General features: G+C 58.4%; 45 protein-coding genes and 3 tRNA genes (2 of these 48 cut by a window edge). 39 read left to right on the forward strand and 9 right to left on the reverse strand.

All coding sequences use genetic code 11. From position 1 onward, the window contains the following. Positions 1-113, forward strand: partial view of an RnfH family protein gene (locus tag AC3Y64_RS03745; protein WP_489987920.1) — the 3' end only. The gene continues 202 nt to the left of window position 1, outside the view; 113 of the gene's 315 nt are visible here — the last part of the coding sequence; its start codon lies beyond the left edge, outside the window; its stop codon occupies positions 111-113. A gap of 59 nt (positions 114-172) precedes the next feature. Here the strand turns inward: AC3Y64_RS03745 and AC3Y64_RS03750 are convergent, their stop codons facing one another. Continuing rightward, complete coding sequence (locus tag AC3Y64_RS03750; protein ID WP_489986494.1) at positions 173-700, reverse strand: outer membrane protein assembly factor BamE; 528 nt, start codon at positions 698-700, stop codon at positions 173-175. 97 nt (positions 701-797) lie between these two features. Here AC3Y64_RS03750 and fur point away from each other — a divergent pair, with 97 nt between their 5' ends. Continuing rightward, positions 798-1,202 carry a ferric iron uptake transcriptional regulator gene (fur, locus tag AC3Y64_RS03755; protein WP_064119476.1) on the forward strand — a complete coding sequence of 135 codons (405 nt, stop codon included), beginning with the start codon at positions 798-800 and terminating at the stop codon, positions 1,200-1,202. A 75-nt stretch (positions 1,203-1,277) separates the two neighbouring features. On the opposite strand, the gene recN is transcribed toward fur, so the two are convergent. Beyond that, positions 1,278-2,951, reverse strand: a complete 1,674-nt coding sequence (gene recN, locus AC3Y64_RS03760) for a DNA repair protein RecN (RefSeq protein ID WP_489986495.1) — start codon at positions 2,949-2,951, stop codon at positions 1,278-1,280. Positions 2,952-3,190: 239 nt separating this feature from the next. On the opposite strand from recN, the gene grpE reads away from it, so the two are divergent. The 8 genes from grpE to AC3Y64_RS03800 all read left to right on the forward strand — a co-directional run bounded on the left by grpE (position 3,191) and on the right by AC3Y64_RS03800 (position 13,667). Further along, the gene (grpE, locus tag AC3Y64_RS03765; RefSeq protein WP_158958605.1) at positions 3,191-3,757 is read left to right on the forward strand and encodes a nucleotide exchange factor GrpE; all 567 of its coding nucleotides are present in this window, start codon (positions 3,191-3,193) and stop codon (positions 3,755-3,757) included. A gap of 102 nt (positions 3,758-3,859) precedes the next feature. Continuing rightward, positions 3,860-5,776: a molecular chaperone DnaK gene (gene dnaK / locus AC3Y64_RS03770; protein ID WP_158958603.1), complete on the forward strand. Its 1,917-nt coding sequence runs from the start codon at positions 3,860-3,862 to the stop codon at positions 5,774-5,776. A gap of 297 nt (positions 5,777-6,073) precedes the next feature. After that, on the forward strand, positions 6,074-7,198 hold the full coding sequence (gene dnaJ / locus AC3Y64_RS03775) for a molecular chaperone DnaJ (RefSeq protein ID WP_489986496.1): 1,125 nt from the start codon (positions 6,074-6,076) through the stop codon (positions 7,196-7,198). 9 nt (positions 7,199-7,207) lie between these two features. Then, positions 7,208-8,014: a 4-hydroxy-tetrahydrodipicolinate reductase gene (gene dapB, locus AC3Y64_RS03780; protein WP_489986497.1), complete on the forward strand. Its 807-nt coding sequence runs from the start codon at positions 7,208-7,210 to the stop codon at positions 8,012-8,014. Positions 8,015-8,271: 257 nt separating this feature from the next. Continuing rightward, complete coding sequence (gene carA / locus AC3Y64_RS03785) at positions 8,272-9,408, forward strand: glutamine-hydrolyzing carbamoyl-phosphate synthase small subunit (RefSeq protein ID WP_007915228.1); 1,137 nt, start codon at positions 8,272-8,274, stop codon at positions 9,406-9,408. A gap of 125 nt (positions 9,409-9,533) precedes the next feature. Beyond that, entirely contained in the window at positions 9,534-12,755 is a 3,222-nt protein-coding gene (gene carB / locus AC3Y64_RS03790; protein WP_489986498.1) for a carbamoyl-phosphate synthase large subunit, read from the forward strand. 2 nt (positions 12,756-12,757) lie between these two features. Beyond that, positions 12,758-13,234, forward strand: a complete 477-nt coding sequence (greA, locus tag AC3Y64_RS03795; protein WP_064387939.1) for a transcription elongation factor GreA — start codon at positions 12,758-12,760, stop codon at positions 13,232-13,234. Positions 13,235-13,262: 28 nt separating this feature from the next. Beyond that, positions 13,263-13,667 carry an MFS transporter gene (locus AC3Y64_RS03800; protein WP_489986499.1) on the forward strand — a complete coding sequence of 135 codons (405 nt, stop codon included), beginning with the start codon at positions 13,263-13,265 and terminating at the stop codon, positions 13,665-13,667. 9 nt (positions 13,668-13,676) lie between these two features. On the opposite strand, the gene AC3Y64_RS03805 is transcribed toward AC3Y64_RS03800, so the two are convergent. Continuing rightward, a complete protein-coding gene (locus tag AC3Y64_RS03805) occupies positions 13,677-13,985 on the reverse strand; it encodes a YhbY family RNA-binding protein (protein ID WP_003221534.1) in 309 nt (102 codons plus the stop codon). A gap of 101 nt (positions 13,986-14,086) precedes the next feature. Between AC3Y64_RS03805 and rlmE the strand changes: the two genes are divergently transcribed. The 16 genes from rlmE to AC3Y64_RS03885 all read left to right on the forward strand — a co-directional run bounded on the left by rlmE (position 14,087) and on the right by AC3Y64_RS03885 (position 29,615). Further along, entirely contained in the window at positions 14,087-14,716 is a 630-nt protein-coding gene (gene rlmE / locus AC3Y64_RS03810) for a 23S rRNA (uridine(2552)-2'-O)-methyltransferase RlmE (protein ID WP_008088328.1), read from the forward strand. Positions 14,717-14,918: 202 nt separating this feature from the next. Further along, positions 14,919-16,826 (forward strand): ATP-dependent zinc metalloprotease FtsH, encoded by a 1,908-nt coding sequence (gene ftsH / locus AC3Y64_RS03815; protein ID WP_016986501.1) that lies wholly within the window; start codon positions 14,919-14,921, stop codon positions 16,824-16,826. 8 nt (positions 16,827-16,834) lie between these two features. Then, complete coding sequence (folP, locus tag AC3Y64_RS03820) at positions 16,835-17,686, forward strand: dihydropteroate synthase (protein ID WP_489986500.1); 852 nt, start codon at positions 16,835-16,837, stop codon at positions 17,684-17,686. A gap of 16 nt (positions 17,687-17,702) precedes the next feature. Continuing rightward, positions 17,703-19,040 carry a phosphoglucosamine mutase gene (gene glmM / locus AC3Y64_RS03825; RefSeq protein WP_489986501.1) on the forward strand — a complete coding sequence of 446 codons (1,338 nt, stop codon included), beginning with the start codon at positions 17,703-17,705 and terminating at the stop codon, positions 19,038-19,040. Between the two features lie 65 nt (positions 19,041-19,105). After that, positions 19,106-19,861, forward strand: a complete 756-nt coding sequence (gene tpiA, locus AC3Y64_RS03830; RefSeq protein ID WP_489986502.1) for a triose-phosphate isomerase — start codon at positions 19,106-19,108, stop codon at positions 19,859-19,861. A 4-nt stretch (positions 19,862-19,865) separates the two neighbouring features. Then, positions 19,866-20,252 (forward strand): preprotein translocase subunit SecG, encoded by a 387-nt coding sequence (secG, locus tag AC3Y64_RS03835; RefSeq protein WP_016986497.1) that lies wholly within the window; start codon positions 19,866-19,868, stop codon positions 20,250-20,252. Positions 20,253-20,274: 22 nt separating this feature from the next. Beyond that, a tRNA-Leu gene (locus AC3Y64_RS03840) sits at positions 20,275-20,360 on the forward strand. Positions 20,361-20,457: 97 nt separating this feature from the next. Next, positions 20,458-20,534 (forward strand) — tRNA-Met (locus AC3Y64_RS03845). Between the two features lie 139 nt (positions 20,535-20,673). Next, positions 20,674-21,132: a ribosome maturation factor RimP gene (rimP, locus tag AC3Y64_RS03850; RefSeq protein ID WP_064387885.1), complete on the forward strand. Its 459-nt coding sequence runs from the start codon at positions 20,674-20,676 to the stop codon at positions 21,130-21,132. A gap of 47 nt (positions 21,133-21,179) precedes the next feature. Continuing rightward, positions 21,180-22,661 carry a transcription termination factor NusA gene (gene nusA, locus AC3Y64_RS03855; protein WP_122595204.1) on the forward strand — a complete coding sequence of 494 codons (1,482 nt, stop codon included), beginning with the start codon at positions 21,180-21,182 and terminating at the stop codon, positions 22,659-22,661. 27 nt (positions 22,662-22,688) lie between these two features. Then, positions 22,689-25,220 (forward strand): translation initiation factor IF-2, encoded by a 2,532-nt coding sequence (gene infB, locus AC3Y64_RS03860; RefSeq protein WP_489986503.1) that lies wholly within the window; start codon positions 22,689-22,691, stop codon positions 25,218-25,220. 160 nt (positions 25,221-25,380) lie between these two features. Then, positions 25,381-25,782, forward strand: a complete 402-nt coding sequence (gene rbfA, locus AC3Y64_RS03865; protein ID WP_007915259.1) for a 30S ribosome-binding factor RbfA — start codon at positions 25,381-25,383, stop codon at positions 25,780-25,782. Positions 25,783-25,786: 4 nt separating this feature from the next. Next, a complete protein-coding gene (gene truB / locus AC3Y64_RS03870; protein WP_008088346.1) occupies positions 25,787-26,704 on the forward strand; it encodes a tRNA pseudouridine(55) synthase TruB in 918 nt (305 codons plus the stop codon). Positions 26,705-26,846: 142 nt separating this feature from the next. Further along, positions 26,847-27,116, forward strand: coding sequence for a 30S ribosomal protein S15 (rpsO, locus tag AC3Y64_RS03875; RefSeq protein WP_003197723.1), 270 nt, complete (start codon positions 26,847-26,849; stop codon positions 27,114-27,116). Between the two features lie 193 nt (positions 27,117-27,309). After that, positions 27,310-29,415 (forward strand): polyribonucleotide nucleotidyltransferase, encoded by a 2,106-nt coding sequence (gene pnp, locus AC3Y64_RS03880; RefSeq protein WP_122595200.1) that lies wholly within the window; start codon positions 27,310-27,312, stop codon positions 29,413-29,415. 124 nt (positions 29,416-29,539) lie between these two features. Beyond that, positions 29,540-29,615: transfer RNA gene (locus AC3Y64_RS03885), tRNA-Thr, on the forward strand. A 6-nt stretch (positions 29,616-29,621) separates the two neighbouring features. On the opposite strand, the gene AC3Y64_RS03890 is transcribed toward AC3Y64_RS03885, so the two are convergent. Next, the gene (locus tag AC3Y64_RS03890; RefSeq protein WP_489986504.1) at positions 29,622-30,116 is read right to left on the reverse strand and encodes a hypothetical protein; all 495 of its coding nucleotides are present in this window, start codon (positions 30,114-30,116) and stop codon (positions 29,622-29,624) included. A gap of 277 nt (positions 30,117-30,393) precedes the next feature. Here AC3Y64_RS03890 and AC3Y64_RS03895 point away from each other — a divergent pair, with 277 nt between their 5' ends. Further along, positions 30,394-30,693: a DUF6388 family protein gene (locus AC3Y64_RS03895; protein ID WP_064119459.1), complete on the forward strand. Its 300-nt coding sequence runs from the start codon at positions 30,394-30,396 to the stop codon at positions 30,691-30,693. An 88-nt stretch (positions 30,694-30,781) separates the two neighbouring features. Here the strand turns inward: AC3Y64_RS03895 and nadC are convergent, their stop codons facing one another. After that, entirely contained in the window at positions 30,782-31,630 is an 849-nt protein-coding gene (gene nadC / locus AC3Y64_RS03900) for a carboxylating nicotinate-nucleotide diphosphorylase (RefSeq protein ID WP_489986505.1), read from the reverse strand. A gap of 255 nt (positions 31,631-31,885) precedes the next feature. Between nadC and AC3Y64_RS03905 the strand changes: the two genes are divergently transcribed. The 4 genes from AC3Y64_RS03905 to AC3Y64_RS03920 all read left to right on the forward strand — a co-directional run bounded on the left by AC3Y64_RS03905 (position 31,886) and on the right by AC3Y64_RS03920 (position 37,778). After that, the gene (locus tag AC3Y64_RS03905; protein WP_489986506.1) at positions 31,886-34,066 is read left to right on the forward strand and encodes a DUF1631 domain-containing protein; all 2,181 of its coding nucleotides are present in this window, start codon (positions 31,886-31,888) and stop codon (positions 34,064-34,066) included. Positions 34,067-34,130: 64 nt separating this feature from the next. Continuing rightward, positions 34,131-34,691, forward strand: a complete 561-nt coding sequence (ampD, locus tag AC3Y64_RS03910; RefSeq protein ID WP_489986507.1) for a 1,6-anhydro-N-acetylmuramyl-L-alanine amidase AmpD — start codon at positions 34,131-34,133, stop codon at positions 34,689-34,691. Then, a complete protein-coding gene (gene ampE, locus AC3Y64_RS03915) occupies positions 34,688-35,527 on the forward strand; it encodes a regulatory signaling modulator protein AmpE (protein ID WP_489986508.1) in 840 nt (279 codons plus the stop codon). The genes ampD and ampE overlap by 4 nt, the downstream gene beginning before the upstream one ends. Before the next feature lie 220 nt (positions 35,528-35,747). Then, positions 35,748-37,778, forward strand: a complete 2,031-nt coding sequence (locus AC3Y64_RS03920) for a methyl-accepting chemotaxis protein (RefSeq protein ID WP_489986509.1) — start codon at positions 35,748-35,750, stop codon at positions 37,776-37,778. 88 nt (positions 37,779-37,866) lie between these two features. Here the strand turns inward: AC3Y64_RS03920 and AC3Y64_RS03925 are convergent, their stop codons facing one another. Together AC3Y64_RS03925 and cra are read right to left on the reverse strand one after the other, a co-directional pair. After that, on the reverse strand, positions 37,867-38,646 hold the full coding sequence (locus AC3Y64_RS03925; protein ID WP_489986510.1) for a TatD family hydrolase: 780 nt from the start codon (positions 38,644-38,646) through the stop codon (positions 37,867-37,869). Positions 38,647-38,649: 3 nt separating this feature from the next. Continuing rightward, complete coding sequence (cra, locus tag AC3Y64_RS03930; RefSeq protein ID WP_489986511.1) at positions 38,650-39,645, reverse strand: catabolite repressor/activator; 996 nt, start codon at positions 39,643-39,645, stop codon at positions 38,650-38,652. 305 nt (positions 39,646-39,950) lie between these two features. Here cra and ptsP point away from each other — a divergent pair, with 305 nt between their 5' ends. The 4 genes from ptsP (at position 39,951) to AC3Y64_RS03950 (ending at position 47,808) form a co-directional block, all read left to right on the forward strand. Then, a complete protein-coding gene (gene ptsP, locus AC3Y64_RS03935) occupies positions 39,951-42,812 on the forward strand; it encodes a phosphoenolpyruvate--protein phosphotransferase (protein WP_489986512.1) in 2,862 nt (953 codons plus the stop codon). After that, the gene (pfkB, locus tag AC3Y64_RS03940; protein WP_489986513.1) at positions 42,812-43,753 is read left to right on the forward strand and encodes a 1-phosphofructokinase; all 942 of its coding nucleotides are present in this window, start codon (positions 42,812-42,814) and stop codon (positions 43,751-43,753) included. The genes ptsP and pfkB overlap by 1 nt, the downstream gene beginning before the upstream one ends. Before the next feature lie 11 nt (positions 43,754-43,764). Beyond that, positions 43,765-45,501 carry a PTS fructose-like transporter subunit IIB gene (locus tag AC3Y64_RS03945; protein WP_489986514.1) on the forward strand — a complete coding sequence of 579 codons (1,737 nt, stop codon included), beginning with the start codon at positions 43,765-43,767 and terminating at the stop codon, positions 45,499-45,501. Positions 45,502-46,266: 765 nt separating this feature from the next. Further along, positions 46,267-47,808 carry an alkaline phosphatase D family protein gene (locus AC3Y64_RS03950; protein ID WP_489986515.1) on the forward strand — a complete coding sequence of 514 codons (1,542 nt, stop codon included), beginning with the start codon at positions 46,267-46,269 and terminating at the stop codon, positions 47,806-47,808. Between the two features lie 136 nt (positions 47,809-47,944). On the opposite strand, the gene AC3Y64_RS03955 is transcribed toward AC3Y64_RS03950, so the two are convergent. Then, positions 47,945-50,473, reverse strand: coding sequence for a PepSY domain-containing protein (locus AC3Y64_RS03955; protein ID WP_489987921.1), 2,529 nt, complete (start codon positions 50,471-50,473; stop codon positions 47,945-47,947). 237 nt (positions 50,474-50,710) lie between these two features. Continuing rightward, entirely contained in the window at positions 50,711-53,026 is a 2,316-nt protein-coding gene (locus AC3Y64_RS03960; protein WP_489986516.1) for a TonB-dependent receptor, read from the reverse strand. Positions 53,027-53,233: 207 nt separating this feature from the next. Here AC3Y64_RS03960 and AC3Y64_RS03965 point away from each other — a divergent pair, with 207 nt between their 5' ends. The 4 genes from AC3Y64_RS03965 to AC3Y64_RS03980 form a co-directional block, all read left to right on the forward strand. Then, positions 53,234-53,914, forward strand: a complete 681-nt coding sequence (locus AC3Y64_RS03965; RefSeq protein WP_489986517.1) for a Fe2+-dependent dioxygenase — start codon at positions 53,234-53,236, stop codon at positions 53,912-53,914. After that, on the forward strand, positions 53,911-54,666 hold the full coding sequence (locus AC3Y64_RS03970) for a tetratricopeptide repeat protein (RefSeq protein WP_489986518.1): 756 nt from the start codon (positions 53,911-53,913) through the stop codon (positions 54,664-54,666). Before AC3Y64_RS03965 ends, AC3Y64_RS03970 begins: the two co-directional genes overlap by 4 nt. A gap of 266 nt (positions 54,667-54,932) precedes the next feature. Next, positions 54,933-57,131, forward strand: a complete 2,199-nt coding sequence (locus AC3Y64_RS03975) for an alpha-xenorhabdolysin family binary toxin subunit A (protein ID WP_489986519.1) — start codon at positions 54,933-54,935, stop codon at positions 57,129-57,131. Between the two features lie 49 nt (positions 57,132-57,180). Beyond that, positions 57,181-57,671, forward strand: partial view of a hypothetical protein gene (locus tag AC3Y64_RS03980; protein ID WP_489986520.1) — the 5' portion only. Its footprint extends 382 nt past the window's final position; only the first 491 of its 873 coding nucleotides appear in the window; the start codon lies at positions 57,181-57,183; the stop codon falls past the right edge of the window.

Here is a 57,671-nt window from a genome sequence, read left to right on the forward strand (position 1 = left end):
TGGTTGAGGCGGGGGAGCGCATCGAGATTTACCGTCCGTTGCTCGCCGATCCTAAAGAGGTGAGGCGCTTGCGTGCGGCCAAGGCTGCCGAAGCCAAGGCTCGGAACGCTTAAAAACCAAATCGAAGGCAATAAAAAACCCGGAATTTCCGGGTTTTTTATTGCGTCGCAAATTATTGCGGCGAGGTGTCCAGCGGCTCTGGTGTTGGAACCGGAACGGTTTCTACACCATCGACGTCCTTCTGGATCTGATCCAGCAAGGAACCTGGCTTGGCCGGTTTTTCCGGCTGTGGCTTCTCGGCGTTTTCAGCAGGAGAGGTGACTGTGGTGCCACTGTCCTTGCCGAGAATGGCTTCGTCACGGCTGACGCCCGGCATAAAGTCACCGGACAAGCTGACAAGCTGGTCGTTTGAGTTGAAAATAACGCTAATGCGTTCCTGTTGGCGTTCACCGCCACCCGGTTGCAGGCTGTACAGATAATCCCAGCGATCGGCATGGAACGTGTCGGCAAGCAGAGGGTTACCCATGATAAACCGTACTTGCGGCCGGGTCATTCCCGGGCGTAACTGGTCTATCATGTCCTGCGTGACGACATTGCCCTGCTGGATGTCGATTTTGTAAACCCCGGGGAATGAACAACCGGCGAGTGCGAGCAGTCCCACAAAGGTGAAACTGGTTAGCAAGAGCTTGGTGTTTTGCATCGGTGGGCGACTTCCACTATCTTGGCTGGGACAACGTAAACGCCGATCATACCCGCATTAAGAGAAGCTGCGAAGCAGCATCGCGAGAAAGCTGACCATGGTTGAAAATAGCGAACTACGCAAAGCCGGCCTCAAAGTGACCCTGCCACGGGTCAAGATCCTGCAAATGCTCGACTCTACCGAGCAGCGTCACATGAGTGCCGAGGACGTCTACAAGGCGTTGATGGAAGCTGGTGAGGACGTCGGTCTGGCCACGGTTTACCGTGTACTGACTCAGTTCGAAGCGGCTGGCCTCGTGGTCCGTCACAACTTCGACGGTGGCCACGCGGTATTCGAATTGGCTGACGGTGGCCACCACGACCATATGGTCAACGTGGAAACCGGTGAAGTCGTCGAATTCGTCAGCATTGAAATCGAAAAGCTCCAGAAGGCAATTGCCGAGGAGCACGGTGTCGAGTTGGTTGATCACAACCTGGTGCTGTACGTCCGCAAGAAAAAGTAAGCATGTCGCGCGAATTTCACATTCGCGAAACGAACGAAGGCGACCCAAGGGTCGCCTTCGTGCTTTCTGCCGTTCTCAAGCCTTCGCGGTAACGACCATTTTCTTCGCGTGAGCCAAGGATTCCTTGGTCAGATCAATGCCGCCAAGCATCCGCGCCACTTCTTCGATGCGATCGTTCTTGCTCAGCTTGGACACGGCGGTGTGAGTCGCCTGTTCACCGCGCACCTTGTGCACGAACAAATGCTGATGGCCCTGCGCTGCCACTTGCGGCAAGTGGGTGACCGTCAGTACCTGCCCGCGATCGCCGAGGCGCCGCAACAGTTGGCCGACAATTTCAGCGGTCGGGCCGCCAATGCCTACGTCTACTTCGTCAAACACCAGCGTTGGAACGCGGGACGTCTGTGCGGTGATCACCTGAATCGCCAGGCTGATCCGTGACAGCTCGCCGCCGGAAGCGACTTTCGCCAGTGCCTTTAGAGGCTGGCCCGGGTTGGCGCTGACGAGCAACTCAACCTGTTCCAGTCCATTGGGCAGCAACTCATCGCTGCTGTTGGCCTTCAATTCGATAGTGAATCGACCGCCAGGCATACCCAGTCGCTGAATCTCCTGTTCAACCGCGCTGGCGAGACTGCCGGCGGCCTGATGGCGCAGATCGCTCAGTTCTCGTGCCTTTTCTTGATAGTGCCGGGCGTAGGAGGCCAGTTCTTCGCTCAAGCGTTCAATGGATTCGTCATTGGCATTGAGGGTTTCGATTTCATCCAGCAGTTTTTGCTGCATTTCGCCGACTTCAGTTGGTTGAATCCGGTGTTTGCGCGCCAGGGTATAGATAGCGTCGAGGCGCTCTTCCAGATATTGCAGGCGTGCCGGATCGGCATCGAAGTTATCGAGGAAACGGTTGAGTTCGCCGACTGCCTCTTCGACCTGGATTTGCGCACTGGTCAGCAGACTGCTGGCTTCTCCCAGTGCGCCAACCGAATTATTCACACTCGATAACCGATTGAGGCTCGCGGTCAGCGCGTTCAGCACATTGCCGGAATCGCTTTCACTGCATTGCTCGACCACTTGTCGGCAGATGCCCAGCAGGGTTTCGGCGTTGGTCAGGTTTTTGTGTTCCTGTTCCAGCTGTTCGAGTTCGTTATCGCCGAGGCCGAGATTTTCCAGCTCTTCCAGCTGATAGCTGAGCAGTTGATGGCGTGCGCGTTGCTCATCGCCGGAGTTGGAAAGACGCTCCAGTTCCTGGCGGGTCTGACGCCAGCGCTGGGCAGCGAGTTGTACCTGGCGGGCCAGATCGGTGGCGCCGGCGTATTCGTCCAGCAGCCGCCGATGGGTATCGGTTTTCAGCAGAGATTGGTGTTCGTGCTGGCTGTGGATGTCGATCAGCAATTCGCCGAGGGACTTCAGGTCGCCAAGCGGACAGGGGGTGCCGTTGATATAGCCGCGCGAGCGTCCTTCCGAGGTGATCACCCGTCGCAGGATGCACGGGCCGTCGGTTTCCAGGTCGCGCTCGGCCAGCCAGGCGCTGGCTTCGGGAATATCGGCCAGATCGAAGGTCGCAAGGATATCGGCCTTGTCGGCACCGGGACGAACCACGCCGCTGTCGGCGCGATCGCCCAGGGTCAGGCCCAGGGCGTCGAGCATGATCGACTTGCCAGCGCCTGTTTCCCCTGTGATCACGCTCATCCCGCGATCGAGTTCAAGATCGAGGTGTTCAACGATGGCGTAGTTATGTACGGACAGGTGCACCAGCATAAAGGCCGCTCCCAAGCGAAAGGTCTGGTTATTTATACAGTGTTTTGTTTCGAGCTGACAATGCCCTGTCTTAGCTCGATTCGCTTGAATCAAGAATCTTCTTAGCGCATCCGGGAATGAGAAAGCGGCACTTTTTTGTAGGGTTAATCCTTGAAGGCCCTTGAAGCCTGATTTTGCGGCCCCATATATCGGCACAGAAGCGCGAGTCAGGCTCGCGGACGAAATTGAAGGAGAATTCTATGGCTGACGAACAGACAGTAGATACGCAAAACCCAGATGCCCCTCAGGCGCCGGAAGGTTCGAGTGATGACCTGGCGACCCGTGTGCAAGTGCTCGAAGAGCAATTGGCCGCAGCGCAAGATCAATCTCTGCGCGTAGCTGCCGATCTGCAGAACGTCCGCCGCCGTGCCGAACAGGACGTCGAGAAGGCGCACAAGTTTGCCCTGGAGAAATTCGCCAGCGACTTGCTGCCGATCGTCGACAGCCTGGAGCGTGGCCTTGAGCTGTCGAACCCGGACGACGAAAGCATCCGTCCGATGCGTGAAGGCATCGAGCTGACGCTGAAAATGTTCCACGACACCCTCAAGCGTTATCAGCTTGAAGCGATCGATCCGCATGGCGAACCGTTCAACGCCGTTCACCATCAGGCGATGGCCATGCAGGAAAGCGCCGACGTAGAACCGAACAGTGTTCTGAAGGTGTTTCAGAAGGGCTACCAGCTCAACGGTCGCCTGTTGCGCCCGGCCATGGTTGTGGTCAGCAAGGCGCCAGCGCCAATTTCGCCTTCGATTGACGAGAAGGCTTGAAATTAGCCGCAAGGCCCCCATTTAGAAGTCAAGCGTTTAAGTGCTACCGCAGTCAGCCACCACTGCTGCGGCATCCAAATCCAAAGTTTCGGGAGAGTGAACATGGGCAAAATTATCGGTATCGACCTGGGGACTACCAACTCCTGCGTCTCCGTGCTGGAAAACGGCAAAGCAAAAGTTATTGAAAACGCTGAAGGCGCGCGTACCACGCCGTCGATCATCGCTTACGCCAACGATGGCGAAATCCTGGTAGGTCAGTCGGCCAAGCGTCAGGCTGTGACCAACCCGCACAACACTCTGTACGCAGTAAAGCGTCTGATCGGTCGTCGTTTCGACGAAGAAGTTGTGCAGAAAGACATCCAGATGGTCCCTTACAAGATCGTCAAGGCTGACAACAACGACGCCTGGGTTGAAGTGAACGGCCAGAAAATGGCACCGCCACAAATCTCGGCTGAAATTCTGAAAAAGATGAAGAAGACCGCCGAAGACTACCTCGGCGAGCCAGTGACCGAAGCGGTGATCACCGTTCCGGCCTACTTCAACGACAGCCAGCGTCAGGCGACCAAAGACGCCGGCCGCATTGCCGGTCTGGACGTAAAACGTATCATCAACGAACCAACCGCAGCCGCTCTGGCTTACGGTATGGACAAGGCCAAGGGCGATCACACCGTGATCGTTTATGACCTCGGTGGCGGTACTTTCGACGTTTCCGTGATCGAGATCGCTGAAGTTGATGGCGAGCACCAGTTCGAAGTACTGGCCACCAACGGTGACACGTTCCTCGGCGGTGAAGACTTTGACATTCGTCTGATCGACTACCTCGTCGACGAATTCAAGAAAGAAAGCGGCATGAACCTCAAAGGTGATCCGCTGGCCATGCAGCGTCTGAAAGAAGCCGCTGAGAAAGCCAAGATCGAGCTGTCTTCCGCTCAGTCGACCGACGTCAACCTGCCGTACATCACTGCAGACGCGACCGGTCCTAAACACCTGAACGTGAAGATCTCGCGTGCCAAGCTGGAAGCACTGGTTGAAGACCTGGTTCAGCGCACCATCGAACCTTGCCGCATCGCCATGAAAGACGCTGGTCTGGATGTTGGCGCGATCAACGACGTAATCCTCGTCGGTGGTCAGACCCGTATGCCACTGGTGCAGAAGCTGGTGACCGATTTCTTCGGTAAAGAAGCTCGTAAAGACGTTAACCCGGACGAAGCTGTTGCCATGGGTGCCGCGATTCAGGGCGCCGTTCTGGCCGGTGACGTGAAAGACGTTCTGCTGCTCGACGTCAGCCCGCTGACCCTGGGTATCGAAACCATGGGTGGCGTGATGACCGCGCTGATCGAGAAAAACACCACGATTCCTACCAAGAAATCGCAAGTGTTCTCGACTGCTGACGACAACCAGGGCGCTGTGACCATTCACGTGCTGCAGGGCGAGCGTAAGCAAGCCACTCAGAACAAGTCCCTGGGCAAGTTCGACCTGGCCGACATTCCACCTGCTCCACGTGGCGTGCCGCAGATCGAAGTGACCTTCGACATCGACGCTAACGGCATTCTGCACGTTGGCGCGAAAGACAAGGCCACCGGCAAGACTCAGTCGATCGTGATCAAGGCCAACTCCGGTCTGTCCGACGAAGAAATCGAGCGCATGGTGCGTGACGCCGAAGCCAACGCTGAGGAAGACCGCAAGTTCGAAGAACTGGCCGCTGCCCGTAACCAGGGCGACGCACTGGTTCACTCGACTCGCAAAATGATTGCTGACGCGGGCGACAAAGTTACCGCCGAAGAGAAGACTGCGATCGAAGCTGCTGTGGTTGCTCTGGAAGCCGCTGTCAAAGGCGACGACAAGGCTGCTATCGAAGCGAAGGTTGAAGAGCTGTCGAAAGTCTCCGCTCCGGTTGCTCAGAAGATGTATGCCGAACAGGCTCAGCCAGCTGATGGCGCAGCCCCGCAAGGCGAATCGGCTGAGAAGGCTGACGACGTTGTCGATGCAGAGTTCGAAGAAGTCAAAGACCACAAGTAAGTTGTTGGTCGGCCGGTTGACTGCCTTTAGGCAGTGACTGGTAGGATGTCGCCGCGCGGGAGCTAGCTCCCGCGTTGGCGTATCTGGAATACGCGAATTTTTACAGCATGCGACAACGTTCGGATGTTGGCGGTATGGCCGGGAATGCTCCTGCTTTTCGCGCTACAAGTACCGCAAGAATCAAAGACCAGGATCGTTGAATTGACGTGAGTTGGGTCCGGGCCTGTATTGGGGCTCAACGAGTTTGGCCATCCTCAGGAGGGGTTTGCCGAACGTCCTCAAGAGTGCAGAAGACTTATGGCAAAGCGTGATTTTTACGAAGTATTGGGTGTTGAGCGCGGCTCAAGCGATGCAGACCTGAAGAAGGCCTATCGCCGTCTGGCGATGAAGCACCACCCCGATCGTAATCCCGGTGACAAAGCATCGGAAGACATGTTCAAAGAGGCCAACGAGGCCTACGAAGTACTGTCCGATTCCAGCAAGCGCGCAGCTTACGACCAGTACGGTCATGCCGGCGTCGACCCAAGCATGGGTGGCGGCGGTGCCGGTTTTGGCGGTCAGAACTTCTCTGACATCTTCGGTGATGTCTTCAGTGATTTCTTCGGCGGCGGTCGCGGCGGTTCTCGTGGCGGCGCTCAGCGTGGCAGCGATTTGCGCTACACCCTGGAGCTGAATCTGCAAGAAGCGGTGCGCGGTACTACCGTGAATATCCGCGTTCCAACGCTGGTCAACTGCAAGCCTTGCGATGGTTCGGGTGCGAAGAAAGGCTCCTCGCCTTCCACTTGCCCGACTTGCGGCGGCATCGGTCAGGTACGCATGCAGCAGGGCTTCTTCTCGGTGCAGCAGACCTGCCCGCGTTGCCATGGCCAGGGCAAGATCATTTCCGACCCGTGCGATTCCTGCCACGGTGACGGTCGCGTCGAAGAGTACAAAACCCTGTCGGTCAAGGTGCCAGCTGGCGTTGATACCGGCGACCGCATTCGTCTGTCTGGCGAGGGCGAGGCGGGTACGCAGGGCGGCCCGACTGGCGACCTGTATGTAGTCATCAACGTGCGCGAACACGACATCTTTCAGCGCGATGGCAAGCATCTGTTCTGCGAAGTGCCGATCAGCTTCGTCGACGCAGCATTGGGCGGCGAGTTGGAAATTCCGACCCTCGACGGTCGCGTCAAACTGAAAATCCCCGAAGGCACCCAGACCGGCAAGCAGTTCCGTGTTCGCGGTAAAGGCGTGGCGCCGGTGCGTGGCGGTGGTGCAGGCGATTTGATGTGCCGCGTTGCGGTCGAAACGCCGGTCAACCTGAACCGTCGCCAGCGCGAATTGCTGGAAGAGTTCCGCAGTTCGCTGGCGGACGACAACAGCCACTCGCCGAAAACCACCGGTTGGTTCGACGGTGTGAAGCGTTTCTTCGGCGATCTGTAAGGAGTCGGCATGCGACGTATAGCTGTGATGGGCGCTGCTGGGCGCATGGGCAAAATTCTGGTCGAAGCCGTGCAGCAGCGCGCGCCGCTGACCGGTTTGACCGCTGCCGTGGTTCGTCCTGGCAGTACGCTGATCGGCGTCGATGCCGGTGAGTTGGCGTCGTTGGGTCGTATTGGTGTGCCGCTGTCCGGGCATATCGAAGCGGTCGCTGAAGAGTTCGATGTCCTGATCGACTTCACCCTGCCGGAAGTAATGCTGAAAAACCTCGCCTTCTGCCGCAAGGCAGGCAAGGCCATGGTCATCGGCACCACCGGGCTGGATGCGGCGCAGAAGCAGTTGCTGGTCGAGGCGGGCAAGGACATTCCGATCGTCTTCGCGGCCAACTTCAGCGTCGGCGTCAATCTGTCGTTGAAACTGCTCGATATGGCGGCGCGCGTGTTGGGTGATGATGCGGATATCGAAATCATCGAAGCCCATCACCGTCACAAGATCGATGCGCCGTCGGGTACCGCGTTGCGCATGGGCGAAGTGATCGCCAATGCCCTGGATCGTGATTTGCAGAAAGTCGCGGTCTACGGTCGTGAAGGCCACACCGGCGTCCGTGAGCGTGAAACCATCGGTTTCGCCACCGTGCGTGGTGGTGATGTGGTGGGTGATCACACCGTGCTGTTCGCCTGCGAAGGTGAGCGTCTGGAGATCACACACAAGGCGTCGAGCCGCATGACGTTTGCCAAGGGTGCGGTGCGTGCCGCGCTGTGGCTGGACGGTCGTGAGCCAGGTCTGTACGACATGCAGGATGTGCTCGACCTGCGTTGAGCCGTTGTTGAATCCGGCGCAAACGCCCTGTTTGCGCTGGTTTTTCTCCGCTGAGCGACGTCCTGTCGCATTCTCCGGCCTTTTAGGCTCTTTAGCGGTGGACCAAAAAAGCCTTTTTCTGTAAGCTACAGCTTTAGTGTGTCCACTAAAAGCGCGCAGAATAATTCAGTGAAGAAGCGGGGTGACGTGTCCATACGTCACTCCGCTTTTTTACAACCTGCGATCGCCCTTTCATGCGTTATTTACGGGAGGTCTTCTTGACTAAGCCAGCCATACTTGCCCTTGCTGATGGCAGCATTTTTCGCGGCGAAGCCATTGGTGCCGACGGTCAAACCGTTGGTGAGGTGGTGTTCAACACCGCAATGACCGGCTATCAGGAAATCCTTACCGATCCTTCCTACGCCCAACAGATCGTTACCCTGACTTACCCGCACATCGGCAACACCGGCACTACGCCGGAAGACGCCGAGTCCGACCGCGTCTGGTCCGCTGGCCTGGTCATCCGTGACCTGCCGCTGGTAGCGAGCAACTGGCGTAACACGATGTCCCTGTCCGACTACCTGAAAGCCAACAATGTTGTGGCAATCGCCGGTATCGACACCCGTCGCCTGACTCGCATCCTGCGTGAAAAAGGCGCACAGAACGGCTGCATCATGGCCGGCGACAACATTTCCGAAGAAGCGGCAATTGCCGCTGCGCAAGGCTTCCCTGGCCTGAAAGGCATGGATCTGGCGAAAGTCGTCAGCACCAAGACCCAATACGAATGGCGCTCGACTGTCTGGGATCTGAAGACCGACAGCCACGCGACCATCGACGCTTCCGAGCTGCCTTACCACGTGGTTGCCTACGACTACGGCGTCAAGGTCAACATCCTGCGCATGCTGGTCGAGCGCGGCTGCCGCGTCACCGTGGTGCCGGCTCAAACCCCGGCCGCTGATGTGCTGGCGCTGAAGCCGGACGGCGTGTTCCTGTCCAACGGCCCTGGTGATCCGGAGCCATGCGACTACGCGATCAAGGCGATCAAGGAAGTGCTGGAAACCGAAATTCCGGTATTCGGTATCTGCCTCGGTCACCAACTGCTGGCCCTGGCCTCCGGCGCCAAGACCCTGAAAATGGGCCACGGCCACCACGGTGCCAACCACCCGGTGCAGGATCTGGACACTGGCGTTGTGATGATCACCAGCCAGAACCACGGTTTCGCGGTAGATGAAGAAACCCTGCCAGCCAACGTGCGTGCGATCCACAAATCGCTGTTCGACGGCACCCTGCAAGGCATCGAGCGCACCGACAAGAGCGCGTTCAGCTTTCAGGGCCACCCTGAAGCGAGCCCGGGCCCGAACGATGTTGCGCCACTGTTCGACCGCTTCATCAACGAGATGGCCAAGCGACGCTAAGCGTTCGCCTTGAGACTGTAGAGAGAAGCCCTCGAGGGCGGCCCCGGCACCGGCGGCCCCTTCGAGACTTCAGAAATCGATCAAGACGGCTTGCCGACTGACCTGCGGATTTGAGTGACAAACCCATGCCAAAACGTACAGACATTAAAAGCATCCTGATTCTCGGCGCTGGCCCGATCGTTATCGGCCAGGCCTGCGAATTCGACTACTCCGGCGCCCAGGCCTGCAAGGCCCTGCGCGAAGAGGGTTATCGCGTCATCCTGGTGAACTCCAACCCGGCCACCATCATGACCGACCCGGACATGGCCGACGCGACCTACATCGAGCCGATCAAGTGGCAGACCGTTGCCAAGATCATCGAGAAAGAACGTCCGGACGCCGTGCTGCCAACCATGGGCGGCCAGACCGCTCTGAACTGCGCCCTGGACCTGGAGCGCGAAGGCATTCTGGAGAAGTTCGGCGTAGAAATGATCGGCGCCAACGCCGACACCATCGACAAGGCTGAAGACCGTTCGCGCTTCGACAAGGCGATGAAGTCCATCGGCCTGGCGTGCCCACGTTCCGGTATCGCCCACAGCATGGAAGAAGCCAACGCGGTTCTCGAAACCCTGGGTTTCCCGTGCATCATCCGTCCGTCCTTCACCATGGGCGGCACCGGTGGCGGTATCGCTTACAACCGTGAAGAGTTCGAAGAAATCTGCGCCCGCGGTCTGGACCTGTCGCCGACCAAAGAGCTGCTGATCGACGAATCGCTGATCGGCTGGAAAGAATATGAAATGGAAGTTGTCCGCGACAAAAAGGACAACTGCATCATCGTCTGCTCGATCGAAAACTTCGACCCGATGGGCGTGCACACCGGTGACTCGATCACCGTGGCTCCAGCACAAACCCTGACCGACAAGGAATACCAGATCCTGCGTAACGCCTCGTTGGCGGTACTGCGCGAGATCGGCGTCGAGACCGGCGGTTCCAACGTGCAATTCGGTATCTGCCCGGACACTGGCCGTATGGTCGTGATCGAGATGAACCCGCGCGTATCGCGTTCCTCGGCACTGGCTTCGAAAGCCACCGGTTTCCCGATCGCCAAAGTCGCGGCCAAACTGGCTGTGGGCTATACCCTCGACGAACTGTCGAACGACATCACCGGCGGCAAGACCCCGGCGTCCTTCGAGCCGTCGATCGACTACGTCGTCACCAAGCTGCCACGTTTCGCCTTCGAGAAATTCGCCAAGGCAGACGCGCGCCTGACCACTCAAATGAAGTCGGTCGGTGAAGTCATGGCGATCGGCCGTACGTTCCAGGAATCCCTGCAGAAAGCCCTGCGCGGTCTGGAAGTTGGCGTTTGCGGTCTGGACGAGAAGCTCGACCTGAGCAATCCGGAAAGCATGAGCGTGCTCAAGCGCGAACTGACCGTGCCAGGCGCCGAGCGTATCTGGTATGTCGCTGACGCTTTCCGCGCCGGCCTGTCGGTCGAAGACATCTTCGGCATGAACATGATCGATCCGTGGTTCCTGGTGCAGATCGAAGATCTGATCAAGGAAGAAGAGAAGGTCAAGACCCTCGGTCTGTCCGCGATCGACCGCGACCTGATGTTCAAGCTCAAGCGCAAAGGCTTCTCTGATCAGCGTCTGGCCAAGCTGCTGGGCGTGACCGAGAAGAACCTGCGCACGCACCGTCAAAAGCTGGAAGTGTTCCCGGTCTACAAGCGCGTTGACACCTGCGCCGCCGAGTTCGCCACTGACACCGCTTACCTCTACTCGACTTACGAGGAAGAGTGCGAAGCTGCGCCGTCGGGCCGCGACAAGATCATGATTCTGGGCGGTGGTCCGAACCGTATCGGCCAAGGCATCGAGTTCGACTACTGCTGCGTTCATGCGGCCCTCGCACTGCGCGAAGACGGCTACGAAACCATCATGGTCAATTGCAACCCGGAAACGGTTTCCACCGACTATGACACTTCCGACCGTCTGTACTTCGAGCCGGTAACCCTGGAAGACGTACTGGAAATCTGCCGCGTCGAGAAGCCGAAAGGCGTGATCGTCCAGTACGGCGGCCAGACTCCACTGAAACTGGCTCGCGCTCTGGAAGCCGCTGGCGTGCCAATCATCGGCACCAGCCCTGACGCCATCGACCGCGCTGAAGACCGTGAGCGCTTCCAGCAAATGGTTGAGCGTCTGAACTTGCGTCAGCCGCCAAACGCCACCGTGCGCAGCGAAGACGAAGCTGTTCGTGCTGCCGCGAAAATCGGTTATCCGCTGGTGGTGCGTCCGTCCTATGTACTGGGCGGCCGTGCGATGGAAATCGTTTACAAGGAAGACGAGCTCAAGCGTTACCTGCGTGACGCGGTGCAAGTGTCCAACGACAGCCCGGTGCTGCTCGACCACTTCCTCAACTGCGCCATCGAAATGGACGTGGACGCAGTCTGCGACGGCAAAGACGTGGTGATCGGCGCGATCATGCAGCACATCGAGCAGGCTGGTGTTCACTCCGGTGACTCCGCGTGCTCGCTGCCGCCGTACTCGCTCCCGGCCCACATCCAGGACGAGATGCGCGAGCAGGTCAAGAAAATGGCCCTCGAGCTGGGCGTTGTCGGCCTGATGAACGTGCAGCTGGCTTTGCAAGGCGAAGACATCTACGTCATCGAAGTCAACCCGCGCGCTTCGCGTACCGTACCGTTCGTGTCGAAGTGCATCGGTGTCTCCCTGGCCATGATCGCTGCCCGCGTAATGGCCGGTAAGACCCTGAAAGACATCGGCTTCACCAAAGAAATCATCCCGAACTTCTACAGCGTGAAAGAGGCGGTGTTCCCGTTCGCCAAATTCCCTGGCGTTGACCCGATCCTCGGCCCAGAGATGAAGTCGACCGGTGAAGTGATGGGCGTCGGTGACACCTTCGGTGAAGCATTCGCCAAAGCCCAGATGGGTGCCAGCGAAGTGCTGCCGACCGGCGGTACTGCGTTCATCAGCGTGCGCGACGACGACAAGCCGCTGGTTGCAGGCGTGGCCCGTGATCTGATCAACTTGGGCTTCGAAGTGGTTGCCACTGCCGGCACTGCCAAGCTGATCGAAGCGGCAGGCCTGAAAGTGCGCCGCGTGAACAAGGTGACCGAGGGTCGTCCACACGTGGTCGACATGATCAAGAATGACGAAGTCACCCTGATCATCAACACCACCGAAGGTCGCCAGTCGATCGCTGATTCGTACTCCATTCGTCGTAATGCCTTGCAGCACAAGATTTACTGCACCACCACCATTGCTGCTGGCGAAGCTATCTGTGAAGCGCTGAAGTTCGGTCCGGAAAAGACCGTGCGCCGCTTGCAGGATCTACACGCAGGATTGAAGGCATGAGCATAACCAAGTACCCAATGACTGTTCAGGGCGCTCGCGCCCTGGAAGAAGAGCACACTCACCTGACCAAGGTCGTTCGTCCGAAGCTCAGCCAGGACATCGGTACGGCCCGCGAGTTGGGTGACTTGAAAGAAAACGCTGAATACCATGCCGCTCGCGAACAGCAAGGCATGGTCGAGGCGCGGATTCGTGACATCGAAGGCCGGATTCAGAATCAGGTCATCATCGACGTCACGACCATTCCTCACACCGGCAAGGTGATTTTCGGCACCACCGTCGAAATCGCCAACGTCGAGACCGATGAAAGCGTCACTTACCACATCGTGGGTGAGGATGAGGCTGACTTCAAACTCGGCAAGATTTCCGTCGGCTCGCCTTTGGCCCGTGCCTTGATCGGCAAGGAAGAGGGCGATGTGGTCGCCGTGAAAACGCCTGGTGGCGTTATCGAGTACGAGATTGTCGAAGTCCGTCACATCTGAAAACGGGCGCCCGCTGCATGCGGGCGCCATGCTTTGGCAACTGACCCAGATGCTTTGGGTCGGTGGCCTATGGCTGATTCATCTCGGTTTGCAGCCGGCGTTGGGCAAAATCGGCCTCGCGCCGTTGCTGATCGATGAAGTGGCCAGTGCATTTGAAGTGCTGGTGGTGGGGTTCGCCGCCGCCTGTGTGATTTTTCAGGTTTTGGTGCTGGTACAGGCCGAGGGTCCTGCCAGTCTATGGCGGGATTTTCGCGGGCAGGTGCTGTTGATGGCGTTGTATGCGTGTGCGATGTTCGTCGCAGTGCGTGTCGGCTGGCCGGATGCGCAGCGCTGGCAGGTGTTCAGCTTTCTGATTCTGGGCTTTTCCGGGCTGGTCCTGGTGTTGCAGCCTGTACCGGGGTGGAGTGGCAGGGTGCGCGAAGCACACCCTTGACCCTTGTCATCACTTGAAGCGATGCACGTTCGACAGCTGCTTGTTGACGCTGAAGTTCTTGCGGTAAACCAGTGCCATCTTGCCGATGACCTGTACCAGATCCGCTTTGCCGACTTTACACAGCTCTGCGATGTGCGCCAGGCGCGATTCGCGATCGAGGATATTGAGCTTGATCTTGATCAGCTCGTGATCCGCCAAAGCGCGTTCGAGTTCGGCTAACACGCCTTCAGTCAAACCATTGTCAGCCACCGTCAAAACCGGTTTCAGGTGGTGGCCAATGGATTTGTATTGTTTCTTCTGCTCTGGAGTGAGCGGCATAATCTGACCCTTTCGTCTGGATTCTGTAAAATGGCGGCCATTTTACCCGAGGGTTCGTGGATCCGCCCAATTAATCACGACCCTAATCATCGAGGTGCCCAATGGCGCGTTCCAAGACAAGCCTTGGTTGGCTGAAACGACATGTCAACGATCCCTATGTGAAGCAAGCGCAGAAGGATGGCTACCGCTCGCGTGCGAGTTACAAACTTCTGGAAGTCCAGGAAAAGTACAAGCTGATCCGCCCTGGCATGAGCGTTGTCGACCTCGGCGCAGCCCCCGGTGGCTGGTCGCAGGTCACCAGTCGTCTGATTGGCGGTCAGGGGCGCCTGATCGCCTCGGACATCCTGGAAATGGACAGCATCCCTGATGTGACCTTTATTCAAGGTGACTTCACCGAGGACGCAGTGCTCGCGCAGATTCTGGAAGCCGTCGGTAATTCGCAGGTAGACCTTGTGATTTCCGATATGGCCCCCAATATGAGTGGTACGCCTGAAGTGGATATGCCCAAAGCCATGTTTCTGTGCGAGCTGGCGCTCGATTTGGCTGAACGGATACTCAAGCCGGGTGGTAATTTCGTGATCAAGATTTTTCAGGGCGAAGGCTTTGATGTGTATCTGAAGGATGCTCGCAAGAAGTTCGACAAGATCCAGATGATCAAGCCGGACTCCTCACGTGGCAGCTCTCGCGAGCAATACATGCTGGCTTGGGGGTATCGCGGGCGTAGTGAGTAAAACGGGATTTTTTTGCGGGGTGATAGGTTTTTAGTATTTCGCCCCGAGCGCATTAGCGAATATTGTGTAGAAAGTGTTTCACAAAGGGTTACAGACGGCGGCTGCCAGAGTTGTAGGTAATGTAGTAAGTTAGGCCGGTGAATATCATGCGAAGCGCGCGCCAGTAGCGGAGCTTGCTTCAGAGGGTAGTTAATTGAACGATATGGCAAAGAATCTGATCCTGTGGTTGATCATCGCGGCTGTCCTGGTGACGGTGATGAACAACTTCTCCAGCCCTAACGAGCCGCAGACCCTCAACTATTCCGACTTCATCCAGCAGGTCAAGGATGGCAAGGTCGAGCGCGTAGCCGTTGATGGTTATGTGATTACCGGTAAGCGCAACGATGGCGACAGCTTCAAGACCATTCGTCCGGCAATTCAGGACAATGGCCTGATCGGCGATCTGGTCGACAACCACGTTGTGGTCGAAGGCAAGCAGCCTGAGCAGCAAAGCATCTGGACCCAGCTTCTGGTGGCCAGCTTCCCGATCCTAGTGATCATCGCGGTGTTCATGTTCTTCATGCGCCAGATGCAGGGCGGTGCCGGCGGCAAGGGCGGACCGATGAGCTTTGGCAAGAGCAAGGCCCGCCTGCTCTCCGAAGATCAGGTGAAAACCACCTTGGCTGACGTTGCCGGTTGCGACGAAGCCAAGGAAGAAGTCGGTGAGCTGGTAGAGTTCCTGCGTGACCCGGGCAAGTTCCAACGTCTGGGCGGCCGCATTCCTCGCGGCGTGCTGATGGTGGGTCCTCCGGGTACCGGTAAGACCTTGCTGGCCAAGGCTATTGCCGGCGAAGCGAAAGTGCCGTTCTTCACCATTTCCGGTTCTGATTTCGTCGAAATGTTCGTCGGTGTTGGTGCCAGCCGTGTACGTGACATGTTCGAGCAGGCGAAGAAGCACGCGCCTTGCATCATCTTCATCGACGAAATCGACGCCGTCGGTCGCCACCGTGGCGCCGGCATGGGCGGCGGTCACGATGAGCGTGAGCAGACTCTCAACCAATTGCTGGTTGAGATGGACGGCTTCGAAATGAACGACGGCATCATTGTTATCGCTGCTACCAACCGTCCAGACGTACTCGACCCAGCGCTGCTGCGTCCGGGCCGTTTCGACCGTCAAGTTGTGGTTGGTCTGCCGGATATCCGTGGCCGTGAGCAGATTCTCAAGGTTCACATGCGTAAGGTGCCAATGGGTGACGACGTTGCTCCGGCGGTCATCGCGCGTGGTACTCCGGGCTTCTCCGGTGCTGACCTGGCCAACCTGGTCAATGAGGCGTCGCTGTTCGCTGCTCGCAGCGGCAAGCGCATCGTAGAGATGAAAGAATTCGAGCTGGCCAAGGACAAGATCATGATGGGCGCCGAGCGCAAATCGATGGTCATGTCGGAGAAAGAAAAACAGAACACGGCTTATCACGAAGCGGGCCACGCTATTGTTGGTCGCGTCGTGCCTGAGCATGATCCGGTTTATAAGGTGTCGATCATTCCGCGCGGTCGTGCGTTGGGTGTGACGATGTTCCTGCCGGAAGAGGATCGCTACAGCCTGTCCAAGCGTGCGCTGATCAGCCAGATCTGCTCGCTGTACGGCGGTCGTATCGCTGAGGAAATGACTCTGGGCTTCGACGGTGTAACCACCGGTGCCTCCAACGACATCATGCGTGCCAGTCAGATTGCGCGGAACATGGTGACCAAGTGGGGTCTGTCGGAAAAGCTCGGCCCGTTGATGTATGCCGAAGAAGAGGGTGAAGTATTCCTCGGTCGCGGCGGTGGTGGTCAGGCAGCCAGTTTCTCTGGCGAGACAGCCAAGCTGATCGACTCCGAAGTGCGCAGCATCATTGATCAGTGCTATGGCACGGCCAAGCAGATCCTCACGGACAACCGTGACAAGCTTGACGCAATGGCTGATGCGCTGATGAAGTACGAAACGATTGATGCTGAGCAGATCGACGATATCATGGCGGGTCGTACGCCTCGCGAACCGCGCGACTGGTCGGGTGGCACAGGTACGCCTCCGCCTCCTGTCGTTCGGGATGAGCGTCCGGAAACACCGATTGGCGGTCCGGCTGCTGACGTTTAAGGTTTGAAATGACTTCTGTACAGTCCCTGACCCGGTTGCCTTGCGGCAACCGGGTTCTTGATTTGGCCCGGACGCATGTCATGGGCATTCTCAATGTAACCCCTGATTCCTTCTCTGATGGCGGCCGATACAGCCAGCTCGATGCAGCCTTGCGCCATGCGCAGGCGATGGTGGCAGCCGGTGCGACGCTGATCGATGTCGGTGGCGAGTCCACTCGGCCCGGTGCGCGTGCGGTATCGCCGCTCGAGGAGCTCGAGCGCGTGGCGCCGATCGTGGAGCTGATCAATCGCGAGCTGGATGTGATCATCTCGGTCGATACTTCGACGCCAGCCGTCATGCGCGAAACCGCACGGCTGGGTGCCGGGTTGATCAACGACGTCCGATCGCTTCAGCGCGATGGTGCGCTGGATGCGGCGGCGGCGACAGGTTTGCCGGTCTGTCTTATGCACATGCTGGGAGAACCCGGCGATATGCAGGATAACCCGCACTATCAGGATGTCACCCGGGAAGTGGCTGAGTTTCTTGCCGAGCGCATGACTAAATGCGCGCAGGCGGGAATTCCTGCCGAGCGCATCATCCTTGACCCTGGTTTCGGCTTCGCCAAAACCCTGCAGCACAATCTAAGCTTGTTCAAGCATATGGAAGCCTTGCATGCGCTGGGTCGGCCTTTACTGGTGGGTGTCTCCCGAAAAAGCATGATCGGCCATGCGTTGAATCGCCCGGTGGGTGAGCGTTTGCATGGGGGGCTTGCACTGGCGGCACTGGCATCCGTCAAAGGTGCGCGTATATTGCGCGTCCATGATGTGGCGGAAACGGTGGACGTGGTGCGGATGATCGCAGCCGTGGAATCAGCTGAATAAGAATGATGGAGCACTTATGAGCAAAAAATATTTTGGTACCGACGGCATTCGTGGTCGCGTCGGTGTATATCCGATTACTCCTGACTTCATGCTGAAGCTCGGCTGGGCCGCTGGTATGGCGTTCCGCAAGATGGGCGCCTGCAAGGTCTTAGTTGGGAAAGACACGCGGATTTCCGGTTATATGTTCGAGTCCGCACTTGAGGCCGGCCTGACGTCGGCTGGCGCTGACGTGATGTTGCTGGGCCCGATGCCGACTCCGGCCATTGCCTATCTGTCGCGCACGTTTCAGGCTGAGGCCGGTATCGTAATCAGCGCGTCGCACAATCCGCATGACGATAACGGCATCAAGTTTTTCTCCGGCAAGGGTACCAAGTTGCCCGATGAGCTGGAGTTGATGATCGAAGAGTTGCTCGATGCACCAATGACCGTCGTTGAATCGAGCAAGATCGGCAAGGTTTCGCGAATCAACGATGCCTCTGGTCGCTATATCGAATTCTGCAAGAGCAGCGTGCCAACCGGCACCAGTTTCTCTGGCCTCAAGATTGTCATCGACTGCGCTCATGGTGCGACCTACAAGGTGGCTCCAAGCGTATTCCGTGAGTTGGGTGCTGAGGTCGTCGTGCTGTCGGCTCAGCCGAATGGCTTGAACATCAACGATAATTGCGGCTCGACCCATATGGATCAGTTGCAGGCTGCTGTACTGGCTGAGCACGCTGATTTGGGTATCGCTTTTGATGGTGACGGTGATCGGGTGCTGATGGTTGATCACACCGGCGCTATCGTCGATGGTGACGATTTGTTGTTTATCATTGCCCGAGATCTGCATGAGCGCGGCAAGCTGCAGGGCGGTGTCGTCGGTACGCTGATGAGTAACCTCGGCCTGGAGCTGGCGCTTGCGGATCTGTCGATCCCTTTCATCCGGGCGAATGTCGGCGACCGTTATGTCATTGCTGAGTTGCTGGAGCGTAATTGGCTGGTGGGGGGTGAGAACTCGGGGCATATCGTGTGCTTTAACCACACCACGACCGGTGACGCGATCATCGCGGCCCTGCAAGTGTTGATGGCCCTTAAAACGCGCAATGAAGGCCTGGCTCAATCCCGTCAGGCGCTGCGCAAGTGCCCTCAGGTACTGATCAATGTGCGTTTCGGTGGTGGTGAAAGCCCTCTGGAGCATCCGGCTGTCAAGGAAGCCAGTGCTCGCGTAACCCAGGCAATGGCGGGTCGTGGGCGTGTGCTTTTGCGCAAGTCCGGGACAGAGCCTCTGGTGCGCGTCATGGTTGAAGGCGAGGACGAAACTCAGGTTCGCAGCTATGCCGAAGAACTGGCAAAACTGGTAACTGAAGTTTCTGCCTGATACGGCTTGCAAGCCATGATTGTGTTGGGTAACATCTGCGCCCACTTTGACCGACGAGGTACAGCATGCGTCGCCCTATGGTAGCTGGTAACTGGAAGATGCACGGTACCCGCGCCAGCGTCGCTGAGCTGATCAACGGCCTTCGTCATCTGGCCTTGTCTAGCGGTGTTGATGTCGCGGTATTCCCGCCTTGCTTGTATATCAACCAAGTGGTTGATGGCTTGAAAGGTAAGTCGATTTCGGTCGGTGCGCAGAATTCTGCGGTGGAATCCATGCAAGGTGCATTGACCGGTGAAATTGCACCGAGTCAGTTGGTGGATGCAGGTTGTTCCCTGGTGCTTGTCGGGCACTCCGAACGCCGTCAGATAATGGGCGAGCGAGACGGAATGCTGAATCGCAAGTTCGCAGCGGCACAGGCATGTGGCTTGATTCCGGTGTTGTGCGTAGGGGAAACCCTCGAGCAGCGCGAAGCCGGGAAAACTCTTGAGGTTGTCGGGCGTCAGCTGGGCAGCATCATTGAGGAGCTGGGTGTTGGTGCTTTTGCCAAGGCAGTCATTGCTTACGAGCCGGTCTGGGCCATTGGCACCGGGCTGACTGCAACGCCGCAACAGGCGCAGGATGTGCATAAAGCCATTCGCGAGCAGTTGGCGGCAGAGAATTCTGAAGTCGCACGAGGTGTGCGGCTTCTATACGGCGGCAGCGTGAAGGCGGCCAATGCGGTCGAACTGTTCGGCATGCCGGATATCGATGGGGGGCTCATTGGTGGAGCTTCCCTGAATGCAGATGAGTTCGGTGCGATCTGTCGCGCCGCGGGAAACTGAAAAAATGCTGGAAACAGTCGTAGTCGTTTTTCATCTGCTGGGTGCATTGGGCGTAGTTGCTCTGGTTTTGCTGCAGCAGGGTAAGGGTGCGGACGCTGGCGCGTCTTTCGGAGCAGGTGCTTCAAATACTGTGTTCGGAAGCCAAGGTTCCTCTACCTTTCTTAGTAAGTTTACTGCTATACTTGCCGCCGGTTTCTTCATAACCAGCTTGGGGTTAGGTTACTTTGCTAAAGAGAAGGCTCACCAGCTGACTCAAGCAGGTCTCCCAAATCCAGCAGTGTTGGAAGTACCTAAGCAACAACAACCGGCTTCTGATGATGTCCCGGTGCTTCAAGAGCAAAAGTCGGCTACTCCAGCGACTGACGTACCTCCAGCTCAAGAGCAGAAGTAAGAAGGGTTTCAAACGTAGTTTTGCCGAGGTGGTGGAATTGGTAGACACGCAACCTTGAGGTGGTTGTGCCCATAGGGTGTAGGGGTTCGAGTCCCCTTCTCGGTACCAATTAGTCAGGAGAGCCCGCTGTTGCGGGCTTTCTTGCAGGTGGAAGGTTACATTGACCCTATAAGGGATCGGTCGTATACTTCCGCCCCAGCTTTGTCGCGGGGTGGAGCAGTCTGGTAGCTCGTCGGGCTCATAACCCGAAGGTCGTCGGTTCAAATCCGGCCCCCGCAACCAGTTTAAGGAGCCCCTTTTAAGGGGCTTTTTGTTAGCTGGACACTTTCAACGCCGCTGTTCGACGGCGTTTCAAGGATGGGCGTTTCGCCCATTTTTTTATTTTGCAAAGCATGCACATATCATGCACTAGGGGGTTCAGGTGTCGAGCAAGCTAGAAGAGTTGCAGGCCTTGCTGGCCCCGGTGGTCGTGGCCCTGGGCTATGAATGCTGGGGTATCGAGTTTTCGGCTCAGGGTCGTCACTCGATGTTGCGCGTTTATATCGATAAAGAGGGTGGCGTGCTGGTGGACGATTGCGCCATTGTCAGCCGTCAGATCAGCGGTGTGCTGGATGTTGAAGATCCAATCACTGTTGAATACACCCTCGAAGTTTCCTCGCCTGGCATGGAGCGCCCACTGTTCACTCTTGAGCAGTTTGCAAAATTTGCCGGTGAACAAGTGAAGATCAAGCTGCGCTCGCCTTTCGAAGGTCGACGCAACTTTCAGGGCCTTCTGCGCGGTGTAGAAGAACAGGATGTCGTGGTGCAGGTAGAAGACCATGAATTCCTGTTGCCGATCGATATGATCGACAAGGCCAACATTATTCCCAGTTTTGACTGAGACGCGGATCCCGCGGATCCAATGGCTTGCGAAAGGCGAGGCGTACGATGAGCAAAGAAGTACTGCTGGTTGTTGAGTCGGTATCCAATGAAAAGGGCGTACCGGCAAGCGTAATTTTTGAAGCGCTGGAGCTGGCTCTGGCCACTGCTACCAAAAAGCGTTTTGAAGACGAAGTTGACCTGCGTGTGGAAATTAACCGCCACACCGGTTCTTACGAAACTTTCCGTCGCTGGACGGTCGTCGAAGAAAATGATCTCGACGATCCGGCCATCGAAACCTGGCCGAGCAAGGTTGCGCTAACGCATCCGGGTGCCAACGTTGGCGACGTCGTCGAAGAAAAGATCGAGTCCATCGAGTTCGGCCGCATTGCTGCACAGACTGCCAAGCAAGTCATCGTGCAGAAAGTGCGTGAAGCCGAGCGCGCTCAAGTGGTCGACGCTTATCGCGAGCGCCTGGGAGAAATCATCTCCGGCACCGTGAAAAAAGTGACCCGCGACAACGTGATCGTCGATCTGGGCAACAACGCTGAAGCGTTGCTGGCTCGTGAAGACATCATTTCTCGCGAAACCTTCCGTGTCGGCGTGCGTTTGCGTGCGCTGCTCAAGGAAATCCGCACCGAGAACCGCGGCCCGCAGCTGATCCTGTCGCGTACCGCGCCGGAAATGCTGATCGAGCTGTTCCGTATCGAAGTGCCGGAAATTGCTGAAGGCCTGATCGAAGTGATGGCTGCGTCCCGTGATCCGGGTTCGCGCGCCAAGATCGCCGTCCGCTCCAAGGACAAGCGCATCGACCCGCAAGGTGCTTGCATCGGTATGCGCGGTTCGCGCGTCCAGGCAGTGTCGGGTGAGTTGGGCGGCGAGCGTGTTGATATCGTGCTGTGGGACGACAACCCGGCCCAGTTCGTGATCAACGCCATGTCCCCGGCTGAGGTTGCGGCAATTATCGTTGACGAAGATGCCCACGCAATGGACATCGCCGTTGGCGCAGACAATCTGGCTCAGGCCATCGGTCGCGGTGGTCAGAACGTGCGTCTGGCTAGCCAGTTGACTGGCTGGACCCTGAACGTGATGACCGAATCGGACATCCAGGCTAAGCAGCAAGCAGAAACCGGCGACATCCTGCGCAACTTCATCGACGAGCTGGAAGTCGACGAAGACCTGGCACAGGTGCTGGTAGATGAAGGCTTCACCAGCCTGGAAGAGATTGCCTACGTACCGTTGGAAGAAATGCTCAACATCGACGGCTTTGACGAAGATACCGTCAACGAGCTTCGCGCTCGTGCCAAGGATCGTTTGTTGACCAAAGCCATCGCTACTGAGGAAAAGCTGGCAGACGCCCATCCGGCCGAAGACCTGCTCTCGCTTGAGGGTATGGACAAGGATTTGGCGATGGAACTGGCGGTGCGCGGCGTAATTACCCGCGAAGACCTGGCCGAGCAGTCTATTGACGACCTGCTCGACATCGACGGCATTGACGATGATCGTGCCGGCAAGTTGATCATGGCCGCCCGAGCCCACTGGTTCGAGTAATTAGGCGCGGCCTGAGGAGAGAAGTGCATGACGCAAGTCACGGTGAAACAACTGGCCGATGAGGTCAAAACACCGGTAGAGCGCCTGTTGCAGCAGATGCGTGAGGCAGGTCTGCCGCACACCGCCGCCGAAGAAAATGTGACTGACAGTGAGAAGCAGTCCCTGCTGACTCACTTGAAAAGCAGCCACAAGGCGAAAGTGGAAGAACCACGCAAGATCACGCTGCAGCGTAAAACCACCAGCACCCTGCGTGTGGCTGGTAGCAAGAGCATCAGCGTAGAAGTTCGCAAGAAGAAAGTTTTCGTACAGCGTAGCCCGGAAGAAATCGAAGCCGAGCGCAAGCGTGAACTGGATGAGCGTCGCGCAGTAGAAAATGCTGCCCGTCAAAAGGCTGAACAAGAAGCCAAGCAGCGCGCCGAAGAAGAAGCGCGTCGCCAGCCTGCTGCTGCGCAAACTGCTGCCACCGACGCCGTTTCGGCGCCGGCTGCCGCTGCCGAACCTGTACGCGAAAGCGCACCGGTAGTCGCCGCTGCTCCAGCGCCGTCCGCTGAAGTTCGCAACAAGCAGAACGAACAGCGCCGTCCGGACAAACCACGTGCTGACGATAACAATCGTCGCAGCGGTGGTGGTGATGGCGAGCGCAAAAACGCTCCGCATCGCGCCTCGGTTAAAGAAAAAGCACCGGCGCCACGTGTGGCACCACGCACTACCGACGAAGAAAGCGACGGCTTCCGTCGTGGTGGTCGCGGCAAGGCCAAGCTGAAGAAGCGCAACGCCCACGGTTTCCAGAGCCCAACCGGCCCTGTCGTGCGTGATGTGCAGATCGGCGAGACCATCACTGTTGGCGATCTCGCCAATCAGATGTCGGTCAAGGCTGCTGAAATCATCAAGTTCATGTTCAAACTGGGTACTCCAGCGACCATCAACCAGGTGCTTGATCAGGAAACTGCTCAACTGGTAGCCGAAGAACTGGGCCACAAAGTGACCCTGGTCAGCGACACCGCTCTGGAAGATTCCCTGGCCGAGTCCCTGAAGTTCGAAGGCGAGACGTTCTCCCGTGCACCGGTCGTGACCGTAATGGGCCACGTTGACCACGGTAAAACCTCGCTGCTCGACTACATCCGTCGTGCCAAGGTAGCTGCTGGCGAAGCCGGTGGTATCACCCAGCACATCGGTGCATACCACGTTGAAACCGAACGCGGCATGGTTACCTTCCTCGATACCCCGGGTCACGCCGCGTTTACCGCAATGCGTGCTCGTGGTGCCAAGGCGACCGACATCGTGATCCTGGTGGTTGCAGCGGACGACGGCGTGATGCCGCAGACCATTGAAGCTGTTCAGCACGCAGTAGCGGCTGGCGTTCCACTGGTTGTAGCGGTGAACAAAATCGACAAGCCGGGCGCCGATCTTGATCGCATCCGTAGCGAACTGTCGGTTCACGGTGTGACTTCCGAAGAGTGGGGCGGTGATACGCCGTTCGTACCTGTGTCGGCGAAAGTCGGTACTGGCGTGGACGAGTTGCTTGAAGCCGTTCTGCTGCAAGCTGAAGTTCTCGAACTGAAAGCGACTCCATCGGCTCCTGGCCGTGGTGTTGTGGTTGAATCGCGTCTCGACAAAGGTCGTGGCCCGGTTGCAACCGTTCTGGTTCAAGACGGTACCCTGCGCCAAGGCGACATGGTTCTGGTCGGTTCGAACTATGGCCGCGTGCGTGCCATGCTCGACGAGAACGGCAAGCCAATTAAAGAAGCCGGTCCATCCATCCCTGTCGAGATCCTCGGCCTGGACGGTACCCCGGACGCTGGCGACGAGATGAGCGTTGTGGCTGACGAGAAGAAAGCCCGTGAAGTGGCTCTGTTCCGTCAAGGCAAGTTCCGCGAAGTCAAACTGGCTCGCGCTCACGCCGGCAAGCTGGAAAACATCTTCGAAAACATGGGTCAGGCCGAGAAGAAGACGCTCAACATCGTCCTCAAGTCCGACGTCCGTGGTTCGCTGGAAGCTCTGCAGGGCGCATTGAATGGCCTGGGCAACGACGAAGTGCAAGTGCGCGTAGTCGGTGGCGGTGTCGGTGGTATCACCGAGTCCGACGCTAACCTGGCACTGGCTTCCAACGCTGTACTGTTCGGCTTCAACGTGCGTGCTGATGCTGGCGCACGGAAGATCGTCGAGCAGGAAGGTCTGGATATGCGTTACTACAACGTGATTTACGACATCATCGAAGACGTCAAGAAAGCCCTGACCGGTATGCTCGGCAGCGATGTTCGCGAGAACATCCTGGGCGTTGCAGAAGTGCGTGACGTGTTCCGTTCGCCGAAGTTTGGCGCGATTGCTGGTTGCATGGTGATCGAAGGTGTTGTGCACCGTAACCGTCCGATCCGCGTACTGCGCGAAGACATCGTTATCTTCGAAGGCGAGCTGGAATCCCTGCGCCGCTTCAAGGATGACGCTTCGGAAGTACGTGCCGGCATGGAGTGCGGTATCGGCGTGAAGAGCTACAACGACGTTAAAGTCGGCGACAAGATCGAAGTCTTCGAGAAGGTTCAGGTTGCTCGCAGCCTCTAACTCGCGCACTTCAGGAGCCGTGATGGTCGGCCGCACTCAAGGGTGCGGCGCATCACCCGGACTCTAAACGCAACGCCCGGTCTGGCTTTTGTCAGGCCGGGCGTTTGCCGCTTTCAGACCTGGCGGGTTTCACCGCCGGGCAGTAACAGGTAACAAAATCATGGCAAAAGAATACAGCCGTACCCAACGTATCGGCGATCAGATGCAGCGCGAGCTGGCTCAGCTGATCCGTCGCGAAGTCAAAGATCCACGTGTTGGCCTGGTCACCATCACTGCAGTGGAAGTCAGCCGTGACGTCGGTCACGCAAAGATTTTCATCACTGTGATGGGTCAGGACAACGCTGAAGACATCGCGCAAAGCATCAAGGTGCTCAACGCCGCCGCAGGTTTCCTGCGCATGCAGTTGGCCCGTGAAATGAAGCTGCGCAGCGTGCCGCAATTGCACTTCCACTACGACGAATCCGTCGTGCGTGGCGCACACCTGTCCGCACTGATCGAGCGTGCTGTGGCTGAAGACAATCAGCATCCGGTCGCTGCTGAACCTGAAGACACCAAGGAGTAACTCGGTGGCTCAGGTCAAACGTATCCGTCGTAATGTCAGTGGCATCATCCTGCTCGACAAGCCGCTGGGCTTCACCTCCAACGCCGCGTTGCAGAAGGTTCGCTGGCTGCTGAATGCCGAGAAGGCTGGCCACACCGGCAGCCTCGACCCGTTGGCCACCGGCGTGCTGCCGCTGTGCTTCGGTGAGGCGACCAAGTTCTCGCAATATCTGCTCGATTCCGACAAGGCTTATGAAACCCTGGCCCAGCTCGGCAAGACCACCACCACGGCAGATGCCGAGGGTGAAGTTCTGCAGGAGCGCCCGGTGACCGTTGGTCGCGCCGATGTCGAAGCGGCTTTGCCGAAATTTCGTGGGCAAATCAGTCAGATACCGCCGATGTACTCGGCGCTCAAGCGTGATGGCCAGCCGCTGTACAAGCTGGCTCGTGCAGGCGAAGTAGTGGAGCGCGAACCGCGTTCTGTTACTATTGCGCGCTTGGAATTACTGGCCTTCGAGGGCGATACTGCGCGTCTTGCGGTGGACTGCAGCAAAGGCACCTATATTCGCACCCTGGTGGAGGATATCGGTGAGCAACTCGGTTGTGGTGCGTACGTCGCTGAACTGCGTCGTACCCAGGCCGGGCCTTTCACCCTGGCGCAGACCGTGACCCTCGAAGAGCTCGAAGCGGTACATGCCGAAGGCGGCAACGAAGCGGTCGATCGCTTCCTGATGCCATCGGACAGCGGCTTGCAGGATTGGCCGTTGCTGCACTTCTCGGAAGCGAGCGCGTTCTACTGGCTCAACGGCCAGCCGGTACGTGCCCCGGACGCTCCGAAATTCGGCATGGTGCGGGTACAGGATCACAATGGTCGCTTCATCGGTATCGGTGAAGTGAGCGAAGACGGGCGCATCGCGCCGCGTCGACTGATTCGGTCAGAATGACCGGAACCGGCCTGTGTAACAGCAGGTCGGCGAGTGTGGCTGTTAACAGGCACGGTCACGACTCATTTATAGATACAGGGATTTGTCCCTGGCCTGTTGAAACTGTTTTTCTGAAACAGTTTCCTGATAAAAGGATTGCCTCATGGCTCTCGACGTTCAAGAAAAAGCTCAAATCGTTGCTGACTACCAGCAAGCTGTTGGTGACACTGGTTCGCCAGAAGTGCAAGTTGCACTGCTGACCCACAACATCAACAAACTGCAAGGTCACTTCAAGGCCAACGGTAAAGATCACCACTCGCGTCGTGGTCTGATCCGCATGGTAAACCAGCGTCGCAAGCTGCTGGACTACCTGAAAGGCAAGGACGTGAGCCGTTACAGCGCTCTGATCGCTCGCCTGGGTCTGCGTCGCTAATCAGCGATTGCGCTATGAGGTTGGTTGTCTGTCAGACGTCGGTGGTATTCCACTGGCGCCTTGCAGGCTCCCAGCCTCAAGTTTTATCTGGATACACGTTTTACCCTGGACAGGCGTTGGGCCGATTCCCGACATTGCCCAAGAATTCGCAAGAGACCGTTTTCCCCAAGAGCCACAAAGAAGGTAGGACACCGTGAACCCGGTAATCAAAAAATTCCAGTTCGGTCAATCGACCGTTACCCTCGAGACTGGCCGTATCGCCCGTCAGGCCTCCGGCGCAGTATTGGTCACCGTTGACGACGACGTCAGCGTATTGGTGACTGTAGTCGGTGCAAAACAAGCCGATCCGGGCAAGGGCTTCTTCCCTCTGTCCGTTCACTACCAGGAAAAGACTTACGCTGCCGGTAAGATCCCTGGCGGTTTCTTCAAGCGTGAAGGCCGTCCTTCCGAGAAAGAAACCCTGACTTCCCGACTGATCGACCGTCCGATCCGTCCGCTGTTCCCAGAAGGCTTCATGAACGAAGTGCAGGTTGTCTGCACCGTCGTTTCCACCAGCAAGAAAACCGATCCGGACATCGCTGCGATGATCGGTACCTCGGCTGCCCTGGCTATCTCGGGTATCCCGTTCGACGGCCCGATCGGCGCCGCTCGCGTTGCTTTCCACGAAAGCACCGGCTACCTGCTGAACCCGACTTACGAGCAGCAAGCTGCTTCGAGCCTGGACATGGTCGTTGCCGGTACTTCCGACGCCGTACTGATGGTTGAATCGGAAGCCAAAGAGCTGACCGAAGACCAGATGCTGGGCGCGGTACTGTTTGCTCACGACGAATTCCAGGTTGTGATCAACGCCGTTAAAGAACTGGCCGCTGAAGCTGCCAAGCCAACCTGGAACTGGGCTCCGGCGCCAGAAGCCACCGAACTGCTGGGTGCTATCCGTGCCGAGTTCGGCGACGCGATCTCCCAGGCTTACACCATCACCATCAAGGCCGACCGTTACGCTCGCCTGGGTGAGTTGAAGGATCAGGTTGTTGCCAAGCTGTCCGGTGAAGAAGGCCAGCCTTCGTCCAGCGAAGTCAAAGCTGCTTTCGGCGAAATCGAATACCGCACCGTTCGCGAAAACATCGTAAACGGCAAGCCACGTATCGACGGTCGCGATACCAAAACCGTACGTCCGCTGAACATCGAAGTCGGCGTTCTGCCGAAGACTCACGGTTCGGCGCTGTTCACCCGTGGTGAAACCCAGGCTCTGGTCGTCGCGACTCTGGGCACCGCCCGTGACGCACAGCTGCTGGACACCCTGGAAGGCGAGAAAAAAGACCCGTTCATGCTGCACTACAACTTCCCTCCGTTCTCGGTGGGCGAGTGTGGTCGCATGGGTGGTGCTGGTCGTCGTGAAATCGGTCACGGCCGTCTGGCCCGTCGTTCGGTTTCGGCCATGTTGCCAGCCGCTGACGTGTTCCCGTACACCATCCGTGTGGTTTCGGAAATCACCGAATCCAACGGTTCGAGCTCGATGGCTTCCGTTTGTGGTGCTTCCCTGGCCCTGATGGACGCTGGTGTGCCGATGAAGGCGCCAGTTGCCGGTATCGCCATGGGTCTGGTTAAAGAAGGCGAGAAATTCGCAGTCCTGACCGACATCCTCGGTGACGAAGATCACCTGGGCGACATGGACTTCAAAGTAGCCGGTACCGCCAAAGGCGTTACTGCACTGCAGATGGACATCAAGATCAAGGGCATCACCGAAGAGATCATGGAGATCGCTCTGGGCCAAGCCCTGGAAGCGCGCCTGAACATCCTCGGTCAGATGAACCAGATCATCGGCCAGTCGCGTACCGAACTGTCGGCCAACGCTCCGACCATGATCGCGATGAAAATCGACACCGACAAGATCCGTGACGTTATCGGTAAAGGTGGCGCGACCATCCGTGCGATCTGCGAAGAAACCAAAGCTTCGATCGACATCGAAGACGACGGCTCGATCAAGATCTTCGGCGAAACCAAAGATGCAGCAGAAGCGGCGCGTCAGCGCGTTCTGAGCATCACTGCAGAAGCTGAAATCGGCAAGATCTACGTCGGTAAGGTTGAGCGCATCGTCGACTTCGGCGCATTCGTCAACATCCTGCCGGGCAAGGACGGTCTGGTTCACATCTCGATGTTGAGCGACGCTCGCGTTGAGAAAGTGACCGACATCCTGAAAGAAGGCCAGGAAGTGGAAGTGCTGGTATTGGACGTGGACAACCGCGGCCGTATCAAACTGTCCATCAAAGACGTGGCAGCGGCCAAGGCTTCGGGCGTTTAATCACCCCCAGGCTTTAGCGCAATAAAAATGCCCCGCCGTGAAAACTGCGGGGCATTTTTTTGTCCGGGCAAAAACATGGGAGCAAGTTGCCGGACCCTGAGACCGGTGCTAGGTTTAGCCCACCGCCCGTGTAGCTCAGCCGGTAGAGCAGCGCACTCGTAACGCGAAGGTCGCAGGTTCGATTCCTGTCTCGGGCACCATCCTCCTTATTTCACCTTGCGGCTCAGATCCTCGACAGTACGTTTGAGCTGATCCATCGCCCGATCCTGATCGCTGATTTTCTGTTTCAGACTGGAAATCTCGCTGCTGTTCGAATTAGAGCTGGAGCCGCTGTTGCGCTTGAGGTCTTCCACCTGACGGCCGAGGGTTTCGAGCTTGCGATCCTGTTCCTTGACCTTGTTTTTCAGTTCCTCGATTTCCTTGCCGCTGGAACTGGAGCTCGAACCGCTGCTGCGCTTGAGTTCTTCGATTTGGCGTGATTGATCGCTGACGGTGTCGCGCATTTTTTTCAATTCATCGACGCTGAAATCGCTGCGGATCACCACTTCTTTGCCATAGTCGTTGTGAATCAACGAAAATTTGTCCCCGTAGGATGGGCTGCTGGAACTCAGCTCCAGTGCCATTGCGCTCGCGGGAAGAGCCATAGCAGCGATCAGAGCGGTGGTGGAGACAACAGCGGACATTTTCGAAAAGCTGCGCATCACTGGTTTTCCTTGTGAACAGCGAAGATGAGTGCCGAAGTGGCACATCGCTATGACTCGGATTTCGTATTTATGTTCCGCAGGTCAACTTTTTGTGCGAGAGATGTAAAGAGCCGTGTAATTCGTCATGCAAACGTCCTATATTCGGTGCCTGCATGAGCATCGCTTAGCAGTTTTCAGATGATCCCGAATGGTTCCGAAGGCCGGACAAATCCGCGTCAGAGAGATCCTTGATGATCCAGATCCATCCTCCATTCTTACGATCAGCGAGAACGCCATGACCGAATTAACTCAAGAGCAACGTCACGAACAAGCGCTGGAAAAGTACAAGCTAGACGCGCCGCAGCTGTTGGAAGAGATCAAGGATCTCAGTCCTGATGATCAGAAAGATCAGATTCAGTGGGCGTTCGAAGACGAAGCCGAGGCTCAGGGCCTGCAGCCGTGGGAGCTGACGCTCAAGTACACGAGCACGCCGGAGGAGTTCGAGGCGCAGCGTCTCGTGCTGCACAAGGAGGCGGCCGAAGTGCTGGGTGTCGAGTGGGACGAGTACTGCGAGATGAATAATCTGGTCGTATAAAATCAGTTATGAGCTTCAAGCGGCAAGCTACAAGTCAGAGCAAAAGCGCTGTGGCTTGCAGCTTGCAGCTCAAGACTTGCCGCTGCTGTTAAAGGCTTAAGCGCATCGACAGGTCGACGGCTTTGACATCCTTGGTCATCGCGCCGATCGAGATGTAATCCACACCGGTTTCGGCGATGGGCAGCAACGTGCTTTCGTTGATGCCTCCGCTGGCCTCCAGTTTCGCCTTGCCGCCGTTCAGGCGCACGGCTTCGCGCATGTCATCCAGGCTCAACTCATCGAGCATGATGATGTCGGCACCTGCTTGCAACGCTTCCTTCAGTTCTTCAAGGCTTTCCACTTCGATTTCCACCGGTTTGCCCGGCGCGATCTTGTGCGCGGCGGCAATCGCCTGCGGGATGCCACCGCTGGCGGCGATGTGGTTTTCCTTGATCAGGAACGCGTCGTATAGACCGATGCGGTGATTGTGGCAGCCACCGCAGGTGACGGCGTACTTCTGCGCCAAGCGCAGGCCCGGCAGGGTCTTGCGGGTATCCAGCAGTTTGACCTGCGTCTGCCCGACGAAATCTGCCAGATACTGCGCGCGTGTGGCCACCCCGGAAAGCAATTGCAAGAAGTTCAGCGCACTGCGTTCACCGGTCAGCAGCGACCGCGCCGGACCTTCCAGATGAAACAGCGGCTGATTGGCTTTGACCCGCTCGCCATCGACCACTTGCCAGTGCACTGCAACGCGGGGATCGAGCTGACGAAATACTGCATCGACCCACGCCGTGCCACAGATGACGGCCTCGTCGCGGGTGATGATGGTGGCTTTGGCCAGGCGTTCGGCCGGGATCAGTTGCGCGGTGATGTCGCCGCTGCCGATGTCTTCGAGCAACGCACGGCGCACGTTGGCTTCGATTTCGGCGGTCAAATCGGCGAGACGTAGATTCGGCATAACGGGCTCCACAAACAAAGTGGTTCGATTATAGGGGCAGGGGATCGGCCAACCCAAGGCGAGAACGTGCGTGCCTGACTGCATCCGGTCGAATTTGTTTGAGCAAACCGCGTTGAGCCGTGGTCACTGGAAGGGCGCCGGTATAGGGGAAACCCTGACGGCTATAGCGCCGGGGACATCTTTTGCAAGATAATCCGCCTTGCATTTGACGTCATAGCTTTGACGTCCAAAGAATCACCGTTCCAGGAGGCTTGGATGCACAACGACGGGAAAGTGGTGCCTTTGCACAAAGGCGCTATCGATCAGGCGAATCACTCGCCGCTCGCCCGCCTGCCTGTGATTCTGCTTCAGGTTCGCGACAAGGCCGCGCAGCAACTGCGCCACGGCTTGCAGGAGCTGTTCGATAACGCCGACGACACGCTGTTTGAAATGGCCGATCGGGCGCGCAATGACGTCGAGCAGAACATCTTTTTCGAAGCCATGCGCGACCTGCGCCTCAAGCGTAAAAATATCGAGCGCGGATTTCTCGAGCTGTTTTTCGAAGCCTTCGTCGGTCTTACCCAATACGACCCCACGCATAACACGCTGCCGCGCACGCTGATGTTCGAAGATACGGCGCCGCGCACTGATGACATGGAGCGCAGCGTAGCGGTCGAAACCATGGTCGGTCGGGTCCTCAAGCGCGATGGTTTCGCCCTTGATCAATTGACCCTGCGGCTCAATGCCTTGCTCGGCCATACCCTCGACGATCAGCACAACCCGCTCGGCCCGGCGATGCTGTGCGAGTTCTTCTTGCAGGCCGGGCGCAATCTGGGCGTGGAGATCAAGGTCAAGTTGATCCTGCTCAAACTGTTCGAGCGCTATGTGCTGGCCGAGACCGAACAGCTTTACGCTGAAGCCAACCAGTTGCTGCTTGCCACCGGCGTGTTGCCGGCGTTGAAACCGGCACCGGCGCGGCGCGCTATTGATCGTGCGGCCGCCAGCGTCTACAGCGAAGAAAGTCATGAGCCGACGCCCGCCGACGAAGGCGTGCAGGAAGTGTTCGCCGCGCTGCAGGAGTTGTTGTTGCATGTGCGCGGTAGCGTGGCGCCGACATTGGAAGCCAGCAGCGCGAGCCAACCGATCACCACGCGTGACCTGCTGCGCCTGCTTTCGCATTTGCAACAATACGTGCCAGCGCTCGCCGCGCAGGACGACTTCGATCTGCGCCATCAACTCGAACAACTGCTGACGCGGGTCAGCGTCAAAAGCGGCAAGTCGCGGATCGTCGGCGGTGCAGACGAAGATGTGATCAACCTGATCGCGATGGTCTTCGAATGTATCCTCGAGGACCGTAACGTGCCGGATTCGCTCAAGGCGCTGATCGCCCGTTTGCAGATCCCGATGCTCAAAGTCGCCGTGCTCGACAAAAGTTTTTTCAGCCGCAGCAGCCATCCGGCGCGGCGCCTGCTCAATGAAATCGCCGATGCAGCCATGGGCTGGGGCGACTGCGACAGTGCCGAGCGCGACAGTTTGTACGTGCGCATCGAACAAGTGGTACAGCGCCTGCTCAGCGATTTTGTCGATGACCCGGCGATTTTCTCCGAGCTGCTCGCCGACTTTCTCGCCTTTACCAGCGACGAGCGCCGCCGCAGCGAACTGCTGGAGCAGCGTTTGCGCGATGCCGAAGAAGGCCGCGCCAAAACCGAACTGGCCCGGCGCCGGGTCGAACAGGCATTGAATCAGGCATTGCTGGGCAAAGTCCTGCCGCCGTCGGTGGTCACCTTCATCCAGAACGCCTGGAGCAAAGTGCTGCTGCTGACGCGCCTCAAACATGGCGATCAGTCCGCCGAGTGGCAGGCCGATGTGCAGACCATGGAGCAATTGATCTGGAGCGTGCAGCGCCATGATGATCCTGAGTCCAGTCTGCGTTTATTGGCTCTGGTGCCGGGTTTGCTCAAGTCTCTGCGTGATGGCCTGACCAGTATCGCGTTCGATCCGTTCGCCACCAGTGAGTTTTTCAGCGAGCTCGAAGCGCTGCACGTCAAGGTATTGGAGCGATCGGTGGAGTCCGATCAAGCGACGGCGATGATCGAAGTGTCGCAGCAGATCGTTTTGCCGAACGCTGACGAGGGCCCGGTGGAACTGGCCTCAGTACGTTTGCCTCACGACGACGCGGGGCTGCGCCAGGTTGACCAGTTACGCCTCGGCAGTTGGGTGGCGTTTGCTGAAGACGACGAACACAGCTTGCGCTGCAAACTGGCCGCCATTATCGAAACGACGGGCAAGTACATCTTTGTCGATCGTACCGGGACGAAAGTGCGCGAACGCAGCCGCACCAGCCTCGCTCTGGAGTTGCGCCGTGGCGCCGTCCGTGCGCTGGACGATACGCTGCTGTTCGACCGGGCGCTGGAGTCAGTGCTGGGCAATCTGCGCCGACTCAATAGCGGCAAGTGATCGCGCGCCAGGGGGCGATCACGGCATACTGGTCGCCAACACAGTCGGCGTTGAAGGAATCGGTATGCAGTTGGATCCCGCTAGCGGGTGGTGTCACGGGGTGCAGGTTTGCCCATCGCCCAACTTCAATGAACGCCCTGCGGGCGAAATCTCCCTGTTGGTCATCCACAACATCAGCCTGCCGCCGGCGCAATTTGCGACAGGCAAGGTGCAGGAATTTTTCCAGAATCGTCTGGATGTCAGCGAGCATCCCTATTTTGCAGGGATCGCCGACCTGCGCGTCTCGGCGCACTTTCTGATCGAACGTGACGGCAAGGTCACCCAGTTTGTCTCCTGTCTTGAACGGGCATGGCATGCTGGCGTGTCGGTGTTCGAGGGTCGCGAAACCTGTAACGATTTTTCCGTGGGCATCGAACTCGAAGGCACCGATGATCTGCCGTTCACCGATGCGCAGTATCAAGCGTTGACGGCGCTGACCCGCCAGTTGCAAACAGCATTTCCGGCTATCACCGGCGCCCGTATTTGCGGGCACAGCGACATTGCTCCCGGGCGCAAGACCGATCCTGGCCCGGGATTCGACTGGGCGCGCTACCGCGCCGCCCTGGCACAAGAGGAAGGACAATGAGTTTTCTGGTGTTACTGCTGGCGGTCTGGATCGAGAAGTTCTCGGCCCTGCGCCATCGGCTTCAACGCGATGGCGGATGGATCCGCGAACTGCACAAACTCGAAAGCAGCCAGCGACTGGCCGACAAGCCGTGGCTGGTACTGACGATTCTGGTGTTGCTGCCGGTGGCGCTGCTCGGCTTGTTGCTGTTAGTGCTGGAGCCGGTGGCTTACGGCCTGCTGGCCTTGCCAGTGCATTTGCTGGTGGTGATTTACAGTCTGGGACGAGGCGACTTGCTCGGCGGCCTGGGGCCGTTTCGCGATGCCTGGCGCCGCGAGGATCTGCAAGCGGCGGCCCACGTCGCCAAGCGTGATCTGGATATCTGCGCCGACAGCGGCGAGCAATTGCTCGATCGCGTGCAGGGGCATTTGCTCTGGGAGGCCTACCAAAGTTTCTTCGCGGTGATTTTCTGGTACTTCCTCCTCGGGCCGGTGGCGGCGTTGGCCTATCGCTTGCTGGCGCTGGCCGAAGAACGCAGCAAAAATCCCGCACTGGTCGAGCGCGCCGGGCAATTGCGCCATGCCTTCGACTGGGTGCCGGTGCGCTTGCTGGCCGCCAGCCTGGCGCTGGTCGGCAACTTTGTTGCGGTCAGCCGGGTGATGCTGCATGAACTGCTCAACTGGAACATCAGCGCTGCGCAACTGATCAACAAGGTCGGATTGGCTGCTGGAGAGATCCCGCCGCCAGCGGTCGGGCCGGACGGCATCAACACCCTCGATTGTCTGTGGGAACTGCTGCTGCGTGCGGCAGTGCTGTGGTATGCCGGGTTTGCCTTGTGGACGGTTCTGGTTCACTGATTTCAAGAAAGATCACAAGATCGCAGCCTGCGGCAGCTCCTACACTGGGATTGTGTGTTTCCTGTGGGAGCTGCCGCAGGCTGCGATCTTTTTCGTTGTTAACCTTAAGTTACAAAACCTCCCTTCGATTTGAGCTATACAGAGACAGCGCCCGATAGTGGCTATCTGCTGTCGTCCTGCGCCTGCCAATAAAAACAAGAAAAACCAAGGGAGACTTCCAGTGAAGAGCTTGCTCTATCCCGCCGTCTCGCTGATGAACCGTCTGAGCTTCGGCATGAAGTTCAGCTTGATCAGCGTGCTGTTCCTGGTGCCGATGCTGGTGACCAATTTCTATCTGGTGCGCGATTCCTATCGCGAATTCCAGGGCACTCGGGTCGAGCTGCAAAGCCTCGACCTGCTGGGCAACAGCCTGACCCTGCGCCGGGATCTGGAAACCCTGAACAATCTGGTGCAGATCAACGTCACCCTTGGCCAGTCGGGCAAGGCCGGCAACCTCGAATCGAAAATCACCACGCTCGAACAAGCGGTGTTGGCGCGCCTGCAAGGTCTGACGGCGATGACCGACGATCCCGAGCAGATCAAGGTCTTCGATGGCAAACGCGATGAAATGATTGCGGCGTTCAAGGCCCAACAGGTCGAAAGCTCACTGCAAAGCAAAAGCGCCTTGATCGGCAAACTGGTGACCAACGCGCAGATCTTCAGCCAGGTCATCACCAGTCAGGCCGGTTTGAGTCGGGACAATCAGGGCGATATCCGTCAGCTCAGCGAACTGGTCACCCTGATCACGCCGAGCATTACCCAGACCGTCGGCGAAGGCCGGGCGATAGGTTCGTATTCGCTCGCCCAGGGTTTTCTCAACAGTGCCTCTAGTACGCGTTTCGATGAGTTGCTGGTGAAAATCGAAAAACTTCAGGCGGAATACGGCTTGAAACTGCAGGACGCCCTTGGCTCCAGCAAAGCCGCCCGCGAATCACTCAGCGCCCAGGCCGACGACAGCAAGGCCTCGCTGAAGCAGGCGAGCGAGCTGTTCGAAGATCAAGTGGTGATGGCCGATACCCTCGATGCACCGTGGCAGGCGTTCTACGACCAGGTCACCGCGCTGATGGACAAAACCTACGCGCTTAATGAGTCTTCGCTGAAATTCCTCGACAGCCAATTGCAGCAGCGACTGGCGCAGAACCGCACGCACATGATCTTGCAAGCCTCGGCGTTGTCGGTGGTGTTCGTGCTGATTTTCTATCTCTATGGCGGTTTCTACGCCTCGACCCGCACCACGCTCAAACGCCTCGGCGCGATGATGGACAAGGTCGCGGCGGGCGACATGACCGTCAATTTCGTCGCCCATAGCCGCGATGAACTCGGTGAGTTGGGCGAAGTGTTCAACGGCACGGTGAAGAAGATTCACGACTTGATTGAGCGTGTTGGCCAGACTGTCGGCGAAGTTGAACGTCAGGCCGGTCAGGTTGAAAACGTCTCCGCGCAAAGCAATCAGGCGGTCGCCGGGCAACGCACGCAGATCGAGCAAGTGGCGACGGCGATGAACCAGATGTCGGCGACGTCACTGGAAGTCGCGCGCAGTGCAGCTGCCGCAGTGAGCAGCGCCCACAGCGTCAACGACGAGACCATCAGTGGCCGTGGCCTGGTGGAGTCGCAGCAGGGCAGCATTGCTGCGCTGGCGAGCGAGATCGATCAGTCGGTGTTGGTGATCAATCAACTCGCCAGCGACAGCCAGTCGATCAGCCGTGTCCTCGAAGTGATCAAGAGCATCGCCGAGCAGACCAACTTGCTGGCGCTAAACGCCGCGATCGAAGCCGCCCGTGCCGGCGAGCAGGGACGCGGTTTCGCCGTGGTTGCCGATGAGGTGCGCACCCTGGCCAAACGCACCCAGCAATCGACCGAAGAGATCGAGCAGATGATCGCCAAGTTGCACGGCGGTGTCGGCGCGGCGGTGAAAGCCATGGGTGTCAGCCATCAGATGGCCAATGGCACGGTCGGGCAGTCGGAAAAGGTTCAGCAGGCGCTGGAAAACATCCTTGGCGCTGTGGGCATGATCGTCGATCAGAACCAGCAGATCGCCGCTGCCGTTGAGCAGCAAACAGCGGTGGCCCATGACATTGACCAGAACATCGTCGAGATCAACCGCGCCGGCGAGCGCACGGCCCACGGCGCCCATCAGACTGAAGATGCCAGCCGCGCGTTGTCCGCTCAGGTCGTGGAACTCAAACAACTGATCAGCGCCTTCCGCGTCTGAGCCGGACACAAAACCCCTGAGGAGCTGCGGCACGCTGCGATCTTAAAGATCAAAAGATCGCAGCGTGCCGCAGCTCCTGCAGGGGCGATTATTGCCAGCCAAACACTTCACAGCTGTTCGCGGTGCTGGCGGCGGCGAGTTGCTCCGGGCTGATTTTCATCAGCTCGGCCAAAGCCGCGCAGATCGCCGGCAAATGCGCCGGCGTATTGCGAACACCGGGAAACATCGCGGGCGCCATGTCCGGTGAGTCGGTTTCCAGCACGATAGACGCCAGTGGTAACTCCGCCAGCACGCGATGCATGCGCAGTGCCTGCGGCCACGTCGGTGCGCCACCCAGACCCAGTTTGAAGCCGAGCTTGATGTATTCCCGTGCCTCTTCGCGGCTGCCGGCAAACGCATGGATGATTCCGGCACGTTTGAGCTTGAAGCGCTTGAGGGTGGCAATCACCGCCGCGTGGCTGCGGCGCACATGGATCAGCGCCGGCAATTCGAAGTCCGCCGCCAGTTGCAGCTGTGCTTCGAACAGCGACTGTTGGCGCTCGCGATCCAGCGTTTCGATGAAGTAATCCAGACCGATTTCGCCTACCGCACACAGCTGTCGATGACCGTGAAAGCGCGTCAGCCAATCGCCGAGTGCCGACAAATCTTCCGGGCGATGCTGATCGAGATACACCGGGTGCAAACCAAACGCCGCGTACAAATCGGCATCGCTCTGCACCAGATCCCACACCCGTTGCCAATTGCCCTCGTAAACCCCCAGCACCACCATCCGCCGCACTCCGAGGGCACGGCTGTCGGCCAGCAACACCGGACGATCAGCATCGAAGTCGGGGAAGTCGAGGTGGGTGTGGCTGTCGATCAGCTCCACGGTTCAGTCCCGGTGAATACGCTGCTTGAAGGTCCGCGCGATGGCTTGCACGCCGGGCTTGTACTCCGACTGCTCGACGGCGGCGAGCGCCAGTTCCAGCGCCTTGTCGGCGATCAACTGGTGCTGCTGGGCCATGGCGTTGACCGGCAGTGGCAGGAAATCCAGCAACTGCGTATCGCCGAAGGTGCCGAGGCGCAGCGGTCGTGATTTCAGCGGGAAGTCATGCAGCGCATCGAACACGCCCTGCAGCAGCACGTAGGACGTCGTTACCAGTGCGTCGGGCAAATGCCCCAGGCGCTGCAGGAGTTCTTCCATCAATTGCTTGCCGCACTCACGGCTGAAGGATTCAGCGTGCTCGACCAGCACTTCGCCTTTGAAGTCGACCAGCGCCTGTTTGAAACCGGCAGCACGTTCCTGGCTGATGCTCAGTTCCGGGCGCGCGCCGAGCAGTACGATCTGCTTGAGTGGCGGATCGAGCAGACTCTGGGTCAGGTGCAGGCTGGCCTCGCGGTCGTCACTGATCACCGAGCAGAAATGCTCGGGTTCCATGACCCGGTCGATGGCGATGATCGGTGTGCCTTTGGCCTGCAATTGCCGATAACTGTCGTCACCGGCGGGCAGGCAACTGGCAACGATCAGCGCATCGCAACGACGTGCGCGGAACAGTTGCAGCAACTGGCGCTCGCTTTCAGGTGCATCATCGGAACTGGCGATCAGCAACTGATAACCGCGAGCCCGCGCACCTTGTTCCAGCAGTTTGGCGATCCGCGCGTAACTGGGGTTTTCCAGATCCGGCAGAATAAAGCCCAGCGTGCGCGTATGCCGACTGCGCAGCCCGGCCGCTTGAGGGTTTGGCGTGAAGCCGTGCAGTTCGACCACCGCCCGCACGCGCTCGACGGTCGCGGTACTGATGCGTTGCTGTTCGGCCTTGCCGTTGATGACGTAGCTGGCGGTGGTCACGGACACTCCGGCCAACCGCGCGATATCACTGAGTTTCAACCCGGGATTTCCTTGTTTTTTCGAGCTTGCCGCAACATTTTCGCCAATCCTACCCGATTAGGGCAGGCGACTATTGTCGCAACGCATCCGACAAGTTGGACTTCAAGGATGGGACATTATCGAGTAACGTGCCGATCAATCTAGATTAAACGTTTCAGCAGGCGTATTTTCTACGTTTTAGACGCCTTTGGCCGGTTCTGCCGTGAAACCGCCAAAACAGCCGCTGAAAAGCAAAGCTGTCCAGCGCCTAAGCTGCAACCATTCAAAACAATACCTGGCACCTCATGTGCCAAAAAGGAGATCGCATGCTCGAGCTCACTATAGAGCAGATATCCATGGGCCAATCGGCTGTGGATAAACCCGCCGCCCTGCAATTGCTGGCCAATCATCTGGTCGCCGATGGGCTGGTCGCCGACGGCTATCTCGCTGGCCTGCAGGCCCGGGAAGCCCAGGGCTCGACCTTTCTCGGTCAAGGTATTGCCATTCCTCACGGAACCCCGGAAACCCGCGATCAGGTCTTCGCCACTGGCGTGCGCCTGATGCAGTTCCCCGAGGGCGTGGATTGGGGCGATGGCCAGATCGTTTATCTGGCCATCGGCATCGCGGCCAAATCCGACGAACATTTGCGTCTGCTGCAACTGCTGACCCGCGCCCTCGGCGAGACCGATCTGGGTCAGGCCCTGCGTCGTGCAAGTTCCCCCGAAGCGTTGCTGAAACTGTTGCAAGGCGCGCCGCAAGAGCTGGCGCTGGATGCGCAGATGATCGGCCTCGGTGTGTCGGCGGACGATTTTGAAGAACTGGTCTGGCGTGGCGCGCGCCTGCTGCGCCAAGCCGATTGTGTGAGCAACGGATTCTCGGCGGTGCTGCAACAAGTGGAAGCGCTACCGTTGGGCGACGGTCTGTGGTGGTTGCACAGCGAGCAAACGGTGAAGCGTCCGGGGCTGGCGTTCGTCACCCCGGACAAACCGATGCGCTACCTCGGCCAGCCACTCAGCGGTTTGTTCTGTCTGGCCAGCCTCGGCGAAGCGCACCAAGCGCTGCTCGAACGTTTGTGTGCGTTGCTGATCGAAGGGCGCGGCCATGAATTGGGCCGTGCCACCAGCAGTCGTAAAGTACTTGAAGTGCTCGGCGGTGAATTGCCTGCCGACTGGCCGAGCGCACGCATTGCGCTGGCCAACGCCCACGGCTTGCACGCGCGTCCGGCGAAGATCCTCGCGCAGCTGGCGAAGAGTTTCGATGGCGAAATTCGCGTGCGCATCGTCGACGGTCAGGACAGCGCCGTGTCGGTGAAAAGTCTTAGCAAACTGCTCAGCCTCGGTGCCCGTCGTGGTCAGGTGCTGGAACTGATCGCCGAGCCGAGCATCGCCGCCGATGCCTTGCCGGAGTTGCTCGCGGCTATCGAAGAAGGCCTCGGCGAAGAAGTCGAGCCGCTGCCCGCGATTAGCGAACAGCGCGAAGTCTTTGCCGACATCGCCGAAGTAGTCATTGCCCCGGCGTCAGGCACTCAGTTGCAAGCCATTCCTGCCGCGCCCGGCATTGCCATCGGCCCGGCGCACATTCAAGTGCAGCAATCCATCGATTACCCGTTGCGGGGCGAGTCTGCTGCCATCGAGCGCGAGCGCCTCAAACAAGCGCTCAGCGATGTGCGCAGCGACATTCAAGGCTTGATTGAACGCAGCAAGGCCAAAGCCATCCGCGAGATCTTTATCACCCATCAGGAGATGCTCGACGACCCGGAACTCACCGATGAAGTCGACACCCGCCTCAAGCAAGGCGAGAGCGCCGAAGCGGCGTGGATGGCGGTGATCGAAGCGGCGGCCAAACAACAGGAATCACTGCAGGACGCGTTGCTCGCTGAACGTGCGGCGGATCTGCGTGACATCGGCCGCCGTGTGCTGGCGCAACTGTGCGGAATTGAAACGCCGAACGAGCCTGAGCAACCGTACATTCTGGTGATGGACGAGGTCGGCCCGTCCGACGTTGCACGGCTGGATCCGGCGCGTGTCGCGGGGATTCTCACCGCACGCGGCGGCGCCACCGCGCACAGTGCAATCGTTGCGCGAGCGCTCGGGATTCCTGCTTTGGTTGGCGCTGGCGCCGCAGTGTTGTTGCTGGCGCCAGGCACGCCGTTGCTTATCGATGGCCAACGCGGTCGTCTGCATGTCGACGCCGATCCTGCGACCCTGCAACGCGCCGCCGAAGAACGCGACACCCGCGAACAACGCCTGAAGATTGCCGCCGAACAACGCCACCAACCGGCACACACCACCGACGGTCACGCCGTCGAAGTGTTCGCCAACATCGGCGAAAGTGCCGGCGTGATCAGCGCGGTGGAGCAGGGCGCCGAAGGCATCGGTCTGCTGCGCACCGAACTGATTTTCATGGCCCATCCGCAAGCACCGGACGAGGCCACGCAAGAAGCCGAATACCGCCGCGTCCTCGACGGTCTCGCCGGGCGGCCGTTGGTGGTGCGCACGCTGGATGTCGGCGGCGACAAACCGCTGCCGTATTGGTCGATCGCCAAGGAAGAAAACCCGTTCCTCGGCGTGCGCGGCATTCGCCTGACCCTGCAGCGACCGCAGATCATGGAAGCGCAGTTGCGCGCCTTGCTGCGTTCGGCGGACAACCGTCCGCTGCGGATCATGTTCCCGATGGTCGGCAGCGTCGAAGAGTGGCGTCAGGCCCGCGACATGACTGAACGCCTGCGCGTGGAAATCCCGGTCGCTGATCTGCAATTGGGGATCATGATCGAAGTGCCGTCCGCCGCATTGCTCGCGCCGGTATTGGCCAAGGAAGTCGACTTCTTCAGCGTCGGCACCAACGACCTCACCCAATACACCCTGGCCATCGACCGCGGCCACCCGACGCTGTCGGCGCAGGCTGACGGCCTACACCCGGCGGTACTGCAACTGATCGACATCACCGTGCGCGCCGCCCATGCCCATGGCAAATGGGTCGGCGTCTGCGGCGAACTGGCGGCGGATCCGCTGGCAGTGCCGGTGTTGGTCGGCCTCGGTGTCGATGAGCTCAGCGTGTCCGGGCGCAGCATCGCCGAAGTCAAGGCACGCATCCGCGAACTCAGCCTGACCCAGGCACAAACCCTTGCTCAACAAGCCCTGGCCGTGGGCAGCGCCAACGAAGTGCGCGCATTAGTGGAGGCCCTGTAATGGCCAAGATTCTTACCCTGACCCTAAACCCTGCGCTCGACCTCACCGTCGAACTGCCACGTCTGGAGGCCGGTCAGGTCAATCGCAGCGACGAGATGCACACCCACGCCGCCGGCAAAGGCGTGAACGTCGCGCAAGTGCTGGCCGACCTCGGTCATCAACTGACGGTCAGTGGTTTTCTCGGCGAAGACAATCTGCAAGCGTTCGAAACCCTGTTCGCCAAGCGCGGTTTTGTCGACGCGTTTATCCGCGTGCCGGGCGAGACGCGCAGCAACATCAAAGTCGCTGAACAGGATGGTCGCATCACCGACATTAACGGTCCGGGGCCGGTGGTCGATGCGGCCGCGCAGCAAGCGTTGCTTGAGCGTCTGGTGCAGATTGCACCGGGGCATGACGCGGTTGTAGTCGCCGGCAGTTTGCCGCGTGGCGTGACGGCGCAGTGGTTGCGCGAGTTGATCAAACGGCTCAATCAACTTGGCCTGAAAGTCGCCCTCGATTCCAGCGGCGAAGCGTTGCGCGAAGCGTTGAAAGCCAGTCCATGGCTGATCAAACCGAACACTGAAGAACTCGCCGATGCACTCGGTTGCGAGGTGGTTTCTCCCGTCGCCGAAGCGCAGGCTGCGGCGCGCTTGCACGCGCAAGGCATCGAACACGTGGTGATCTCCCACGGCGCTGACGGCGTGAACTGGTTCAGCGTCGGTTCTGCGCTGCATGCGACGCCGCCGAAGGTCAGCGTCGCCAGCACGGTCGGTGCCGGTGATTCATTGCTGGCCGGCATGCTTCACGGTTTGCTCAGCGCCGACACGCCCGAGCAAACCCTGCGCACCGCCACCGCGATCGCCGCGATGGCGGTGACCCAGATCGGTTTCGGCATCAACGACCGTGCGCAATTGGCGCAGCTCGAACAGGGCGTGCGCGTGCGCCCCCTGACAGAACAATAAGAGGGTTTGTCATGAAATTAGCCATTGTTACGGCTTGCCCGAACGGCATGGTCACCAGTGTGCTCTGCGCGCGATTGCTCGATGCGGCGGCGCAGCGTCAGGGCTGGAGCACCAGCGTTGAAGTGGTCGATGCCGCGCACCCGGAACGCGAGTTGTCGGCGGCGACGATCGCAGCGGCGGAGTGGGTTTTGCTGGTCGCCACCGGCGCGGTCGACATGACGCGTTTTGTTGGCAAACGGGTTTTCCAGATTGCTCCGGCGCAGGCGCTGCAGGATGTTGAAGCGGTGCTGCGACGTGGCGCGGAAGAGGCATCAGTCTACGTCGCCAGCACGGCGGAACCGGTTGCGGATACGCCACGCGCACCGCGCATCGTCGCCATTACCGCGTGCCCGACAGGTGTTGCTCACACCTTCATGGCCGCCGAAGCCTTGCAGCAAACCGCCAAGCGTCTGGGCTATGACTTGCAAGTCGAGACCCAAGGCTCGGTGGGTGCGAAAACCCCGTTGAGCGCAACAGCGATTGCCGAGGCAGACGTGGTGCTGCTGGCGGCGGATATCGAAGTCGCCACCGAGCGTTTCGCCGGCAAGAAAATCTATCGTTGCGGTACCGGGATTGCGTTGAAGCAGTCCGAAGCGACGCTGAAAAAAGCGCTGGCCGAAGGCAAGGTGGAAAGCGCTGCCAGTGATGGAAAATCTGCGACCAGGTCAGAGAAAACCGGGGTCTACAAACACCTGCTGACCGGCGTGTCGTTCATGCTGCCGATGGTCGTGGCGGGCGGTTTGATGATCGCGTTGTCGTTCGCATTCGGCATCAATGCTTTCGAAGAGCAGGGAACGTTGCCGGCTGCGCTCAAGCAAATCGGTGATGCGGCATTCACCCTGATGGTGCCGTTGCTGGCCGGTTACATCGCCTATTCGATTGCCGATCGGCCAGGCATCGCGCCCGGCATGATCGGCGGTGTTCTGGCGAGCACACTGGGCGCGGGCTTCATTGGCGGCATCATCGCCGGTTTCCTCGCCGGTTACAGCGCCGCCGCGATCAGTCGCTGGCTGCGTCTGCCGCAATCGTTTGATGCGTTGAAGCCGATTTTGCTCATCCCGTTGCTGGCCAGTCTGGTTGTCGGCTTGATCATGATCTATGTGGTGGGGCAACCCGTTGCAGGCGTGCTCGCCAGCATGACCACGTTCCTCAAAGACATGGGCACCGCCAACGCCGTGCTGTTGGGCGTGGTACTCGGCGCGATGATGTGCGTTGACCTCGGTGGGCCGATCAATAAAGCGGCCTATGCGTTTTCGGTCGGCCTGATGACGTCGGCCAATGCCAGCTATGCACCGATTGCCGCCGTCATGGCAGCTGGCATGGTGCCGCCAATCGGTATGGGCATCGCCACTTTCCTCGCTCGACGCAAGTTCGCTCAGACTGAGCGTGAGGCGGGTAAGGCGGCGTTGGTATTGGGCATGTGCTTCATCTCCGAAGGGGCGATTCCGTTTGCTGCGAAAGATCCGCTGCGGGTGATCCCTGCGAGCATTCTCGGTGGCGCGCTGGCCGGCGCCTTGTCGATGTATTTCAGCTGCAAACTGATGTCGCCGCATGGCGGTTTGTTCGTGATGGTCATTCCCAACACGATCAACCACGCGTTGCTGTATCTGCTGGCGATTGTGGCGGGGAGTTTGTTAACCGCCGTGGTCTACGCCACAGTCAAACGCCCGGAAGCCGTCGAATTGGCGCTGGATCCTGCCAAGGCTTAATAGCCACCGCAAAACCTTTGTGGGAGCTAGCCCTGCTAGCGATAGAAATCTGGTCTGTGCCATCGATGTCGCCTGACACACCGCCATCGCCAGCAGGGCTGGCTCCCACAATAATATGTGCCAACCCTGTCACTCTGTGATCACCGTAAATCCCCTGTGGGAGCTAGGCCTGCTAGCGATAGCAATCTGTCTGTGACATTGATGTCGCCTGACACACCGCCATCGCCAGCAGGGCTGGCTCCCACAATAATGTGTGCCAATCCTCACATTCTGTGAGCACCCTAAATCCCCTGTGGGAGCTAGCCCTGCTAGCGATAGCAATCTGTCTGTGCCATCGATGTCGCCTGACACACCGCCATCGCCAGCAGGGCTAGCTCCCACAATAATGTGTGCCAATCCCGTCACTCTGTGATCACCGTAAATCCCCTGTGGGAGCTAGGCCTGCTAGCGATAGCAATCTGTCTGTGACATTGATGTTGCCTGACACATCGCCATCGCCAGCAGGGCTAGCTCCCACAATAATGTGTGCCAATCCCGTCACTCTGTGATCACCGTAAATCCCCTGTGGGAGCTAGCCCTGCTAGCGATAGCAATCTGTCTGTGACATTGATGTTGCCTGACACACCGCTATCGCCAGCAGGGCTGGCTACCACAATAATGTGTGCCACTCCTCACATTCTGTGAGCACCCTAAATCCACTGTGGCAGGTGTCATTTGCGGGTCATGTGAGCGTGCTTAAGTTTTCCTTTTTCCAGGGAGAACACCATGAGCGATTTCAATCCCGGTCGCCGGCGTGTCGTGCAAGGTATCGGCGCCGGGCTGCTGATGCCGGGGCTGGCGCCGGCGGTGATTGCTTCGGTCAAGGATCGCCCGCAACTGACCGATGGCGTGCAGTCCGGTGACCTGCAAGGCGACCGCGCGATGATCTGGAGCCGTAGCGATCGCCCCGCGCACATGGTGGTCGAGTGGGACACCCGCAGCCAGTTTCGCAATCCACGTCGACTGATCTCCGCACTCGCCGATGCGCGCACAGATTTCACCGCCCGCGTTGAACTCAGCGGGCTGCCCACCGATCAGGCGATTTTCTATCGGGTGTATTTCAAGGACGCCCGTACCGGCGCCGCCAGCGAGCCATGGCTTGGCCACTTGCGCAGCGCACCGATGGCGCGGCGCAACATTCGTTTCGTCTGGAGCGGCGACACCGTCGGTCAGGGCTTCGGCATCAACCCGGACATCGGCGGCATGCGCATCTACGAGTCCATGCGCTTGCGCCTGCCGGACTTCTTTATCCACAGCGGCGACACCATCTACGCCGACGGTCCGGTGCCCGCTCAGCTCACCACCGAGGGTGGGCGCATCTGGCGCAACATCACCACCGAAGCCAAGAGCAAAGTCGCGCAGACTCTCGATGATTATCGCGGCAACTACCGCTACAACCTGATGGACGAAAACATCCGTCGCTTCAACGCCGAAGTGCCGCAGATCTGGCAGTGGGACGACCATGAAGTGGTCAACAACTGGTCCCCCGGCAAGCAGCTCGACGAGCGTTATCAGGAGAAAGATATCCACACCCTGGTCGGGCGCGCGCGCAAAGCGTGGCTGGAATATTCACCGATGCGTTTGCAGGCTGCCGACGGAGGCGGGCGGATTTATCGCAAGATCAATTATGGCCCGATGCTCGATGTGTTCGTGCTCGACATGCGCAGTTATCGCGGCGCCAACGACGACAACCTCGGCGCGGCAAAACCGTTTCTCGGACGGGAGCAACTGGACTGGCTCAAGCACGGTTTGAAGAAGTCCAAAGCGCAGTGGAAGGTCATCGCCGCTGACATGCCGATCGGGCTTGGCGTGCCGGATGGCGAGGTCAGTCCGGGTGTGGCGCGTTGGGAAGCGGTGGCCAACGGTGATCCGGGACCGGCGCAGGGGCGCGAACTGGAAATCGCCGAATTGCTCGGTTATCTGCGCGCACAGCAGGTGCGCAATTTCGTCTTCCTGACGGCGGACGTGCATTACTGCGCGGCGCATCACTATCACCCGGATCGCGCGGCGTTTCAGGACTTCGAACCGTTCTGGGAATTTGTCGCGGGGCCGTTGAATGCCGGGAGTTTTGGGCCTAATCCGCTGGATAAAACCTTCGGCCCGGAAGTGGTGTTCGAGAAGGCGCCGCCCGCGCAGAACACCTCGCCGTTTGCCGGGTTTCAGTTTTTTGGTGAGGTGAATATTGAAGGGCAGAGCGGGGAGATGAGTGTCGTGTTGCGGGATTTGGATGGGGTGGCGGTTTTCGAGAAAAAACTACAACCCGTCTGACCCCCTCTGTAGGAGCTGCCGCAGGCTCGGGCCGCGTTCGGACGATCTTTTGATCCTGCTTTTGAAAAGATCAAGATCAAAAGATCGTCCGAACGCGGCCCGAGCCTGCGGCAGCTCCTACAGGGAAAGCGGTGTGTCAGTAGACGTCGCGGCGGTAGCGGCCCTGCTCGATCAGGCGCTCGACTTCGGCGCTGCCGAGAATGTCATTGAGTACCTGATCCACGCCCGAAGCCATGCCCTGAAGGCTGCCGCAGATGTAGATAACGGCCCCATCCGCCAGCCACTTCTTCAACTCACCCGCCGACTCGCGCAAGCGATCCTGCACGTAAATCTTCTCCGCCTGATCCCGCGAAAACGCCAGATCCAGCCGTTCCAGATCACCATTGACCAGCCATTCTTCCAGCTCGGCACGGCAGAGGAAATCGTGTTCACGATTGCGCTCGCCAAACAGCAACCACTGGCGCTGCTGACCATCGGCAATCCGCGCCTTGAGCAAACTGCGCAACCCGGCCAGACCGGTGCCGTTGCCCAGCAGAATCATCGGCAGCGGTTCATTGGGCAGATGGAAACCACTGTTGCGGCGCACGCGCAGGCTGATACTGCCACCCACTGGTGCATGTTCGGTTAACCAGCCGGAAGCGATACCCAAGCTGCCATCGGCATGCTGTTCCTGACGCACGATCAGCTCTAGCACACCGTCCGCCGCAATCGAGGCGATCGAGTATTCGCGCATGGCCAACGGCACCATCGCGTCGACCAGTGATTGCGCGTGAAGGCCGACCAGATGTGCGCGGTGTTCAGGCAATTGGCGCGAGGCCAGCGCGACTTCCAGTGGCTCGTCGAGGCCATTGATTTTCACCGTGGTCTCGCCACGAATGCCGAGTCCGTCGAGGAAATGTTCGATGGCCCACGGGCAGTTGCGTGGCAGCACTTCGACCAGATCGCCAGCCAGCCAACTGCTGGTGTTCGGTGCACTCAAGCCCAGCAGATAAACCGGCGAACCGCTGCTGTCCGGGTTCATCAGTTCGCGGCGTGTCAGCGTCCAGTTGTCGTAGCTCGGCGCTTGCCAGGTATCGACCGGCGCCTGCCCGGTGAGCAGGCCGAGTTGTGTCTGCCAGTGACGCAGCGCATAGGGATCGCCGCTGTCGACTTCCACCGGGGCAAACAGCGTCTTGCCACCGTGTTCGCCCAGCCACTGATGCAGGCGTTTGGCGAAACCGCAGAAGTGCTGATACTGACGATCACCGAGACCGAGCACCGAGTAGTTCAAGCTGTCGAGTGTCGAGGCTTTGCTCAAGACTTTGCGCTCGAAACCACGCGCGCTGTCCGGTGCTTCGCCGTCGCCGAAGGTGCTGACCACAAACAGCGCGTTGTTCGATTCACGCAAATCCTGCTCGCTGACATTGGCCAGCGGTTGCACTTTCACCGGCAAACCGGCGGCCTGCAATTGCCCGGCGGTTTGCCACGCCAATTGCTCGGCGAAACCGCTTTGACTGGCGAATCCGATCAGCCACGCCGAGGCGTCGTCGGCCGGTTGGTCGAGACCTTTGCGTGCATCCTTGATCTGCTTTTTCTTGCGTCGACGGTCGAGATACAGCAGCCATCCAGTGATGAAAAACAGCGGCATGCACACCGCCGCGAGCGTGATGATGATCCGCCCGACGAGGCCGAAATAGCTGCCGACGTGCAGCGCATAAATGCTGGTCAGCAGTTGTGCCTTGAAGCTCTTGTCGGCGTAGCGGTCGACCCTTTTGACGATGCCGGTGGCCGGGTCGAGGGTGATCTGGTTCAGTGCACGATCATGTGGCGAACTTTCCAGCAGGTAGAACACCGTCGCCGGTTGACCGGCCACCGGCGGCATCCGAATGTTGTAGGCAGACAGGCCTGGGCCGGCAGCGCTGTAGATGCTGCTCCACATCGCCGCGTAGTCGGCGGTCGGTGCCGGGCCTTCCGGTGCCGGGCCGCGACCCCCGCGCACGCGCTCGTTTTGCGGCGCGTCGGAAAGCAATTTGGTCAGGCCTTTGTTGTACCACTCGTACGACCACGACAACCCGGTCAGCGCCAGCAGCAGATACACCAGCAGACACCAGGTGCCCGCCACCGAGTGCAGATCCCAATTGAAGGCGCGGCCCTTTTTCTTCCAGTCCAGCGTTAGCCATACACGCCAACTGTTCCACTGACGCGGCCAGCGCAGGTACAAACCGGAGAGGCAGAAAAACAGCAGGATCAGCGTGCAGGCGCCGGTGATGTTGCGGCCGGTATCGCCCATGGCGAGAAAGCGGTGCAGTTGCAGCATCAGGCCGAAAAAGTCCTGGCCGACGGCATCGCCCATGAACTCGCCGGTGTACGGGTCGAAGTAGCGCATTTCACCGCGACGTTCGCCCTTGGGCGGGGTGAAAAACACTTTCGCCGCGTTGCCGCTGTCGGTCTCGACCCAAAGCATCGAGACTTTTTTACCCGAGGTGGCTTCGATGCGCTCGACCAGTTCAACCGGGGGCAGGACGCCGGCGACTTGTTTTTCCACTTGCAGGACGGACGGATTGATCGCCCGCAGGATTTCGTCCTGAAACGAATAGGCCGCGCCGGTGATGCCCATCAAGGCCAGCACCAGGCCTGCGGTGATGCCAAAAAACCAGTGCAACTGGAACAGGGTTTTCTTCAACACGTCACTCGCCGTCCATTCGGAAATTGTCTTCACGGCGCGCATTATGCCGTGGGTTATCGAGAAGCGTTCTTTATTACGCAGAAAAGCCCCGTTCAATTGAATGAACGGGGCCGGATCTGTTTTGCAGATCTCCTGTGGGAGCTAGCCCTGCTAGCGAATGCGATTTGTCAGTGACATGGATGTTGACTGACACACCGCTTTCGCTAGCAGGGCTAGCTCCCACATTTACAGCGTTGTTTAGAAGTGGAAATTGGTGCTCAACAGCGCCGTACGGCCCGCCGCCTGGTTGGCGAAGTGGGTCGAGAAGGCTTTGTCGTAGTAGTTCTCGTTGGTCAGGTTCTGCACGTTGAGTTGCAGGTCGACGTTCTTGGTCAGCTTGTACGCTGCCATCGCGTCGTAGCGAACGTACGAATCGACCATGGTGGTGTTGGCCACGCTGCCGAACACGTCATCCACGTAGAACGCACCGCCACCGATGGTCAGCTTCGGCGTGACCTGGTAAGTGGTCCACAGGCTGGCGCTGTTCTTCGGCGTGTTCGGCAGTTCGTTGCCATCGTTGGCCCGGCCCAGCGGACCGCCATCGACCTGTTCGCTGTCCATGTAGGCGTAGCCGGCGAACACTTGCCATTTGTCGGTGATCTTGCCGCTGGCCGACAGTTCGACACCTTGCACGCGGGTCTTGCCGGCGTTTTCGTACGACGAAGTATCGACTTGCACGCGAGCGTTTTCTTTCTCGGTGCGGAAGATGTCAGCGGTCAGCGACAGACGATCGTTGAGCAAATCCCACTTGGTGCCGATTTCGTAATTCTTGGTGGTTTCCGGCTCCATGTCGCTGCTCAGCAGATTGCCGCTGCGATCTGCCGTGCCGCCCAGCGGGTTGCCTTCCTGACCTTCACCCAGCGTGTTGCCCGGTGGAGTCGCCGAGGTCGCGTAGGACGCGTAAATGCTGCCGTTCTCTGCTGGCTTGTAGACGACACCGAACTGACCGGTGACGAACTCGCTGGTGTCAGCACCCTTCGAAGTGGTGGTGCCGGCGTTGGTGTAAGTCTTGTAGCCGGTTTCGAAGTGGTCGTAACGCAGGCCCATGTTCACCAGCCATTGCTCGGACAACTCCAGGGTGTCGAATACATACAGTGCGTACGTATCGGACTGGGTGTCAGTGCCGGCGTAGTTGCGCGAGATCGCGCCGTTCCACGGATCGTTCGGGGTCGGGTTCGACAGCGAGGTGCAGTTGTAGCCGCTGGCCGCGCCGATCAGACCCGGGTTGCAGTTAGTGGTCGCTGCGCTGGTGCGCGGCGTGGTGTCGGTGTTGACGTTGTACGAGGACTTCTGGCTTTCCTCACGGGTGTATTCAACGCCGGTGGAGAAGCTGTTCTTGAAGCCCGCAACGTAGAAGTTGCCGAACAGGTCAGTCTGGTTGGTGGTGGTCTCGGTGTTGCTCACCCGAGTATTGGCACGACGCCAGACGCTGCCGTTGTTGACGTTGCCCTTGCTGTCATCCGGCTGGGTGAGGATGTAATCCTGCATGCTGGTGCCGTGACGCAGGGTGTTCTTGAGGGTCAGCGAGTCGCTCAGGTCGTGCTCGATGGCGAAGGTCGCGGTGTCGGTGCGGCCCTTGCGGAAGTCGCGATCCAGACCGTAGAAGTTGCTGTGATCGCCACCCGAGTACGGCTTGTCCGGGTTGGACTTGGTGCGTGCAGCCGAACCGCCGGTTGGAATGGTGTACGGCACGCCCGAGTCCGGGGTGTCGTTGCTTTCCAGATGGTAGTAATCGAGGTTGACGCGGGTGTCGGTGCCCAGGCCAAACGCTAGGGACGGGGCGATACCCCAACGGTCGTAATCGACCTTGTCGCGACCGGCGACGTTGCTCTCGTGGCTCATCAGGTTCAGACGGCCAGCGGCGGTGTCGCTGAACTGGTAGTTGCCGTCGAGGGTGTAGCGCTGGGTCTGGTCGGAACCCCAGGTGAAGCCACCGTCGAACGAGTTGCCCAGGTGCGCTTTTTTGCTCACCAGGTTGATGCTACCGCCCGCTGCGCCGCGACCGCCGATAGCGGAGTTCGGGCCCTTGCTGACTTCAATGTTTTCCACGGCGAAGATTTCGCGGCTCTGCGAACCGGTGTCGCGCACGCCGTCGAGGTAGGTGTCGCCCTGGGCGTCAAAACCACGGATGAACGGACGGTCGCCCTGTGGGTTACCACCTTCACCGGCACCGAAGGTGATGCCCGGCACGGTACGCAGCGCGTCCTGCATGTTCAGGGCGCCGGTGTCTTTCAGAACCTGTTGCGGAATCACGGTCACCGAGCGCGGCGTGTCGACCAGCGGCGCGGTGTACTTGGGCGAGGAGGCTTTTTCGACCTGGTAGGACGTCGAGTCCTGGGCTTCGCCGGTGATGGCGGTGGCGTCCAGGGCGATGGCATTGCCGGAGGCTTTGCTCTCGGTTTTTTCCGCAGCGAAGACCATGTGGCCAGCGGAGCCTGCGGTGATCGCTACACCAATTGCCGAAGCGAGCAGACGTGGTGAACTGACCGGTAATTGTGCGTGTTGACGTGCCATTTTTATTCCCCTCCCCAAGGATTTGAGGCGGCGGAATATAGGGTAAACAGGTATTCGTATCAATTGCGAAACATTGCTAACTGCACTGAATTTACATTCTTTACAATTTAACCTTACGGTTTCTGCCAGTTCGTTCGTCTCCCGGGTTTTACACAGCCAATAAGAATCAATACCATTGCCGCCTCTTTGCCATCAGGTGACATCACCATGCTGCTGCACATCCCCGCACTGTTCGCGAAAGACGAGGTGCAGCGCATTCGCGAGGCACTGGAGCAGGCCGATTGGGCTGATGGCAAGATCACCGCTGGCTTCCAGTCGGCCAAGGCCAAGCACAACCTGCAATTGCCTGAAGGCCATCCACTGGCCAAGGAAATTGGCGCGGCGATGCTTGAGCGGTTGTGGAAAAATCCGTTGTTCATGTCGGCCGCGCTGCCGCACAAAGTCTTCCCACCGTTAGTGAACTGTTACACGGCCGGCGGCAGTTTCGATTTCCACATCGACAACGCCGTGCGCCAACCGAAGGGCAGTATTGAGCGCGTGCGCACCGATTTGTCGGCGACGTTGTTCTTCAGCGAGCCTGAGGATTACGACGGCGGCGAGCTGGAAATCCACGACACCTACGGCACTCAGCAAGTGAAACTGCCTGCCGGCGATATGGTTTTGTACCCCGGCACCAGTCTGCATAAGGTCAACGCGGTTACCCGTGGCGCGCGCTATGCCTCATTCTTCTGGACGCAGAGCCTGGTGCGCGAAGACAGCCAGCGCGCGCTGCTGTTCGAGATGGACGGCGCGATCCAGCAGCTCACCCAAGACATGCCTGATCATCCTTCACTGATCCGCCTGACCGGCACCTATCACAACCTGCTGCGCCGCTGGGTCGAGGTATGAGTTTCCTGCTACGTCGCGAGGAAGTCCTCAGCGGCGAACAACTCAGCGCCATGCTCAGCGAAAGTCCGGCCCGCGCGGCGCAGGCGATTTTGCTCGCGGCGGGCGAGGGCGAGGTTGAAGCGCAGGCGTTGCTTGGACAGATTCTTCTGGATGGCCAAGGCATCGCCAAGGATGAAGCGCTGGCGCTGCGCTGGTTCGGCATCGCCGCCGGGCGCGGGCATCTGATGGCGCGCAATATGCTCGGGCGCTGTCATGAGCACGGTTGGGGTTGTGCGGCAGACCCGGCGATTGCCGCGCAGCATTATCGGATTGCTGCGAATGTCGGACTGGATTGGGCGATGTACAACCTCGCCAATCTGCTGGCGACCGGGCGCGGAGTTACCGTGGATCATCTGCAGGCGCTGGCGTTGTATCGACGCGCGGCTGAGTTGGGTCATGCGAAGTCGATGAATCTGCTGGGGAGATATCTGGAAGAAGGGCAGGTGTGCCCGGCAGACCCGCGAGCGGCTCGCGACTGGTATCGGCGTTCGGCTGAGGGCGGGGATTTTCGTGGGCAGTTCAGCTTTGCGGCGGTGCTGGCCGATGAAGGCAGGATCGATGATGCCGTTCTGTGGTTGCAGAAAGCGCTGGCGGGGGGGAACTTGAACTTCCTGCGCACGAGTGCCGAGTCATTACTGAAAGCACAACATCCTAAAGTCCGTGAAATGGCGGATGCCTATCACGCGCGTCTCGCTCAGTGGACTACGGTGTAAGGCGTTATTAGTAGGGTTTGTTTTCTCGATGAAAGTGCAAGAAATTCAACTTTCCAGGTCCGTGGAAGGCCGAATTGTGCGGCAGTGGTTGTTAGGCCTTAGTTGGTTTTGTCGATAGGGGTTGTTGTCGTATTTTAGAACATTTTAAAAGTTGTGGGATTCGCACGTTGACGATTAATGTTGTTTGGCACTTCGCTAGTTTAATTGGCGGGTGACTAACTTCAAGTATTAGTTGTTGACGCCCGATATGGGAAAGGATCTCAAGGATGAACGGTAAGATATTTGATGCGGCGGCTAAAGCGCCAAAGCTATTTGTAAACGCTTCGGCGGGTGAGGGAGACGAATATACTCGTGAGCCCGGACTGCAACTAACCAAAGAGCAGATTATTGATCTGCGCAAGTATGAAGTCTTGGGGCTTTCGCTTCCGGTCAATCTCCATGATGTAGGCGTGTACCTGGATTATGGTCAAGGTGAATCAGGTGGGGCTGGTCTGACCGCCGCAGACTTTCTGGTAACGTTCAAGAAAACATTCGAGCACGCCAGACGCTGGTCGCCGTTGCGGGAAAAAATAATGCTGACCGGCACGGATCTGAAGATCTTCGCTGGCAGCATTCTTTTGACTGGCAATGCGATTGTAGAGATCTATGAAGATCTCAAGGTTTCCAAGTACCTTGAGGAACATGATATCAATACGCCGGAAGAGTATTTGAAGTTGAAGCTGCAGAACCCGGCTCTTCCCGATCTCGGCTTGCCTGCCGGCGATGTGCCTGAACTGAAGTTGTACCTTGACGACATACTCAAGAAAGTCCGCGATGCTCACGTACGGGCCGAAAACGTACGGGAGGAGTTGGATAACTTCGGCAAAGACATGCGCGAAGACGTACTGCCACAAATCAAACTTCGATTGAAAGCTGTGGCGAGCAATACCTATCAAAAAGATGTCAAGGAACTGCAGGATCAAATTGATGAGCGCTCTAAAGAAATTGATGTCCTTAATAAACAATATGATCAGATGGTTCAGGAAGCGATCAAGTCGGCGGCAGGGCTGAATATCGGTGGGCTGATCCTTGCCATTTACACTGGCGTTAAAGCTGAAGGTATTCGCAAGCAGCGAAACGCGCTCAGGGAAGAGCAGCAGCGGGACAACCAGAAAATGGCGGCCAAAAGCAAAACGCTAAGTTCGCTGAACCGGGTTCGTGATGATCTTCAAGAACTCACCAGCGTGGCGATCGATGCGGAAGTTGCGACGCAAAATCTCATGCTGGTCTGGAACGCGCTGAGCCTGTTTATCGGCGAATCGAAAAAGTCTGCTGACTTGCTTGAGGATGCGACCTCGTTGAGGCGTTTCAAGAATCAGATCATCAGTATTGTCGAGCCTTGGGAGCAGATCAAAACCAGTTCGGATCAACTGCTGAATGTGTTCGTGCAGGCTGATAAAGAATACGAGCGTGGTCGAATCAATTTTTCTGGGAAGGTAAGTATGTTCAGGTCTTTTAATGGCTCGGCCGATTTCGACGTGGCCAAATTGCGCGCTTCTAACACTGAGTTGCAAAGCAACAATACGACGGCGCAGATGCTTTTCGAAAGATACAACTACGCCCCTGGCGCCGTTCAGACGATTAATAATCTGGCCGTTTCTGCAAATACGGCAACTGTTGATGTGCGGGTGCAAAGTCAGACCATTGCCTTCAATCTGCAACGCTCGCAAAACAAGCTGGAAGAGTATCAGGAGGAGGTCAAGAATCCCGACGACGCGGAAGAAGTTCGTGAGGACATGGAGATTGAACTGAAAAGTCTGCTCGGCAAGCTATCGACGGAAACCCGAAATTTCAAGAGTGTTCATAAGAACCTGCAGTCGCCCTACAGTCGAGAGGATTCGGCCAAGTTGGTGACTACCCTGCAAGACGATCAAGCCTTTGCGGAAGAGCGAAAGGGTAAAATCGATTCGCAGTTGCAAGAACTGGAGAAGGAGGTCAAGTCGGTATCCGAGGCCATCGACCTGATCGTTAAAGCAGGGATCGAGAAAATCGGTGAAGAAGCAGCCTTATCGCTGGACAGCTTGAAAAGCCTCGGGTTGGCTCCGCCCCAGGTGCAAGTCGCGATGCTGGCCATGGACACGCTGAAGAAGTTGGTCGCGGGTATCGGCGAGGCGATTAACTTTCTGCAGATGGTGGCGGCATATAACCAACTTAGAGGCAAAGTCGCCACCCTGAAAGCACAGTCGAAAAAGTGCGTGCAGGATGTCGAGTTGGCCATGGGACGAATAGAGTTGCTGGAAACACTGGATAAAGTTGACGGCGACCGTCAGATGTTCGTCGATGAATATGCCAAGTTACCGGCCTACTTCGAAGGTGTGCTTGACCAGTTTGCGCAGATCAAATCGAAAGCAGTCGAGGAGCGCGTTGATTTTGCCATCGGCACGCTCCCTGCCATTGGCAAGTATCTGAAAACACTGACTGTATAACGAGGAGGTGAGGGCAGCGTGTTTTTGCACGCTACCCTCTTCAGGGTATATGAATACAGTCACCTATGAGTTCACCGGGGAACAACGTCGGGTACTGGATCGCTTTACGTTTATGCTGGGGCAGTTTGTCCCGACCCATGACAAGGCCAATCTTGTACTTGAGCGTCGCGCAAAAAGCGGCCACCAGGCGGCCTATTTGCCTTACGACTCACGTTTGAACAGCGTTGTCTTCAATGAGCGAAATCTGCAAGGCGTTTGGCGGCGTATCGAAGAAGTGAGAAACCGGGCATATGGCAGCGCACGCGCACTGGAGACGTTCACCCGTGAAGCTTCAGAGATCACGGCGCAGACGTCCAGAAGCGTACCGGTTGATCAAGTGGATTTTAGTTACTTCACCCAGTCCCCGATCTGGAGTTCGAATCCGCCGCGCACGATCAAAGCGCTGGTGAGCGGGCTTGGGAGTTTGTTTTATGCGCTCAAGGGCGACCTGATTACAACTGATCAGTCAATCCAGGCGGTGTATGAAAATTCATTCGGGTT

The organism is Pseudomonas sp. 4CAES_32.4, from assembly GCF_058136335.1.

Excerpts from the sequence above, each read along its gene's own strand:
- AC3Y64_RS03750 (WP_489986494.1), bottom strand. The coding sequence starts at position 700 with ATGCAAAACACCAAGCTCTTGCTAACCAGTTTCACCTTTGTGGGACTG.
- fur (WP_064119476.1), top strand. The coding sequence starts at position 798 with ATGGTTGAAAATAGCGAACTACGCAAAGCCGGCCTCAAAGTGACCCTG.
- recN (WP_489986495.1), bottom strand. The coding sequence starts at position 2,951 with ATGCTGGTGCACCTGTCCGTACATAACTACGCCATCGTTGAACACCTC.
- grpE (WP_158958605.1), top strand. The coding sequence starts at position 3,191 with ATGGCTGACGAACAGACAGTAGATACGCAAAACCCAGATGCCCCTCAG.
- dnaK (WP_158958603.1), top strand. The coding sequence starts at position 3,860 with ATGGGCAAAATTATCGGTATCGACCTGGGGACTACCAACTCCTGCGTC.
- dnaJ (WP_489986496.1), top strand. The coding sequence starts at position 6,074 with ATGGCAAAGCGTGATTTTTACGAAGTATTGGGTGTTGAGCGCGGCTCA.
- dapB (WP_489986497.1), top strand. The coding sequence starts at position 7,208 with ATGCGACGTATAGCTGTGATGGGCGCTGCTGGGCGCATGGGCAAAATT.
- carB (WP_489986498.1), top strand. The coding sequence starts at position 9,534 with ATGCCAAAACGTACAGACATTAAAAGCATCCTGATTCTCGGCGCTGGC.
- AC3Y64_RS03800 (WP_489986499.1), top strand. The coding sequence starts at position 13,263 with ATGCTTTGGCAACTGACCCAGATGCTTTGGGTCGGTGGCCTATGGCTG.
- AC3Y64_RS03805 (WP_003221534.1), bottom strand. The coding sequence starts at position 13,985 with ATGCCGCTCACTCCAGAGCAGAAGAAACAATACAAATCCATTGGCCAC.
- rlmE (WP_008088328.1), top strand. The coding sequence starts at position 14,087 with ATGGCGCGTTCCAAGACAAGCCTTGGTTGGCTGAAACGACATGTCAAC.
- ftsH (WP_016986501.1), top strand. The coding sequence starts at position 14,919 with ATGGCAAAGAATCTGATCCTGTGGTTGATCATCGCGGCTGTCCTGGTG.
- folP (WP_489986500.1), top strand. The coding sequence starts at position 16,835 with ATGACTTCTGTACAGTCCCTGACCCGGTTGCCTTGCGGCAACCGGGTT.
- glmM (WP_489986501.1), top strand. The coding sequence starts at position 17,703 with ATGAGCAAAAAATATTTTGGTACCGACGGCATTCGTGGTCGCGTCGGT.
- tpiA (WP_489986502.1), top strand. The coding sequence starts at position 19,106 with ATGCGTCGCCCTATGGTAGCTGGTAACTGGAAGATGCACGGTACCCGC.
- secG (WP_016986497.1), top strand. The coding sequence starts at position 19,866 with ATGCTGGAAACAGTCGTAGTCGTTTTTCATCTGCTGGGTGCATTGGGC.
- nusA (WP_122595204.1), top strand. The coding sequence starts at position 21,180 with ATGAGCAAAGAAGTACTGCTGGTTGTTGAGTCGGTATCCAATGAAAAG.
- infB (WP_489986503.1), top strand. The coding sequence starts at position 22,689 with ATGACGCAAGTCACGGTGAAACAACTGGCCGATGAGGTCAAAACACCG.
- rbfA (WP_007915259.1), top strand. The coding sequence starts at position 25,381 with ATGGCAAAAGAATACAGCCGTACCCAACGTATCGGCGATCAGATGCAG.
- rpsO (WP_003197723.1), top strand. The coding sequence starts at position 26,847 with ATGGCTCTCGACGTTCAAGAAAAAGCTCAAATCGTTGCTGACTACCAG.
- AC3Y64_RS03890 (WP_489986504.1), bottom strand. The coding sequence starts at position 30,116 with ATGCGCAGCTTTTCGAAAATGTCCGCTGTTGTCTCCACCACCGCTCTG.
- AC3Y64_RS03895 (WP_064119459.1), top strand. The coding sequence starts at position 30,394 with ATGACCGAATTAACTCAAGAGCAACGTCACGAACAAGCGCTGGAAAAG.
- nadC (WP_489986505.1), bottom strand. The coding sequence starts at position 31,630 with ATGCCGAATCTACGTCTCGCCGATTTGACCGCCGAAATCGAAGCCAAC.
- AC3Y64_RS03905 (WP_489986506.1), top strand. The coding sequence starts at position 31,886 with ATGCACAACGACGGGAAAGTGGTGCCTTTGCACAAAGGCGCTATCGAT.
- ampD (WP_489986507.1), top strand. The coding sequence starts at position 34,131 with ATGCAGTTGGATCCCGCTAGCGGGTGGTGTCACGGGGTGCAGGTTTGC.
- ampE (WP_489986508.1), top strand. The coding sequence starts at position 34,688 with ATGAGTTTTCTGGTGTTACTGCTGGCGGTCTGGATCGAGAAGTTCTCG.
- ptsP (WP_489986512.1), top strand. The coding sequence starts at position 39,951 with ATGCTCGAGCTCACTATAGAGCAGATATCCATGGGCCAATCGGCTGTG.
- pfkB (WP_489986513.1), top strand. The coding sequence starts at position 42,812 with ATGGCCAAGATTCTTACCCTGACCCTAAACCCTGCGCTCGACCTCACC.
- AC3Y64_RS03945 (WP_489986514.1), top strand. The coding sequence starts at position 43,765 with ATGAAATTAGCCATTGTTACGGCTTGCCCGAACGGCATGGTCACCAGT.
- AC3Y64_RS03950 (WP_489986515.1), top strand. The coding sequence starts at position 46,267 with ATGAGCGATTTCAATCCCGGTCGCCGGCGTGTCGTGCAAGGTATCGGC.
- AC3Y64_RS03960 (WP_489986516.1), bottom strand. The coding sequence starts at position 53,026 with ATGGCACGTCAACACGCACAATTACCGGTCAGTTCACCACGTCTGCTC.
- AC3Y64_RS03965 (WP_489986517.1), top strand. The coding sequence starts at position 53,234 with ATGCTGCTGCACATCCCCGCACTGTTCGCGAAAGACGAGGTGCAGCGC.
- AC3Y64_RS03970 (WP_489986518.1), top strand. The coding sequence starts at position 53,911 with ATGAGTTTCCTGCTACGTCGCGAGGAAGTCCTCAGCGGCGAACAACTC.
- AC3Y64_RS03975 (WP_489986519.1), top strand. The coding sequence starts at position 54,933 with ATGAACGGTAAGATATTTGATGCGGCGGCTAAAGCGCCAAAGCTATTT.